The following is a 56453-nucleotide window of genomic DNA, read 5'->3' on the forward strand; positions in this document are numbered from 1 at the left end:
GTCCACCCGACCCGACCGCCGACGTCGGGCGGGCAGCGCAAAGCGCCCGGTGGCCCGGCGTTAGCCGGTCACCGGGCGCCCGCGGTACGACTCAGGCCGGCGTGACGGCCCGCGAGCGGCGCATCGTCAGCACGTACTCGACCAGCGAGATCAGCACGTGCTTGGTCGACTCCCGGTTGCGGGCGTCGCAGGGCACGACCGGGATGTCCGGGCTGATCGCCAGCGCGTCCCGGACGTCCTGCGGGTCGTGGTACTGCATCCCGTCGAAGCAGTTGATGGCCACCAGGTACGGCAGCCTCCGGTGCTCGAAGAAGTCGATCGCCGCGAAGCAGTCGGCCAGCCGTCGGGTGTCGACCAGGACCACCGCGCCGATGGCGCCCCGGACCAGTTCGTCCCACATGAACCAGAACCGTGTCTGGCCCGGGGTGCCGAACAGGTACAGGATCAGGTCCCGGTCGATGGTGATCCGGCCGAAGTCCATGGCCACGGTGGTCGTCGCCTTGCCCGGCACCTGCCGGGTGTCGTCGACGCCCACGCCGGCCGAGGTCATGATGGCCTCGGTCGTCAGCGGCGTGATCTCCGAAACCGAGCCGACCAGCGTCGTCTTGCCGACGCCGAACCCACCAGCGATAACGATCTTCGCCGACGTCACCCGCCCGCTCGGGGCGGGCTGGCGGTGCGACATGTCAGAGCCTGCGAAGTCCACTCAGCACCCTCTCCAGCAGTTCAGTGCCCACCGTGTCGTCGGAGTCGTCCAGGATGGTCGGCTCGTGCACCGCGACCAGGCCGTCAGTCGCCATGTCGGCGATGAGCACCCGGGCCACACCGAGCGGGAGCTGCATCCGCGCCGCGATCTCGGCGAGCGACTGCACGCGTCCGTCACACAGCGCGGCGATGTACTGGTGCTCGCGGCCCTGGCCGCCGTTGCCACTGGCAGCGGCCCGGCCGCGCACCGTCGTTTCGACGAGCGCCTCCAGAGCGATGTCCAGCCGAGGTCGGGTACGGCCACGGGTCACGGCGTATGGACGGACCAACGCCCCGGTCGGCTCGTCATGATCGACCATGTCGCCGCTCACCTCCCTCGTCCCCGACACCGGCTGACCCCGGTGGTTCCCGTCTTTGTTGTCGTTGTTGCTCCGCCTGACCCACCGGTCAGACGCGAGGGTCAGCCCATCATCCCCATAGCCGCGCGCGGCTGCGGGGTCAACGCGTCGCCCACCCGGTCGACCAGGAGGGCCATTTCGTACCCCACCTGCCCGACGTCACAGCTGCGGGCGGCAAGTACGGCGAAGGAGGAGCCGTCCGAGATGGACATCAGGAACAGGAAGCCATTGTCCATCTCGACGACGGTCTGCAGCACGGCACCGCCCTCGAAGCACCGGGCCGCGCCCTGGGTGAGGCTGACCAGCCCGGATGCGATCGCGGCGAGCTGGTCGGCCCGGTCCCGCGGGAGATCCCGTGACGCCGCGAGGAGCAGGCCGTCCGCGGAGACGGCGACCGCGTGCGCGACACCGGGTACCCGGTCGGCGAAGTTGGCCAGCAGCCAACCGAGATCCTGCGTACTTGTCATCCTTGTTGCTCCTTCTGCCCGCTCCCGGCCACCGGCCCTGAGCCAGACTGCGAGGATTGCTGCCCTCCCGGAGTCGCCTCCGGGTTGGTCGGGTTGCCGTCGGGCTGACTACGCCCGCGCTGCACGCCTCGATGGTATGCCGAAAGCAGACCGCGGACCGCCTCCGGTGTCCGGCGTTGGACCGGCGCGGCCGGTTTCTCGATCCCGCCCGGCACGAGTTGGGCCATCGGCACCCGCTTCGGCAGGCCCTTGCGAGTGGTCTCCGCCACGGGGACCTCGGTGGCCGCCGAGGCGGCACGCCATCCGTCGTCGGCCGCGGTCTCCCAGCCGCCGAGCTGCTGCGGGGACCGCCGGCCGGATGTGGCGTCGGTCTGTCCGGGGTGGATGCCGCCACCGGGTGTCAGCCCGCTGTCGCGGGACATTCCTCCGGCCGTCGGTGTTTCTGCCATCGGTGCGTTACCTGTCGTGCCGGGTGCTGTTGTCGGTGCGGCCTGACCGCTGGCGTCGCCCGCGGCGAACCGCTGGGTCGCCGCCGGGGCCTCCGCGGCCCCGGCCGCCTCCTCCGGGGCCGGTCGGCGGGTACGGAACCAGGCCGACTCGAGCTCCCGGAAGATCGGCAGCTCCATCGTCTCGTCCACGTACCGCTGCTGCGGCTGCTGCTGCTGCCCCTGCGGGGCCGCTGGGGCCGGCGCGGGCGGGGCCGTCGGCGCGGCCGACAGGTCGGTACGCGGGACGCGCGGCAGCTCGGTGGTCATGTCCAGGGCGGCGGCGAGGCGCTCGGGCACCGGCGGAGTGGCCGGCTCCCGCTCCGGCACGGCCACCGGCGGCCAGGCGGGCGGCGCCTGGGCCGACGACACCGGCCGGGTGGGCAGCGGCTGACCGGAGACCGGCGCCGAGTACGGCTGACCGGAGACCGGCCGGGCCGGATACGGCTGACCCGAGACGGGCGCCGAGTACGGCTGACCCGAGACCGGCCGGGCCGGATACGGCTGACCCGAGACGGGCGCCGAGTACGGCTGACCCGAGACGGGGTAACCCGGATGGGGCTGACCCGAGACCGGGTGGCCGGAGACGGGCTGGGCCGAGACCGGGATGCCGGAGACCGGCGGCGCGGAGACGGGCGGCGGGGTCCAGCCCCGGGCCTCCGGGCTGCTGGGCAGCTGCCGCGGGATGAGCGGCTGCCCGCCGGGCCCCGCGTCGCCGTCACCGGCGCGCCGCTGCGGCAGCGGGTCGCCCGGCTGACCGTTGGCGACCCGCGGGACGTGGACGTCGCCGCCGGCGGTCCCGGCGGCCCCGGTCAGGTCGGACCAGGCCGGCATCGACCGTACCGGGCCGGCCGCGGCGGACGAGCCGTGGCCGTTGCGCGGGGCGGGGTCGAACGACCGCCCGCCCAGCGTCACCTGGTTGCCGGAGTGTCCGGGCCGGGACGTCGGCGCGGACGTCGAGCTGTTGCCGAAGGCCGCGAAGGCGCCCAGGGTCGGCGTCGCGCCCGACTGCGGGCCGGACGCGGGCAGCGCGGGTGCGTGCTGGGTCCGGCCGGACAGCGCCCGGGGCACCAGCACGGCGGTGGGCAGCGTGACGTCGGCGACGGTGCCCCGGTCGGTGCCGGGCCGCAGCTCGACCTTGACGCCGTGCCGCGAGGCCAGCCGGGCGACCACGACCAGACCCATCATCCGGGAGACCGCCACGTCCACCTGCGGCGGTGTGGCGAGGCGCTCGTTGAGCTCCGCCATCTGGTCGGCGCTGATGCCGATGCCCCGGTCCTCCACGTAGAGCGAGGCGCGGTCGCCGACCCGCCGGGCCTCCACCACCACCTGGGAGTCCGGCGGGGAGAAGGCGGTGGCGTTGTCGAACAGCTCGGCGACGAGGTGGACCAGGTCGTTGACCGCGTGCGCGGCGACCTCGATGTCCCGGTCGATCACTCCGAACTCGATCCGGGTGTAGTGCTCGACCTCGGACTGGGCGGCCCGGAGCACGTCGATCAGCGCCGCCGGCTCGCGCCGCACGCGGGTCGAGTCGGCGCCCGCGAGGACCAGCAGGTTCTCGTCGTTGCGGCGCATCCGGGTGGCGAGGTGGTCGAGCTGGAACAGTTCGGCCAGCCGGTCCGGGTCCTCCTCGCCGCGCTCGAGCCGGTCGAGGTGGCCGATCAGCCGGTCGACGAGGATCTGCGACCGGCGGGCCAGGTTGACGAACATGGTCGCGACCGACGCGCGCAGCGCGGCCTGCTCGGCCGCCGTCCGCACCGCCTCCAGGTGGACCGCGTTGAACGCCTCGGTCACCTGCCCGAACTCGTCCTTGCTGCGCACCGCCAGCGGCTCGGCGATCTGGTTGGCCACCTGGACCGGGGAGAGCTGGTTGGAGACCTGCGGGTCGTGCAGCCGGGCGACGGCCTGGGGCAGGCCGTACTGGGCGATGTTGAGCGCGCCCTGGCGCAGGTCGCGCAGCGAACGGGCCATGGACCGGGCGACCAGGTACGCGAACAGGATGGCCAGCAGCAGCATGCTGAGCAGCACGCCGGTCTGGAGGAACACCGTCCGCTGCACGTCGGCGCGGAGCTCGTCGGCCTGGCGGACCACGTCGCCGTCCAGCTTGACCTCGACCGCGCGGATCAGCTTGGCGTTGGCCACCATGGCCGCGTCCCACTGGTCCGGGCCGAAGGGCGCGCCGGCCATGCTGCCGTCGATGTTGCCGTCGATCCAGCCGGTGTAGTTCTGGGCCTCACGCCGGTCGCCGCCGGCCACCGTCTGGTCGTGCAGGTCCACCTCGGCCTGGCTGGCCACCGCCTTGAAGCTCTGCAGAGCCTGCTGCTGGCCGGTGCCGCTGGCGATGTAGTCGGTGCGCAGGACGGGAGCCAGCTCCCGCTGGATCAGCGCCCGGTGCACCACGACCCGGCGGACCGAGAGGTACTCCTTCTCCCGGGCGACGGCGGCGGCGGCCCGCATCCGGTCGCTCAGGTCGTTGTCACCGGCGAGCTGGGTGGCGGAGTCGCGGATGGCGAGCAGGTCGTTGATCAGACCCTCGTACGCCTGCATCGCGTCGGCGATCTTCAGCTTGCCGCTGAAGACCTGGCTGCGCGTGGCGGGCAGGTCCCTCAGGTTCTGGTCGATCCCGTCGAGCAGGCTCTCCAGGCTGCGCGGGAGCCCCTGGATGTCGGCGCGCTGCCGCAGGTACGGGTTCTTGGCCTGGTCGACCCGGGAGTTCACCCGGTTGTACGCCTCCTGATACTGCTCCCGGGCCTGGCCGGACGCGGAGCCCAGGAGCAGCACCGCGGAGGTGCGCTCGTCCTGGAGGCTGTTGACGAGATCGCCGGAGTAGCCGACGAGGCCGGCCAGGTCACCGGAGCGGTTGGCGTTACCGAGCGTGTCGAGGTTGTCCACGATGCCGCTGGTGCCCACCACGACCGTGGCGATGGTCGGCATGATCATGATGAGGCCGAGCTTCGACCAGATCGGCATGTCGCGGAGCCGGCCGGTCGGCCGACGCAGTCGCGACAGGAAGCCCGCCGTCTTCGGCCGTTTGCTCACGTCACCGCCCTCGCGATCACAGCGTCCGCGCGTTGCTCCGGGCAACGCTCAGCAACCGACCCGTCGGGTCGGACCTCCGAGATTCCATCACGCCGCCCTGCAAAGAGAAAGCCCAGGTTGGCCGTCGCGGACGGTGTGATGAGATGTTGACGCAATTTGCTCGCAATCAGTCTCGGCCGGAGTCACTTACAGTGATGAATACCCCGCACCACGTCGTCCTACTCGCCGGCCCCTCCGGCTCCGGCAAGTCGTACCTCGCCCGGCGGACTGGCCTGCCCGTTCTCTGCCTCGACGACTTCTACAAGGACGGCGACGACCCTTCGTTGCCGCGCCGGGACGGTCTGGTCGACTGGGACTCACCGCAGTCGTGGGACGCCGAGGCCGCCGTGGCGACGATCGCCCGACTGGCCAGGGACGGCAAGGCCGAAGTGCCGGTTTACGCGATCGGCGCGGATCGCCGGGTGGCCACCCGGCCATTCGACGTCACCGGATCGCCACTTTTCGTCGCCGAAGGAATCTTCGCCGCCGAGATCGTCGAGGAGTGCCGGCGCCGGGGCGTGCTCGCCGGGGCGTACGCGCTGCGCCGCCCGCGCGGCGCGACCTTCCTGCGACGGCTGGCCCGCGATCTGGCCGAGCAGCGCAAGGCGCCGCGGGTGCTGGTCCGGCGGGGGCTCGCCCTGCTGCGGGACGAGCCCGCGGTGCTGCGCCGCCAGGCGGGCCTCGGCGCCCACCCGCTCGGGGCCGGCGAACTGCTGCGCCGGGTGGCCGACCTGCTCGCCGGCCACCTGTGGCGCTCCTGATCAGCCGAGCAGCTTCGCGTACGCCGGCTTGATCACCTCGTCGATGATCTCCAGCCGCTCGTCGAAGGGGATGAACGCGCTCTTCATCGCGTTGATGGTGAACCACTGGAGTTCCTTCCAGCCGTAGCCGAAGGCCTCCACCAGCAGCGCCATCTCCCGGGACATCGAGGTGCCGCTCATCAGCCGGTTGTCCGTGTTCACCGTCACCCGGAACCGGAGGTCGCGCAGCAGCCCGATGGGGTGCTCGGCGATCGACGGGGCGGCACCGGTCTGCACGTTCGACGAGGGGCAGAGCTCCAGCGGGATCCGCTTGTCGCGGACGTACGCGGCCAGCCGGCCGAGCGCGGGCCGCCCGCCGGGGGTGATGTCGTCGACGATGCGCACCCCGTGGCCGAGCCGGTCGGCCCCGCACCACTGGATGGCCTGCCAGATCGACGGCAGCCCGAACGCCTCGCCCGCGTGGATGGTGAAGTGGAAGTTCTCCCGCTGGAGGTACTCGAAGGCGTCCAGGTGCCGGGTGGGCGGGAAGCCGGCCTCCGCGCCGGCGATGTCGAAGCCGACCACCCCGGCGTCCCGGTGCCGCACCGCCAGCTCGGCGATCTCCTGCGACCGCGCGGCGTGCCGCATCGCGGTGAGTAGCGTGCCGACCCGGATCGGGGTGCCGGCCTCGGCGGCGAGCGCCGCGCCCTCGGTGAACCCGGCGACGACCGCCTCGACCACCTCGTCCAGGGTCAGGTCGCGCTCCAGGTGCTGCTCCGGGGCGAACCGCACCTCGGCGTACACGACGCCGTCGGCGGCCAGGTCCAGCGCGCACTCGCGGGCCACCCGGCGCAGCGCGGACGCGGTCTGCATGACCCCCACCGTGTGCGCGAACGTCTCCAGGTAGCGCTCCAGCGAGCCGGAGTTCGCCGCCTCGACGAACCAGCGGCCGAGCGCCTCCGCGTCGCCGGTGGGCAGCTCGTGGCCGACCTCGGCGGCCAGCTCGACGACCGTCGCCGGCCGCAGGCCGCCGTCGAGGTGGTCGTGCAGCAACGCCTTCGGGACCTTGACGATGTCCTCGTATGAGATTGCGACCATGCCCAGACACTAGTCCGCCACGCCACGTGGTCACGGACGCCGTCCGTGGCGTCGTCGGCGTGTGACGGGCCGGCCGGTACGGTGACCCCGGTGATGGATCCCCGCGTCGTGCACCGGCTGCGCTGCCCGGTCTGCGCCGAACCGCTCGCCGAGGCCGCCGCCGGGACCGCCCGGGCGCTGCGCTGTCCCCGCCGGCACAGCTTCGACGTGGCCCGTCAGGGGTACGTCAACCTGCTCGCCGGCCGCGCCCCGCACATCGGCGACACCGCCGAGATGGTGGCCGCCCGCGCCGACTTCCTGGCCGCCGGCCACTACGACCTCGTCTCCGCGGCGCTGGCCGACGCCGCGACCGACGCGGTCCGCCGGCTGGCAGCGGCCGGCTCCGCTGGCGGCCGGTCACCCGAGGTGACGACGCCCGCCGAGGCGACCTCCCCCCTGCGTCCCCTTTGCTCTGCACCCATCGATGCAGCGGTGACGGAGGGTGACCGCTGCGGATGCGGGTGCAGAGCAAAGGGCCCGGAGCAGGGCATGCCCACCGACGCGCCAACCGCCGGCGCACCAACCACCAGCAGGCCGACCACCGGCGGGGGAAGCGGGGACGGCACCGGCGCCGACCGGCCCGTCGGGGCGTACCCCCTGGTGGTGGACGCCGGCGCGGGCACCGGGCGGCACCTCGCGGCGGTGCTGGCGGCGCTGCCGGACGCCGTGGGCCTGGCCCTGGACGTCTCCAAGCCGGCGCTGCGCCGGGCCGCCCGGGCCCACCCGCGGGCGGCGGCGGCGCTCGCGGACACCTGGCAACGGCTGCCGCTGGCCGACGCGTCCACGGCCGTGCTGCTCAACGTCTTCGCCCCGCGCAACGGCGCGGAGTTCCGCCGGGTGCTGCACCCGGCCGGCGCACTGCTGGTGGTCACCCCCGCCGAGGACCACCTCACCGAACTGGTCGACGCGCTCGGTCTGCTCCGGGTGGATCCCGCCAAGGCCGACCGGGTGGCGGGCAGCCTGGGCGAGCACTTCGACCCGGTCGCCACGACGGTGCTCCGGTCCCGGCTGGAGCTGACCCGGCCGGAGGTCGCGACCCTGGTCGGGATGGGGCCGAGTGCCTGGCACGCCAACCCGGCCGTGCTCGCCGCCCGGATCGCGGCGCTGACCGAACCGGTCGGGGTGACCCTCGCGGTCCGGCTCGGCACCCACCGCCCCCGCTGAGCGGCGCCCGGCACGCCGGCGGCGCCGGTCAGGTGGACAGGTCGACCTCTTCCCACCCCGGCGGCTCGTCGTGGTACGGCCCGCGCAGAACCACCGCCCACTCCAGCGCCCACCGGCGCTGGCCGATCGCGTTCGCGTCGATCAGGCCGGGCAGCCTGCGTCCGGCCCGCTCCAGCTCCAGGTACGCCCAGTCGAGGCAGTAGTGCAGGTCGAGCAGCGCCGCCGCGTCGGCCGGGTGCTGGGGCGCGGCGAGGATGCGCGCGCGCCACTGCTGGAAGGTCTCCCCCGCGGCGATCTGCGGCAGCCGCTCCACCAACCGGTCGTCCACGGGCAGCGTCGGGTCGAGCTGCTTGGTCAGGCCGAGCACCCACGCCAGGGCGAAGAGCGCGTCGTGGTGCAGCACGAACGACCGGTGGTCGCCCCGGCCGCCCGTCACGAACTGCCACTCGGGCGGCGTGACCGAGTCGACCAGGCGCGAGCCGAGCAGCCAGCTCATCGCCGCCTGCGGCGGCATGCCGAAGCAGCGGGCCAGGATCAGGTGCAGCACGGCGATCCGGGCCTCGATCTCGGCGGTCGGCCGCAGCTCGATCTCGTCGCCCGGCTCCCACACCAGGGGGAACTGGCTCGGGGGGAGGGGCAGTCCCAGCCGGGACAACTCGTCCAGGCTGGCCTCGCGGACCTCTCGCGGGTCGGGGGCGGGTACGCGCACGCTCACATCCCTGTCAGTCGCATCGGCTCGGCGCCGATCATCCCCCCTTGGCCTGCGACAATAGCGGGTCGCAGCGGCGCGCGCACCATGGGCATCGGCGGCTCCGGCCGACTCAGCCGATCCGCTCGACGACCAGCGGCGACACCGCCGGGGCCGTCGGCGAGATCCGCACCGCGCGGCCCGCCTCCGCCAGTGCCGCCGGGATCCGGGTGACGTGCTCCGCCCGCAGCTCGTACAGGGGTTCGCCGGCGCGCACCGGGTCCCCGGGGCGCTTGTGCAGCACCACCCCGGACGGGAAGCTCACCGGGTCCTCCTTGCGGGCCCGGCCGGCGCCCAGCCGCCAGGCGGCCACCCCGATCGCGTACGCGTCGACGGACTCGACGAAGCCGTCCGCGTCGGCGCGGACCACCTCGACCTCGTTCGCGGTGGGCAGCGGGGCGTCCGGGTCGCCGCCCTGCGCCCGGATCATGCGCCGCCAGGCGTCCATCGCCCGGCCGTCGCGCAGCGCGGCCTCCGGGTCGGCGTCCGGCAGCCCGGCCGCGTCGAGCATCTCCCGGGCCAGCGCCAGGGTCAGCTCCACCACGTCGGCGGGGCCTCCACCGGCCAGCACCTCCACCGACTCGGTCACCTCGACCGCGTTGCCGACGGCCAGGCCGAGCGGCGTGGACATGTCGGTGAGCAGGGCGACCGTCCGCACGCCGTGCGCCCCGCCCAGCTCGACCATGGTTCGGGCCAGCTCGCGGGCGTCGTCCACGGACTTCATGAACGCGCCGGAGCCCACCTTCACGTCGAGCACCAGCGCGCCGGTGCCCTCGGCGATCTTCTTGCTCATGATCGAGCTGGCGATCAGCGGGATCGCCTCGACGGTGCCGGTGACGTCGCGCAGCGCGTACAGCTTCCGGTCGGCCGGGGCGAGACCCGCGCCCGCCGCGCACACCACCGCGCCCACCTCGCGCAGCTGGCGGATGAACTCGTCGTTGCTCAGCGCGGCCCGCCAGCCCGGGATGGACTCCAGCTTGTCCAGCGTGCCGCCGGTGTGGCCGAGGCCGCGCCCGGACAGCTGCGGCACCGCGCCGCCGCAGGCCGCCACCAGCGGGGTGAGCGGCAGGGTGATCTTGTCACCGACACCGCCCGTGGAGTGCTTGTCGACGGTCGGCCGGTCCACCGCGGAGAGGTCGAGCCGCTCCCCGCTGGCGATCATCGCGGCGGTCCACCGGGCGATCTCCGGCGCGCTCATCCCGCGCAGCAGGATCGCCATGGCCAGCGCGGACATCTGCTCGTCGGCGACCAGCCCCCGGGTGTACGCGTCGACCACCCAGTCGATCTGCCCGTCGCTGAGCACCCGCCCGTCCCGCTTGGTCCGAATGACGTCAACCGCCGTGAAAGCACTCATCGAAAGATCTTCCTAGTCGTATGGCAGGCGCCGACCCGCGGCCGGGACCACGACGGGCCGGGGCCGACCGCGCCCGGCGGAGGGATCAAGCCTGACCGCCCGGAGCCGGGCGCGGTCGGCCCCGGCCCCAAAGCTCAGCCACCCCAGCGGATCGGGATCTCCAACGGCGGCTCCCCCTCGCCGGCCCAGAAGATGGTGCCCGAGGCGTCGACCACCACCACCCGCGGGGTACGGGCGTGCCCCCAGGCGATCGCCTCGGCCGGGTCGCCCCAGCTCGGCCCCTCCTCCAGCACCCCGGTCTCGGCGTCCTCGGTGTCCCCGGCCGACCGCTCCCAGTACGCCGTCCAGACCTGCTGCCCCGCCGACAGGTCCGGGTGCACGAACACCGTGCCGCGCCCCCGCCAGGCGGCCAGCCGGTCCGGCACCACGGGAACCGGCTGTTCCCTGGTGACGGCCTCCAGATCGGCCACGTCGAAGGCGTGCGGGAGCAGCTCCGTCATGGCGAGCGGGCCGCCCTTGGCCTCGACCAGGCACTGCGGGCCGCCGTGCTCCCAGAGCAGCTGCCGGCACCGGCCGCACGGCATCAGCGGCTCGCCGGTGGCGTCGACGCAGGAGAGCGCGACGAGGCGACCGCCGCCGGTGGCGTGCAGGGAGGAGACCACTCCGCACTCGGCGCAGAGCACCACCCCGTACGCGGCGTTCTCGACGTTGCAGCCGGTCACGATCCGGCCGTCGTCGACCAGGGCGGCAGCCCCGACCGGAAACTTCGAGTACGGCACGTACGCGTGCCGCATCACCTCGGTGGCCGCGGCCCGTAGCCGCGCCCAGTCGATGTCGGTCATCCCGTCATTCTGCCCAATTATCCGGCTCGCCCGCCGCAGGGGACTGGTGGCCGCAGCCGGCGCCACCGCGACCGGGCGAGGGAACCGGGCGAACAAAAGACCGCCCCGCCGGGCGTCAGGTGGACGCCGACGGGGCGGTCGCCCGGCGAGCAGACCCGCCGGGCACGGTACCGGGAAGCAGCATCAGCCCTTGATGTACGGCTTGCCGTCGGCGGCGGGGGCCCGGACCCTGCCGACGAGCCCCGCCACCGCCAGGATCGTCGCCAGGTACGGCAGCATGGCCAGGAACTGGCTCGGAATGCTGCTGCCGATGGCCCCGAGGTACGTGGCGAGTTGGTCGGCGAAGCCGAAGAACAGCGCGGCGAGCAGGGCGCCCGTCGGGCTCCACCGGCCGAAGATCAGCGCGGCCAGGGCGATGAAGCCCTTGCCGCCGATCATGTTCTTGGTGAACGAGTACAGCGCCAACGTGTAGGAAGCGCCGCCGATCCCGGCGACCACGCCGGCGAGCAGGACGTTGCGGTAGCGCAGCCCGAGCACCCGTACGCCGAGGGTGTCGGCGGCGGTGGGGTGCTCGCCGACGGCCCGGGTGCGCAGCCCCCACCGGGTGCGGAACAGCGCGATGTGGATGACCAGCACCAGCAGCAGGCCGACGTAGAGGAAGATGTTGCTGCGGAACAGCGCCGGCCCGAGCACCGGGATGTCCTTGAGCAGCGGGATCTCCCAGTTGCTGAACCGGGGCGCGGAGTTGTACCTCTGCGCGTCGGTCTGCATCAGCCGCTCGTAGAGGAAGCCGGTGACGCCGACCGCGAGCAGGTTCAGCACGATGCCCATCACGACCTGGTCGACCAGGTAGCGGATGGCGAAGACGGCCAGCAGCAGCGAGATGAACGCGCCGCCGATCGCGGCGGCGACCAGGCCGACCCAGACGTTGCCGGAGAGGCTGCCGAACAGCGCCCCGCTGAACGCCCCCATCAGCAGTTGACCCTCGATGGCCACGTTGACCACGCCGGAGCGCTCGCACAGCACGCCGGCCAGCGCGCCGAAGATCAGCGGCAGGGCCAGGATGAACGTGCCCCGCACCATGTTGACCAGCGGCATGAAGTTGCGTCCGGCCGGCGCGGCGGAGACCTGCCAACACAGGAACGACAGGACGAACGCGACCAGCCCGACGCCCAGCACGACGGTGAACCAGCGCTTCGGCACCCCGGCCAGCAGGGCGGCGCCGGCCGCCGCGGCGACGACCCCGAACAGGATCGCGCCGACGGTGCCGTTGATCTCCAGCGCCGCGCCACCCTCGGTCTCGCTCAGGGTGAACCGGGCCTGCTGGTCGGTGGCGAGCGCGCCGAAGAGGACGGTGGCGAGCACGCCCAACGCCAGCAGGACCGCGCCGACCCTGCGGTTGCGGGTCCAGAAGCCCTCGGCGACCGTGGCGACGGCGACCTCGGGAACAGCGGTGGTGGACATCGCCTTACCAGCCCTTCGCCAGGCTCGTCTGTAACCGGGCGGCGCGGGCGGCCCGGAGCTGGAAGATCGCCTTCACCAGGGCCGGCGCGGCGATGAAGATGACGATCAGCGCCTGGAGCACGGTGACCAGCTCCAGCGAGATCCCCGAGTAGCCCTGCATCCGGTTGCCGCCCGCCTGGAGGGCACCGAACAGCAACGCCGCAAGCAGAACGCCCCACGGCTTCACCCGCCCGAGCAGGGCGACCAGGATGCCGTCGAACCCGATCTGGGCGACCACCTGCGGGGTAAGTGCGTCCGCCGTCGAACCGAGCACCATCTGGCTGCCGCCGAGGCCGGCGAGCAGGCCTGCGATGGCCATCATCAGCACGTACGCCCTGGGGACGCTGATGCCGGCGGTGCGGGCGGCGTCGGGGTTCGCGCCGACCGCGCGCAGCTCGAAGCCGAGCGTGGAGCGGTTGAGCAGCCAGGCGACGAACCAGGTGGCGAGCACGGCCAGCAGGATGCCGGCGTGCACCCGCAGGTTGTCGCCGAGCAGCCGGGGCAGCTGGGCGGAGGCGTCGACCGGCTTGCTGATCGCGTCGGCCCGGCCCGGGTTCTGTACGCCGTTCTGGACGATGATCCAGGACAGGAAGTAGAGCGCGACGTAGTTGAGCATGATCGTGTTGATCACCTCGTGGGCACCGGTGCGCGCCTTGAGGATGCCCGGGACGAAGCCCCAGAGCGCGCCGCCGACCGCACCCGCGACCAGCGCCACGACCAGGTGCAGCCCCGGGGGCAGCGGCAGCAGGAAGCCGGCCAGCGCGGCGAGGATGACGCCGATGGTGGCCTGCCCCTGGGCGCCGATGTTGAACAGGCCACCGCGGAAGGCGAGCGCCACGGACAGGCCGGTGAAGACAAGCGGCGCGGTGTAGGTCAGCGTCTCCGAGATGGGGCCCAGGGCGGCACGCCAGCCGGACGCCTCCGGGTCGAAGATCGCCCCCTTGAACAAGTTCGCGTACGCGTCGCTGACCACCGTCCAGCTGGCGTTCAGCGCGTCGGACGGGCGGGCGGTGAGGTAGCCGTAGGTGGCCAGCACGTCCGGGTCCGAGACGATGATCAGAACGGCGCCGACGAACATCGCCAGCACCACCGCGAGCACGGTGACGGTGACGGTGTTGGCGGCCCAGAGGTTGTCCAGGAACAGCCGGCCCAGCGCGGGCTTGACCTCCGGCTCGGGCCGCTTCGCGGCGGTCGCCGTGGCGACCCGGTCGGTGGTGCCGACCGCAGTCCGCGCCGCCTGCTCCTCGGTCGCCGGTTCCCTGTTCGGCGAGCCCGACTCGGGGGTTGGATTGCTCATGCCTCGTCCTCGCTACCGGGGCCCTCAGGGGCCGGGGTCGCCGCGGCGGCGGCCGGTTCGGTGGCGCCGGTGACCGCGTCGGGGATGATGCCGGCCATCAGCAGGCCGATCTCCTCGCGCGGGGTGTCCGGGCCGACGACGCCGATGATCCGGCCGCGGTACATCACCGCGATCCGGTCGGCCAGGCCGATCACCTCGTCCAACTCGCTGGAGACGACCATGACGGCGGTGCCGATGTCCCGCTCCCGGATGACCCGGGAGTGGATGAACTCGATCGAGCCGACGTCGACGCCGCGGGTCGGCTGGGCGGCGATGAAGAGCTTCAGCGGGCGGGACAGCTCCCGCGCCACGATCACCTTCTGCTGGTTGCCGCCGGAGAGGGTGCCCACCGGCGCGTCGCCCGACGGGGTACGGACGTCGAACTGCTCGATCCGCTCCTTCGCCGACTTCGCGATGGCGTCCGGCCTGAGGGACAGCCCCTTGCCGAAGGGCGGCCGGTCGTAGATGTCCAGCACCAGGTTCTCGGCGACGCTGAACTCCTTGACCAGCCCGTCGACGCTGCGGTCCTCGGGGACGTAGCCGACCCCGGCGCGCAGCACCCTCTTGGTCGGCCAACCCTGCACGGGCTCGCCGTCGAGGGCGACCGTGCCGGCGAGGACGGGCCGCAGGCCCATGATCGCCTCGATCAGCTCGGTCTGGCCGTTGCCCTGCACGCCCGCGATGCCGAGCACCTCGCCCGCGCGCACGGTGAGGTCGACCCCGTCGACGGCCCGAATCTGGCGGTCGTCGTCGACGACCAGGCCGGTGACCTCCAGGATGGGCTTGCCCGGGGTGGCCCGCTTCTTGTCCACCGTCAGCCGGACGCTGCGGCCGACCATCAGCGCCGCGAGCTCGTCGCGGCTGGCGGTCGGCGAGGCGGTGCCGACGGTCTTTCCGCGGCGGATCACGGTGATCCGGTCGGCGATCGCCTTGACCTCGCCGAGCTTGTGGGTGATGAAGACGATCGACTTGCCGGCGGCCTTGAGCGACCGCATGACGGCGAGCAGTTCCTCGGTCTCCTGCGGGGTGAGCACGGCGGTCGGCTCGTCGAGGATGAGCAGGTCGACGTCGCGGGTGAGGGCCTTGACGATCTCGACCCGCTGCTGGATGCCGACCGGCAGGTCCTCGATGACGGCGTCCGGGTCGACCCGCAGGTTGTACCGCTCGGAGACCTCGGCGACCTCGCGCCGGGCGCGCCGCCGGTCGAGGAATCCGGCGATACCGCCCCGGACCTGCTCGGCGCCGAGCATGATGTTCTCGGCGACGGTGAAGACCGGCACCAGCATGAAGTGCTGGTGCACCATGCCGATCCCGGCGGCGATCGCGTCGGATGGGCCCCGGAGCCGCAGCGGCTTCCCGTCGACCACGATTTCGCCCTCGTCGGGCTGGTAGAGCCCGTAGAGGACGTTCATCAGGGTCGACTTGCCGGCACCGTTCTCGCCGAGCAGGGCGTGGATCTCTCCAGGCTCCACCGTCAGGTCGATGTGGTCGTTGGCGACCAGATCACCGAACCGCTTGGTGATGCCGCGCAGTTCGAGTCTCAGCGCAACCTCCGGGAGTGCGAGCGATGGGGCGGCGTGGCCGCTGTCAGCCGGTCACCGGGCCGGGCCGGGCGTGGGTGGAGCGGACCGGCCGCCCCGGCGCCGCGGGGGTGTCCCGCGTACGTCGAGGCGGCCGGTCGTCATGCCTGGGGCCCGCCGGCCTCCGCCGCCGATGGTGGCGCCACGGCGGCCGGCGGAGCGGTCACTTGGCCGGCTGGGCCTTCGAGGTGACCGTGATGGTGCCGGCGGCGATGTCCGCCTTGACCTTCTCGACCTCGGTCTTCAGGTCCGCCGGGACCTTGCTGTCGAACTCGTGGTACGGGGCGATCGAGACGCCGTTGTTGGCGAGCGTGCCGACGAAGCCCGCGCTGGCCTGGAGCTTCTCCCCGCTGGCGGCCTTGGTGACGGCCTCCTTCACGGCGTCCGTGATGTTCTTGACCACGGTGGTCAGCAGCGCCGGGCAGTTCGGGGTGCTCTCGCACCCGTCGGCGTCCACCCAGATGACCGAGTACTTGCCGCCGGAGGCCTGGGCCGCGGCGGTCGTGCCGAGGCCGGCACCGCCGGCGACCGGCATGATGATGTCCGCGCCCTGGGCGACCAGGGTGTCGGAGACCTTCTTGCCCTCGTCCTGCTTCTCGAACGAGTTGGTGAAGGACCCCTTCTGGGTCGCCTTGTCCCAGCCCAGGACCTGGACGTTCTTGCCCTTGGTCTTGTTGTAGTGCGCGACGCCGTCGGCGAAGCCGTCCATGAAGATGGTCACCGGCGGGATCGGCAGGCCGCCGTAGGTGCCGACCTTGCCGGTCTTGCTCATGCCGGCGGCCAGGTAGCCGGCCTGGAAGGCGGCCTGGGCGGTGTCGAACTGCATCGGGTAGACATTGGGTTCCGGCAGCTTGGAGTCGACGATGGCGAACTGCTGGTTCGGGTTCGCCTTCGCGATCTTGGACGTCGCATCGCCCATCAGGCCACCGACGGCCAGGATGAAGTCGCACTTCTGGTTGACGAACTGGGTCAGGTTGACCTCGTAGTCCGCCTGCGCCTTCGACGCGACGTACTTGATGTCGATGTTGTCGTTGGCCTTCTTGGCCTCCTCAAGGCCCTTCCAGGCCGAGGTGTTGAACGACTTGTCGTCGATGCCACCGACGTCGGTGACCATGCAGGCGCTGTACTTCTTGGCGTCGCTGCCGGCCGTGTTGCTGCTTTCCTCGGGGGCCTCACCACACGCGGCGGCGCCCAGCACGAGCCCACCCGCCACGAAGGCGGAGGCGATCCGCATCCCACGCACAGAGCGCAAGACGTCTCCTTCCCATTGCACACCGCGCTTCGTGCGGTGGCAGCCCTTTGAAACCGACGAGCGCTGCGCGCGCCGGCGTCCCACGTTACGGACGGGAGCGTACGCCCACGCCCTCCCACCGGCCGACAATCGTGCACGACTGTTGAACGCTCGTTACCCCTACGTAACCCATGGGTGGGGCAGATCATTTACCGGGCCGCCCGAGGGCCGGGTCCGGCGTCGCGGACCTCGGCCTCGCGCGGCCTTTCCCGTGCTCAGGCGGTCACCTCCAGAAAACCGCCACCGCCGCATTGACCAGGGTCAACCCGATGATGGCGAGGAAATGGCCCCGGTTGACCGTCTCCCGCTTACGGGAGAAAAAGACCATGACGAAGATCAGCAGGGCGAGCACCAACTTGGTAACAAGTTTGGCGGGGGCCGGCTCGGCGCCGTCGCGCAACGGGGCGGACAGCCCGATTCCGGTCAACAGGCCCAGGGCCGACCCCCAGAGCATGGCCGCGTTGATCCGCAGCCGACCGCTGACGTACTGGGCGATCGCGCCGCCCAGCAGCAGCGCGAACCCGATCAGATGCACGTAGAGAAGTACCAACCGAAGAGCTTCCACGCGCACCATCCTCCCTCATCAACGACACCTTGTAGTAGGGGCCCGCCGGCCCTCCCACACCTCATCCGGGCAGCAGCCGCCACACCTGGAAGGTGGGGCCGTCGCCGGGCAGGGTGACCACGCCGTCGGCGTCCGGGCGCAGCGCCGGCTCGCCCCCGTACGCGTTCTCGCCCGCCGGCAGGCCGGCGATCCGGACCGGGTCGGCGGCGGCCCTGCGGGCCAGCACCAGGACCCCGCCGTCCGGCGTCTCGCGGAGGAAGACCAGCGTGTCCGGGTCCGCGTGCACCCAGCGCAGGCCGCCGTGGCGCAGCGCCGGCTCGCCGCGGCGCAGGGCGACCAGCGCCCGGTACGCCCCGAGCGTCCCGTGGTCCCAGCTCTCCGGCCGGTGCCACGGCATCGGGGTACGCGACCCCTCTCCGTTCGTGCCCGTCAGCCCCAGCTCGTCGCCGGCGAAGATCACCGGGGTACCCGGCATCGTGGCGAGCAGGCCGGCGGCCACCTCCTGCCGGGCCGCGTCCCCCACCACCGTCCGGATCCGGGCCGAGTCGTGGGAGCCGAGCAGCTGCCAGGAGTGGACGTACGACCGCCAGGAGACCAGCGACCGGTAGGCGTTCATGGTGGCGAGCACGGCGTCGGTGTCCCGCCGGCGGACCCCGCCGGGCGTGCCGAGGAAGTTCGGCAGTGGGTCGTCGCCGTGGCGCAGCCAGGACCAGACGGGGTCGGTGAAGCCGACGTAGTTCATCGTGCCGTGCCAGCCGTCGCGGTCCAGGTCGCCGGTGTGGTCGTGGCCGTGCTCGGCGAGCAGCAGGGCGTCGGGCCGGGTCTCGGCCACCACCCGGCGCAGCAGCCGCGCCACCTCGTGGGTGTACGCGTCCGCGCCCCGCCGCCCGGTCATGTTGGCCACGTCCACCCGCCACCCGTCGAGGGCGTACGGGGGCCGCAGCCAGCGGCGCAGCAGCGAGTCCTCGGCCGTGGCGAAGCGGCGGCGCAGCTCGGCGCTGCCCCAGTTGAGCTTCGGCAGCGACTTGACCCCGTTCCAGGACTCGTAGTCTCCGCTGGCCTCGTCGAAGTAGTACAGCTCCCGCTCGGGGGCGCGCGCGTCCGAGGCGGCGGCGGTGAACCAGCGGTGGGCGTCGCCGGTGTGGTTGCTGGTGATGTCCCCCAGCAGCCGCCACCCGCGGGCGTGCACCGCGTCGGCGAGCCGGGCCAGCGCCGCGTCCCCGCCCAGCAGCGGGTCGACGGTGTCGAAGCTGGAGGCGTCGTACCGGTGGTTGGAGCGGGCCGGGAAGACCGGGGTCAGGTAGACGGTGTTGACGCCGAGCCGGTCCAGGTGGTCCAGCCGCTCGGCCACGCCGTCCAGGTAGCCCCCGTAGAACTGGTACGGCGTCTCCGGGCCGCGCCCGATCACCGGGGTGTCCCCAGTCGCAGGGGATCGCCCAGTCGGGCGCGGTGCGGCCGTCGGCCGCGGCGGAGCGGGCGAACCGGTCGGGGAAGATCTGGTAGATCACCGCGTCCCGGGCCCAGGCCGGCGGCGGGGCGTGCCCGACCAGCCGGAAGTCGCCGGCGTCCGGCACGTCGTGGTCGACCAGGCCGGCGGCGTTGAGCCAGCGGTAGCCGCGGGCGCCGGTGAGCATGAACCGGTAGTTGCTGACCGGGTTGCGCACCTCGACGTCGGCGCGCCACCAGACATCCCCGCCGGCGCGCCGGTCGACGACGGCCTCGGCGAAGCGGGGCTCGCCGTCGCCGGTGGTCCGGACGTGCACCTGCCGCACGTCGGCGCCGGCCGGCACCCGCACGAAGACCGGGACGGTCGCCCCGAGCGCGGGCTCCTGGTCGGGGACGTACGTGGCGGAGCCGTCGTGGTGCGGTAGCAGCGGGGTCGTCATCCTCAGCCCTTGACCGCTCCGGCGGTGAGGCCGGAGACGATGTAGCGCTGGAGCAGTTGGAACACCAGCACCGTGGGGATCGCGGTGAGCAGGGTAGCCGCCGAGAAGATCCCGAAATTGGCGTTCCTCTCGTTGCCCTGGAGCATGCCGTACATGCCGACGGCGAGGGTCTTCGAGTCGGTGTCGGTGAGGAACACGTTCGCCATCAGGAACTCGTTGATCGTGCCGATGAACGCCAGCAGGGCCGTCACCGCCAGGATCGGGGCCACCAGCGGCAGCATGATCCGGAAGAACACCTGGGCGTGGCTGGCGCCGTCCATGGTGGCGGACTCGTCCAACTCGCGCGGGAGCGTGTCGAAGAAGCCCTTCATCAGCCAGGTGTTCACCCCGAGCGCGCCGCCGAGGTAGAGCAGCAGCAGGCTCCACGGGGTGTTGAAGCCGATGGCCGGCCACAGGTCGGTGATCGTGCCGAAGATCAGGAAGATCGCCACGATCGCCAGGAACTGCGGGAACATCTGGATCAGCAGCAGCGACAGCAGCCCCACCCGCCGGCCCCGGAACCGCATCCGGGAGAAGGCGTACGCGGCCAGCGCGGACAGGAACACCGACGCGAAGGACGAGACCCCCGCGATCAGCAGCGAGTTGAGGAACCAGTGGCCGAACGCCGTCTTGTCGAAGAGGTTGGTGAAGTTCTCGAACGACGCCCCGGTCGGCAGCAGCTCGGTCGAGGAGAGGGTGCCGAGCGGGTTCAGCGCCGCCGAGAGCACGAACAGGATCGGGAAGAGGCTGAACGCCACCGCCAGCACCCCGACGACGTGCCGCCAGCCCACCTGGGCGAACCAGCGACCCGTCGACCCCCTCGCCGCGTTCCGGTTGCCGGGGGACGCCTCCGCGTGGGTGGTCACGAGTACACCTCCTCCTGCTGCCGGGTGCGCCGGAAGCTCACCGCGGACACCACCGCGACGATGGTGAAGATGAACAGCGAGATCGCCGCGGCGAACCCGAACTCCGCGCCCTGCCCGCCGAACGCCAGCCGGTAGGTGTACGTGATCAGCAGGTCGGTCGCGCCGTTCGTCGGGTTGTCCGCCGGGAACGGGGCACCCTCGGTGGTCAGGTAGATCGCGTTGAAGTTGTTGAAGTTGTACGCGAACGACGAGATCAGCAGCGGCGAGAGCGCGACCAGCAGCAGCGGCAGCGTGACCGCGCGGAAGGACTGCCAGGGGGAAGCGCCGTCGACCGAGGTGGCCTCGGTCAGCTCGCGCGGGATGGCCTGCAACGCCCCGGTGGTGACCAGGAACATGTACGGGTATCCGAGCCAGAGCTGCACCAGGATCACCGCGAACCGGGCGGTCCACTCCCCGCCGAACCAGTCGACGCCCAGCCCGAACAGGTTGTTGACCAGGCCGAAGTCGGTGTTGAACATGTCCCGCCAGACCATCAGCATCGCGAACGACGGCATGGCGTACGGCAGGATCAGCAGCACCCGGTAGAAGTTGGTGGCCCGCATCCGGGGCGAGTGCAGCGCCAGCGCGATGAGCAGGCCGAGCACGAACGTCCCGCCGGTGGAGCCGATCGCGAAGGCGAAGTTCCACAGCAGCGTGCCGAAGAAGGGCCGGGCGATGTCCGGGTCGGTCAGCACCCGGCTGAAGTTCTTCAGGCCGACGTTGACCCGCCAGCCCTGGGTCAGCCGCTCGCCGTCGGCGGCGACGAAGGAACCGGTGGCCTCGTCGGCGTTCCAGGTCCTGCCGGTCTCGCTGTCCCTGATGCAGTCGCAGCCAGCGTCGTACGCCCGGACGGCCTTGCCCTCGTAGGCGCGCGACAGGCCGTTGGACCGGATCGCGCCGCTGGCCGTCGGCACGACCAGGTCGGTGATCTCCTTGCTCCGCACGCTGGCCTGGCCGAAGTTGAGCACGGTGTAGCCGTCGGCGGCGGTGACCTTGCCGCCCGGGGCGACCGTGACGTCGCCCGCGCCGAGCGGGCGCAGCCCACCCGCGTCGCCGGCGGAGACCTGGTTGGTCTTCGGGTCGCTCAGCAGGAAGACGAGCGGGCCGGTGGCCGGGTCGCCCTCGGTGGCGATGGAGAGGGCGTACTCGGTGGAGCCGGGAACCTGCTTCACCGAGGAGCTCTGGATCGCGACGATCGCGTCGTCCTTGCTGCCCCGGTGGCCGTCGCCGAAGTTCGTGAAGGCGGTGCTCGCGGTGTAGAGCACGGGAAAGACCTGGAAGGCGATCAGGAAGATCGTGCCGGGGACCAGGTACTTCGCGGGGACGTGCCGGCGGGTGAGGTAGAGGCAGAACAGGCCGGCGGTGGTCACGGCCAGGATCGCCAGGCCGACCCAGTGCTCGGCCTCGACGAGCGGGAACGCCGCCCAGACCGCGATCCCGGCGACCAGGCCGAGCAGGACCACCTTGACGAGGAGGCCGGTCGCGGTGATCGGCGCGAGGTTCCGCGTCTGCTGGGACGCGCGCGGGAGCCCGGGGCCGGCGGGCTCCCGGCCCGGGGTCCGCGTGGCGGGCCCCGGGCCGGACAGCGACGTGCTCATTACTTGATCTGGCCGGAGATGGTCTTGCCGGCGGCGGTGATCGTCTTGGCCGGGTCGGCGCCACCGATGACGGCGGCCTCCGCCTTGCCGAACGGGTCCCAGATCGCGGCCATGGCCGGGATCGCCGGGAGCACCTGGCCGTTCTTGCCGGCCTCCTGGAACTTGGCCAGGTCGGGGTCGGTGCCCTTGACCTGCTCGAAGGCGGCGGTGAGCGCCGGCGGGCGCGGCTCGGCGTTGTACAGCGCGACGGCCAGGTCCGGCTTGGTCACGTAGTTGGTGACGAACTCCTGGGCCAGGGCCTTGTTCTTGCCCTTGGCGGCCACGTAGAACGCCTGCACGCCCACGAACGGCTGGGCCTCCTTGCCGCCGGCGAAGCCGGGGACCGGGGAGATGTCGTAGGAGATGTTGGCCTTCTTGGCGTCGGCGATGGCCCACGGGCCGGAGACCAGGAAGGCGCACTTCTTGCCGGTGAAGGTGGCGATGGAGTTCTCGCCGGTGATGGAGCGCTTCAGCGCGCCGTCGCCCTTCTCGCCGAGCTTCGCGATCTTCTGGAAGGCCGCGATCGACTCCGGCTTGCCGACGCCCAGGTCCTTCGGGTCGTAGTCGCCGTTGGCGGCGGTGCCGAAGAGGTAGCCGCCGCCGGAGGTGTACAGCGGGTAGATGTGGTACGCGTCGCCGTTCTGGCCGGACTGCAGGCAGAGGATCTCGCTGGCCTTCTTCTCGGCCTTGAGCTTCTTGCCGGCGGCGACCAGGTCCTCGATCGTCTTCGGCGCCTCGGGGGCCAGCTCGGTGTTGCGGATCAGGGCGATGTTCTCGGTGGCGTACGGGACGCCGTAGACCTGACCGTTGAAGGTCACCGCCTTGACGGCGACCTCGCTGAACGCGCTCTTCTGCTCGGCGCCGAGCTGCACCGGGTCGATGGCGCCGTTCTGGACCAGGTTGCCGATCCAGTCGTGCGCGCCGACCACGACGTCCGGGCCGCTGCCCTGCTGGGAGGCGGTGACGAAGTTGGTCTGCAGGTCCTTGGAGACGGCCTGGACCTCCACGGTCACGCCGTTGTCCTGGCCGAACTTCTCGGCGAACGGCTTCAGGGCGGCGGTGCGCTTGTCGTCGGCCCAGATCACCAGCTTGCCGCCGGCGGCCTTGGCGGACTCGTTCGCGGCCGGCTCCTCCTTGTCGCCGCCACCGCAGCCGGAGGCGGCCAGCGCCAGGCCGAGGACGGCGACCACACCCGCGGTACGGATGCGCATCGGTGCTCCTGTCGTCATGGCCGGCTCCGCCGGGGGAAGGCGGGCCCGCCAGTGGAAACCTCTGTGAGTTCTTGCTGCTGGCGCCCGGTTGCTGCGCCGCTCATACGCATATTGCGGGGACGTTAGCAAGAGGTTGCAGAGAATGGAAGAGCTTGCAGGCGTGTACGCAAGATCTTGCCCTTGCGTTAAAGTGCCGCCATGCGCGCTCGACTGTCCGACATCGCCCAACAGGCCGAAGTCAGCGAGGCAACGGTGTCGCGGGTACTCAACGACCGCCCTGGCGTGGCCCCCGAGACCCGCCAGGCCGTACTGACCGCCCTCGACGTCCTCGGCTACGAGCGCCCGGCCCGGCTGCGCAAGCGCAGCGCCGGCCTGGTGGGACTGGTCGTGCCCGAACTGGACAACCCCATCTTCCCCGCCTTCGCCCAGGTCATCGAGTCGACCCTGGCGCAGAGCGGGTTCACTCCCGTGCTGTGCACCCAGACCCCGGGCGGGGTCACCGAGGACGAGTACGTCGAGAGCCTGCTCGACCGCCAGGTCTCCGGCATCGTCTTCGTCTCGGGCCTGCACGCCGACACCGCGGCCAACCACGACCGCTACCGCGCGCTGATCGCCCGACCGCTGCCGGTCGTCATGATCAACGGGTACGTGCCCGGCATCGCCGCGCCGTTCGTCTCCTGCGACGACCGGGAGGCCACCGAGCTGGCCGTCGCCCACCTGGTCGCCCTCGGACACCGCCGGATCGGCCTGATCACGGGCCCGGACCGGTTCGTGCCGGTGCAGCGCCGGGTCACCGGCTGGCGGGCGGCGATGGGGCGGCTCGCCGGCCTGCCCGAGGCCGAGCTGGACGGGCTGGCCGAGCTGTCGCTGTTCGGCGTGGAGGGCGGCGAGGCGGCCGCCGGGCGCCTGCTGGAGCGCGGCGTCACGGGCATCGTCTGCGGCTCGGACCTGATGGCGCTCGGCGCGATCCGGGCCGCCCGGCAGCGCGGCCTGTCGGTGCCGGGCGACCTGTCGGTGGTCGGGTACGACGACTCGCCCCTGATGGCGTTCACCGACCCACCGCTGACCACCATGCGCCAGCCGGTCATCGCGATGGCGGTCGCCGCCGTCCGGGCCCTGGTCGACGAGATCAACGGGCACGCCGCGCCGCACTCGGAGTACCTGTTCCGGCCCGAGCTGGTGGTGCGCGGCTCCACCGCCGTGGCCCCGCCGGCGACCGCCGGAGGCGGGCCGGACGGCCAGCACCCGACGCCGCCGGCGCTCGCCATCCCCGCCTGAGCCCAGCTCCGGCGGTCGGCGCTCGCGATCCCCGCCTCGGTCCGCTCCGACCATCGGCGTCATTTCTTGCGCAAGAGCTGCTTGACTCTTGCAGCGACCGGGCGGCATCCTGCTGTGACGCCCGCGCGCCACAGTGCCGAAACCGTGCGGGACACGCCGGCCCGCCACAGAACGGGGATCGTCACCGATGACCGCCAGCACCCCCACGCCGCTGACCTCCGACGACGACTGGTGGCGATCCGCGGTCGTCTACCAGGTCTACGTCCGCAGCTTCGCCGACTCCAACGGCGACGGCGTCGGTGACCTGCCGGGCATCCGCGAGCGCCTGCCGTACCTGCGCGACCTCGGGGTCGACGCGCTCTGGCTGACCCCCTTCTACACCTCGCCCATGGTCGACGGCGGCTACGACGTGGCCGACTACCGCGACGTGGACCCGATGTTCGGCACGCTCGCCGACTTCGCCGCCATGATCACCGACGCGCACGCCCTCGACCTGCGGATCATCGTCGACATCGTCCCCAACCACACCTCCGACCAGCACCCCTGGTTCCGCGCCGCGCTCGCCGCCGGCCCCGACTCCGCCGAGCGGGAGCGCTACCTGTTCGCGGACGGCAAGGGGGAACACGGCGAGCTGCCGCCGAACGACTGGGAGAGCATCTTCGGCGGCCCGGCCTGGACGCGGGTGCCGGACGGCCAGTGGTACCTGCACCTGTTCGACCCGGCCCAGCCGGACCTGAACTGGCGCCACCCCGAGGTGCGCGCGGAGTTCGAGGACGTGCTGCGCTTCTGGCTCGACCGGGGCGTGGACGGGTTCCGCGTCGACGTGGCCCACGGCATGATCAAGGCCGAGGGGCTGCCGGACGTCGGCTTCAGCAGCATGACCACCGGCCAGCGCCAGGTGGAACTGCTGGGCAAGGGCCGGCTGCCGTACTTCGACCAGGACGAGGTGCACGAGATCTACCGGGCCTGGCGGCCGATCCTGGACAGCTACCCCGGCGGCCGGATGGCCGTCGCCGAGGCGTGGGCCGAGACGCCGCAGCGGCTGGCCCGCTACATCGGCCCGGACGAACTGCACCAGGCATTCAGCTTCGACTTCCTCGACGCCACCTGGTCGGCCGACTCCTTCCGCAAGGTCGTCGACACCGCCCTGTCCGAGGCCACCATCGTCGGCGCGCCCACCACCTGGGTGCTGTCCAACCACGACAAGCAGCGGCACGTCACCCGGTACGGCGACGGCGAGGTCGGCCTGCGCCGGGCCCGGGCGGCCACCCTGCTGATGCTGGCCCTGCCCGGGTGCGCGTACCTCTACCAGGGCGAGGAGTTGGGCCTGCCGGAGGTGCTGGACCTGCCCGACGAGCTGCGCCAGGACCCGTCCTTCCTGCGCACCGGGGAGAGCCGGGACGGCTGCCGGGTGCCGATCCCGTGGAGCGGCGAGCTGGCCCCGTACGGCTTCGGGCCGGAGGGCAGCGAGCTGAGCTGGCTGCCGGCCCCGGCCACCTGGGCCGCGCTCTCGGTCGCCGCCCAGACCGGCGTGCCCGGCTCCACGCTGGAGCACTACCGCGCCGCGCTGCGGATCCGGCGCGAGCACCCCGCGCTCGCCGCCGACGCGGGCGGCGTGACCTGGCTGGAGGGCACCGGCCCGGGCGTGCTGGCGTTCACCCGCAGCTCCGGCGACACCGTGCTGACCTGCGTGGTCAACCTCAGCGACGCGCCGGTGCTGATCGACGGGTACGGCCGGCCGCTCGTCGCCAGCGCGGAGCTCACCGAGCAGGGCGCCGGGCACGTGCTGCCGGTCGACGCCGCCGCGTGGTTCGAACGGCCCGCGGCCGGGTAACCGAGTTGACGACCTGGTCGTTCGGCGTGCCCCGCGCCGCCGGGCGACTGGGCAACTACCCCTTGTGGTGGGGGGTGTGGTGGCGCCGGCGCCTCGCGGGTCCGTCCCGGGAGGCGCCGGCGTCCGTCGTGGACGGGGCTTCCGCCGGCACCGTCCACCCCGGAGCCGCCGGCGTCGGCCCGTGGAGAATCGACGTCATGGCGTACCTGTTCCTGCTGGCGGCGATCGCCTCCGAGGTGGTCGGCACCAGCCTGCTCAAGGCGACGCACGGGTTCACCCGGCCGTGGCCGACGCTCGGGCTGGCCGTCGCCTACCTGACCGCCTTCGGGCTGCTCGCACTGGCCGTGCGGGACATCCCCGTCGGCGTGGCGTACGCGATGTGGTCGGGGCTGGGCACGGCGGCCATCGTCGCGATCGGGGCCGCGTTCCTCGGCGAGCCGCTCAGCGTTGCCAAGGTGGTGGGCGTCGGGCTCGTCATCGCCGGGGTGGTCGTGCTCAACCTCGGGGGCGCGCACTGAGCCGCGAGTCAGGGTTGGGGGTGTGCCGGAGGCCGACCCGCTCCGGGCGGTCAGGCTTGATCCCTCCGCGGGTCGGCCTCCGGCACACCCCTGCCGCCGGGCGCCGCGCGATCCGGGCGCGCCCGCCGTGGTTTCGCGTCAGCAGCTTTCTCGCCGGGAATCCGGCGATCCGGGCGTCCGCTGTGGTCTCGGGTCGACGCATGGCCGCGGCCCGGGTCAGCGTCCCTTCTCGGCCAGCAGCTTTGCGATCCGTTGGAAGCCGGCCCGCAGCTCGGCCTCGCTCGGCGCGGCGGGCGGGCCGGTCCGCTCGTCCGCCTCGGCCGCCGCCTCCAGCTCGTCGTCGATGACGTCCTCGAAGTCGCCGTAGAGGTCGGCCTGCTCGATATGGGCGGTGTCGTCCGCCGCGGCGATCTGGGCGGCCGCGATCTCGCTGCGGATCTCGTCGGGCGACAGCGCCGGAAGCAGCGGCTCGACCACCGCCATCAGCTGCTCCTCGGCCACCACCGCCTCGGCCAGCGCCAACGCGTGCAGCCGCTCGTACGGGCCGCAGACCACCGGCTCCCACTCGTCGGCGTCGCCGAGCGGGCCGAAGGTGATGATCCACGGCAGGCCGAGCATCGGCGAGTCGTCCGGCAGGTCCAGCGTCACTAGTGCGCCCACGGGCCCATCATGGTCGGTGCTCACGTTCCGGTGAGCGGCATTTGCCTGAATTGTGCGTCCAGGGCGGCCCGGACCAGGGCCAGCGCGGCCTCCGGCGCCACCCCGAGCCGGACGGCCTCGGCCGCGTAGCCCGCCGCCGCCCGCTGCAACCGGTCCGTCGCGTCGTCCCGGCCCGGCGCGACGAAGGTGCCGTGCCGGCCCCGCGTCTCCAGCAGCCCGGCGGCCTCCAGCTCCCGGTACGCCCGGGCCACCGTGTTCACCGCCAGCCCCAGCTCGGCGGCGAGCTGCCGGACCGTCGGCAGCCGGGTGCCCGCCGGCAGCCGGCCGTCCCCGATCTGCTCGGCGAGCTGCCCGCGCACCTGCTCGTACGGCGGCACGGGCCCCGCCGGATCCACCGCGATCAGCACGTCACCCCGCTCCCCCGGGCACGCCCGGGTCGTTCTCGACGTCGAGGTCGGCGGGCCTCGGCCGCTGGGCCAGGTCCACCACCCGACCGTACGGGCTGGTCGCGGCCAGCGCCGCCCCGAACAGGACCAGCTGGTTGAGCAGGTACAGGTACAGCAGCAGCCCGACCGCGGTCGTCACCACCGTGTACGCCGGGTTCCGCTCGGTGCGCACCACGTAGTACCGCCCGACGGTGTTCAGCAGCGTGATGCCGACCGCGACGGTGAACACCACCGGGCGCAGCCGGCGGCGACTCATCCGCAGCCGGGGAACCGCGACCAGCAGCGCGGCGGCCAGCACCATGTTGACCACCACGCTGAGCGCGGCGCTGAGCGTGGTCAGCCCCAGCGAGCCGGTGCTGCGCAGCAGGAAGCGCAGCGCCGACTCCAGCGCGTCCACGGCGGCCACCGACACGCCGATCAGCACGAAGATCCCGATCATGACGGCCAGGTCGACCAGGCGACGCACGACGAAGTTGCCCGGCTGCTGGTTGAGCCCGTACATCAGCCGCTGCGACGAGCGGATCGCCTCGACCCAGCCGATCCCGGTGAAGGCCAGGATGATCAGGCCGACCACCCCGACCGTGTTGCTGCTGCGGGCGATCTGCTCGGGATCGAGGAAGGGCAGGTTCTCCCGCAGGAAGCCGGCTGCCGCCCTGCTGACCTCGTCGTTGTCCTCGATGACCGCCCCGAACGCCGAGTACGCCACCAGGGCGAGCGCGAACACCGCGAAGAACCCGTAGTACGCGATGGCCGCCGCGAGCCGCCCGCCCAGCATCTCGGCGTACAGGTCCCCGGCCCGCCACACGTGGTCGAACGTCCGCGACCGGCGGCGCCAGGAGCTCACCCGCCGGTCGATGCCGGACTCGATCCGCCCCATCAGGTTCACGCCGTCATCCTCGCCGATCCGTCGCCGTCCCACCGGCGGCCCGCCGCATGCTCCGGCTGGAGCGCCCCGACGCGGAGGCCCTCCCGCCGCCCGGCCCGCGGCGCCCGACCCGGTCCACGCGGCGCCGCTCAGCCGCCGAGGAGGAAGTCCCGGCGCGGCTGCCACCGGGTCTGCCCGCTGTGCGAGAACAGGGTGAACGAGTCCACCTCGAACATCGCCGAGAAGTCCGCCAGGTCCTCGTACGCCTTGTCGAGCGCCTCCGGCGCCACGTCCTGCGCGACGGTGACGTGCGGGTGGTACGGGAAGCGGGCCTCCCGGTGCAGCTCGGGCGCGGCGCGGATCGCGGCGGCCAGCAGCTCGCACTCGCTGATCCCGGCGGCCACCGCCACGAAGACCACCTGGGTCACCGGGCGGAACGTGCCGGTGCCCCGCAGGTGCAGGGTGAACGGCAGGTGCGCGGCGGCCACCGCGGTCAGGTGCCGCTCGACCGCGGGCAGCGCGGCCACCGGGATCTCCGTGGGACCGAGCAGCGTCACGTGCGCCGGGACCACCTGCGGGTCGCCGGCCTCGATCCGGCGCCGGGTGAGCGTGCCGCCCCACGGCTCGGGGATGTCCACCGCGATCCCGATCTGGATGGTGTCGCCGGCCGCCGGCGCCCCGTCCCTGCGCTCCACGCTCCGCGCCATCCCTCCGGCCACCGGCCCGTCCACCCGTACCCGCCGCGCCGGGACCGCTACTCGAACCGGACCGGCGGGAAGAACCCGATCCGCTCGTACACGTCGCCCAGCGTCCGCGCGGCCACCACGCGGGCCTTCTCCGCGCCGGCGGCGAGCAGCTTGTCCAGCTGGGCCGGGTCGTCGAGGTACGTCCGGGTGCGCTCCTGGATCGGGGCGACGAACTCCCGCACCACCTCGCCGAGGTCCTTCTTCAGGTCGCCGTAGCCCTTGCCCGCGTACGCGGCCACCAGGTCGTCGATGCTCCGGCCGCTCAGCGCGGAGTAGATGGTGAGCAGGTTGGCGATGCCGGGCTTGGTCCCGGTGTCGAAGACGATCTCCCGGCCGGTGTCGGTGACCGCCGAGCGGATCTTCTTGGCCGAGCGGGCCGGGTCCTCCAGCAGGTCGATGATGCCGGCGGGCGAGGAGGACGACTTCGACATCTTCGCCGTCGGGTCCTGCAGGTCGGTGATCTTCGCCGTGTCCTTGACGATGTGCGGCGCCGGGACGGTGAACGCCGGGCCGAACAGCGTGTTGAACCGCTGGGCCAGATCCCGGGACAGCTCCAGGTGCTGGCGCTGGTCCTCGCCGACCGGCACCGCGTTCGCCTGGTAGAGCAGGATGTCGGCGGCCTGCAGGATCGGGTACGTGAAGAGGCCGACGCTGGCCCGCTCGCTGCCCTGCTTCAGCGACTTGTCCTTGAACTGGGTCATCCGGCTGGCCTCGCCGAAGCCGGTGATGCAACCGAGCACCCACGCCAGCTGCGGGTGCTCGGGCACCTGCGACTGGACGAACAGGGTGCTGCGCTCCGGGTCGATGCCGACGGCCAGCAGCTGCGCGGCGGCGACCCGGGAGCGCTGCCGGAGCACCGACGGGTCGTGCCCGGCGGTGATGGCGTGCAGGTCGACCACGCAGTAGAACGCGTCGTGGGTGTCCTGCAACGCCACCCAGTGCCGCACCGCGCCCAGGTAGTTGCCGAGGTGGAACGAGTCGGCCGTCGGCTGGATGCCGGAGAGAACGCGGGGGCGGGCGGGTGCGTCGGACATGCCGGCAATTCTGTCAGCAAGGCCCGGCGCACGTCATGACGGGCCGGCGGGTCGGGCCTCCGCCGCCACCGCCGGCGCGGCGACCTCGCGCCGCGGCTCGGGCACGCGCACCGCCGAGACGCGGAGCCGGGCCACCCGGCGGCCCTCCAGCGCCAGCACCCGCAGCAGCCAGCCGCCGGGCGGGTCGTCCGGGCCCGGGGCGCCCCCGTCCACCGCCCCCGGGGCGACCGGCACCTCGTCGCCGGCCACCGGCAGCCGGCCCAGCGCGGCCATCACGTACCCGCCGACCGTCTCGTACGGGCCGGCGGGCAGCCGCAGCCCGGTCCGCTCGGCGAAGTCGGCGAGGTTGAGCCGGCCGTCGACCACCGCCGGCAGCCCGGCCAGCGGCGGCTCGGGAGTCGTGTCGTACTCGTCGTGGATCTCCCCGATCAGCTCCTCGATCAGGTCCTCCAGGGTGACGATGCCGGCCGTGCCGCCGTACTCGTCGACCACCACCGCCAGGTGGTGCCGCTCACGGCGCATCTCGGTCAGCGCGGCCAGCACCCGCTTGCTGCCGGGCAGCCGCTTGACCTCCCGGGTCAGCTCGCCCACCGTGGTGCACGGGTCGAGGTCGGGGCGCAGCAGCACGTCGCGCAGGTGCACGAAGCCGACCACGTCGTCGTGGGTGCCGTCGACCACCGGGTACCGGGTGTGCGTCTCGGCCCGGACCAGCCGTTCCGCCTCGGCGATGGTCAGCCCGGCGGACAGGAACACCACCTCGGTGCGGGGCATCATCACCTCACGGACCAGGCTCGCCCCGGCCACCAGCACCTCGTCGATGATCCGCCGCTCGTCCGGGTCGATGACGGTGTTCGCGGCGACCAGGTCGCGCAGCTCCGCCTCGCTGATGCGCTCCCGGCCCGCGGCGGGACTCGCCCCGAGCAGGTCGGTGACCAGCCGCGTCGCGGCGTCGGCGGCCCGCACCACCAGCCGGGCGACCGTGCGGGCCAGCGGGCCCGGTTCGCGTCGGGCCCGCCCCGGCGGTCGCCGCCGGGGCCCGGGACCACCCGCTTCCCGCATGACAGTGATGGTAGACACCGCCGGGGTACGGCACGCACCGTCCGCCCGGGACGCCGCCCGGGGCGGCGCGGTTGGCCGGGCCGACGGCAGCGCGGACCCGGCGGACGGCCGTAGTGTGATCACGAGCGGTCGCGGCGAGGCGGCCAGGCAGGAGGACCGGACGTGAAACTGCTCGTCACCGGCGGCGCCGGCTACATCGGCAGCGTGGTGACCCGGATGCTGCTCGACGCCGGCCACGAGGTCGTCGTCCTGGACGACCTGCGCACCGGGCACCGGGAGGCCCTCGCCCCGGAGGCCACCTGGGTCGACGCGCCGGTCCACGAGGCGGCCCGGGTGCTCACCCCCGGCTCGGGCTTCGACGGGGTGCTGCACTTCGCCGCTCTCATCGCCGCCGGCGAGTCGATGGTCAAGCCGGAGCTGTACTGGCGGACCAACACCGTCGGCTCCCTCGCCCTGATCGACGCGGTCCGGGCGGCCGGCGTGCCCCGCCTGGTCTTCTCCTCCACCGCCGCCGTCTACGGCAACCCCGTCGAGCTGCCCATCCCCGAGACCGCGGTGAAGGCCCCCACCAACACGTACGGGGCCACGAAACTCGCCGTCGACATGGCGCTCACCTCCGAGGCGATCGGGCACGACCTGGCCGCCGTGTCGCTGCGCTACTTCAACGTGGCCGGGGCGTACCTGCGCGGCGGGCACGCCATCGGCGAGCGGCACGACCCGGAGACCCACCTGATCCCGATCGCGCTGGAGGTCGCCGCCGGCCGCCGGGAGAAGCTCCAGCTCTTCGGCGACGACTACCCCACCGTCGACGGCACCTGCGTCCGCGACTACATCCACGTCGAGGACCTGGCCCGCGCCCACCTGCTGGCGCTGACCGCGGCCGTCGCCGGCCGGCACCGCATCTACAACCTGGGCAACGGGGCCGGGTTCACCAACCGGCAGGTGGTCGAGGTGGTCCGCGAGGTCACCGGGCACCCGGTGCCGGTGGAGGTGTCGCCGCGCCGCGAGGGGGACCCGGTCGAGCTGGTCGCCTCCTCCGCCCTGGCCCGCGAGGAGCTGGGCTGGGCGCCCGAGAAGCCGACCCTGCACGACATGGTCGGCGATGCCTGGGCCTTCTACCGCACCCACCTGCTGGACCGCCCGTGACCGACACCGCGCCCCCCGCCGTTCCCGCGTCCCCCACCGCGCGCCCGCACGCGGCGGTCGACCCCGCGCGCCCCGGCCCGGTCGCCGACGTCGCCGACCGCGCCGCCGCCGGCTTCGCCGACCGGTACGCCGGGTCGCCCGCCGGCCGCTGGGCCGCGCCCGGCCGGGCGAACCTGATCGGCGAGCACACCGACTACAACGACGGCTTCGTGCTGCCGTTCGCGCTGCCGCTGCGCACCGTCGTCGCCGCCGACCGCCAGGAGGGGCCGCGGTGGACGGTCTGGTCGGAGCTGTCCGGCGAGCCGGTCAGCTTCGGCGCGGACGAGGTCGCCGAGCCCGGCCGGGTCACCGGCTGGGCCGCGTACGTGGCCGGGGTGGTCTGGGCGTTGCGCGACGCCGGCCACGACGTGCCCGGCGCGCGGCTGGCCATCGCCTCCGACGTGCCGCTCGGCTCCGGGCTGTCCTCCTCCGCCGCCCTGGAGGCGGCGGTGCTCGCCGCCCTGGTGGACCTGGGCGGGCTGGACCTGCCGACCGAGCGGTGGCCCCGGCTCGCCCAGCGCGCCGAGAACGCCTACGTCGGCGCGCCCACCGGGATCCTGGACCAGTCGGCCGTGATCCGGTGCCGGGCCGGGCACGCGCTGTTCCTCGACTGCCGCACCGAGGCGATCGAACACATCCCGTTCGACCTGGCCGCCGCCGGCCTGGCCGTGCTGGTCGTCGACAGCCGGGCCCCGCACCGGCACGCCGACGGCGAGTACGCTGCCCGCCGCGCCGCCTGCGAGCGGGCCGCCCACCTGCTCGGCGTACCCGCGCTCCGCGACGTCCCCGCCGCCGGGCTGGACGCCGCGCTGGCCCGGCTCGACGACGACGAGACCCGCCGCCGGGTCCGGCACGTCGTCACCGAGGACCAGCGCGTCCTGGACACCGTCGAGCTGCTGCGCGCCGGCCGCGTCCGCGACACCGGCCCGCTGCTGACGGCCTCGCACGCCTCGATGCGGGACGATTTCGAGATCACCGTGCCGGAGGTCGACACCGCGGTCGAGGCGGCCCTCGCGGCCGGCGCGTACGGGGCCCGGATGACCGGCGGCGGCTTCGGCGGCTGCGTCCTCGCCCTGGTCGACGCCGACCGGGCCGACGCGGTGGCCGCCGCCGTCACGGCCGCGTACGCCGAGCGGGGCTACCGCGCCCCCGGCCTGTACCGCGCCACCCCCGCCCCCGGCGCCCACCGCCTGTGAGGAAGGGGCCCCGGATCGGGGCCCCTTCTCGACGGCTGGCGGAACGAACGGCGTCAGGACGTCTCGACGATCATCCCGGCGCCGACGGTGCGGTTGGTGGTCTCGTCGATGATCACGAAGCCGCCGGTGGTGCGGTTGCGCCGGTACTCGTCGGCGAGCAGCGGCACCGTGGTACGCAGCCGCACCCGGCCGATCTCGTTGAGCTTCAGCTCGCCGGCCGCCTCGTCCCGGTGCAGCGAGTTGATGTCCAGCCGGTAGTGCAGCCCGCGCACGATCGCCCGGGCCGACCGGGTGGTGTGCTTGATCGCGTACTTGCCGCCGACCTGCAGCGGCCGGGTCTCGTCCATCCAGCAGACCATCGCCTCGATGTCCTGCGTGACGGCCGGGGCGTTGTTCGGCCGGCAGATCATGTCGCCGCGGGAGATGTCGATCTCGTCGGTCAGGCGGACCGTCACCGACATCGGCGGGAACGCCTCCTCCACCGGCCCGTCGGCGGTCTCCACCGACGCGATCCGGCTGGTGAAACCCGAGGGCAGCACCATCACCTCGTCGCCGGGCTTGAGTACCCCCGACGCCACCTGCCCCGCGTAACCCCGGTAGTCGGTGACCGTGGTCGACTGCGGCCGGATCACGTACTGCACCGGGAACCGGACGTCGACCAGGTTGCGGTCGGAGGCGATGTGCACCCGCTCCAGGTGGTGCAGCAGCGACGGCCCCTCGTACCAGGGCATGTTCTCCGACCGGGCCACGATGTTGTCGCCCTTCAGCGCCGAGATCGGCACCACGGTCAGGTCGGGCGCGTCGAGCTTCGCCGCGAACGCGGTGAACTCGTCGGCGATCCGCTCGAACACCTCCTGCGACCAGTCGACCAGGTCCATCTTGTTCACGCACAGCACCAGGTGCGGCACCCGCAGCAGCGAGCACAGGAACGCGTGCCGGCGCGACTGCTCCACCAGCCCCTTGCGCGCGTCCACCAGGATCAGCGCCAGGTCGGCCGTCGAGGCGCCGGTGACCATGTTCCGGGTGTACTGGATGTGCCCGGGGGTGTCCGCGATGATGAACTTCCGCCGCGGGGTGGCGAAGTAGCGGTACGCCACGTCGATGGTGATGCCCTGCTCCCGCTCGGCCCGCAGCCCGTCGGTGAGCAACGCCAGGTTGGTGTACTCGTCGCCCCGGGCCGCCGACACCGCCTCGACCGCGGCGAGCTGGTCGGTGAACAGCGACTTCGTGTCGTACAGCAGCCGGCCGATCAGGGTCGACTTGCCGTCGTCGACGCTGCCCGCCGTGGCGAACCGCAGCAGGTCCATCGGCCGCGGCGCCGCATCGGCCCCGGGGGCCAGGGTCTCCACGCTCATCAGAAGTAGCCCTCCCGCTTACGGTCCTCCATCGCGGCCTCGCTGACCCGGTCGTCACCGCGGGTCGCGCCGCGCTCGGTGATCCGCGTCGCGGCCACCTCCTCGATCACCTTCTCCACCGTGTCGGCGTCCGACCGCACCGCCGCCGTGCAGGAGGCGTCACCCACCGTCCGGTACCGCACCTGCGCCTTGAACCGCTCCTCGCCGGAGCGCGGCTGGAAGAACTCGTTCACCGCGTACAGCATGCCGTCCCGCTCGATCACCTCACGCTCGTGCGCGTAGTAGATCGACGGCAGGGGGATCCGCTCCCGGGCGATGTAGTGCCACACGTCCAACTCCGTCCAGTTGGACAACGGGAACACCCGGATCGACTCCCCCGGGTGGTGCCGCCCGTTGTACAGCGCCCACAGCTCGGGCCGCTGGTTCTTCGGGTCCCACTGGCCGAACTCGTCGCGGAAGCTGAACACCCGCTCCTTGGCCCGGGCCTTCTCCTCGTCGCGGCGGGCGCCGCCGAACAGCGCGTCGAAGCGGTGCTTCTCCACCGCGTCCAGCAGCACCGGGGTCTGGATCCGGTTGCGCATCCCGTCGGCCGACTCCCGCACCATGCCGCTGGCCAGGGCCTCCGGCACGCTGGCCACGATCAGGTGCAGGCCCAGCTCGGTCACGCGCTGGTCCCGGTACTCCAGCACCTCCGGGAAGTTGTGGCCCGTGTCGACGTGCATGACCGGGAAGGGGATGCTGGCCGGGGCGAACGCCTTCTGGGCCAGCCGGAGCATCACGATCGAGTCCTTGCCGCCGGAGAAGAGCAGCACCGGCCGCTCCATCTCCGCGACCACCTCGCGCATCACGAAGATGCTCTCCGCCTCCAGCGCGTCGAGGTGGGAGACCTGGTACGCGGCGGGGGTGGTCATGACACGGGCTCGATTCGCTCGGATCCGCTCATGGATTCCAGACCTTTCCGGTCGGACACGTGAAGAAGAACGTCAGGCTACCCGGAATGCCGCTGCAGCGCTGCAAGCAACCGACTGGCGAGATCCTTGCGGCACACCAGCAGGTCTGGCAGACGAGGATCCGCCTCGTTGTATTTCAGCGCAGATCCGTCGATTCGGGAAGCATGCAAGCCGGTGGCTGTGGCCACAGCCACCGGAGCGGCCGAGTCCCACTCGTACTGACCGCCCGCGTGGATGTACGCGTCGACCTCACCGGTCACCACCGCGGCGATCTTCGCCCCCGCCGAGCCCATCGGCACGAGATGCGCGCCGACGTCCTCCGCCAGATCGGTCAGAAAAACGGGCGGACGGCTACGACTGGCCGCCAACCGGACGGCCCGCCCGTCACCCGAGGTCGCCGCCTCCAACGTCATCGGCGGGTACGCCGGCGGGTAGTCCGTGGCCAGCACCCGGTGCTGCGCCGGCAGCGCCACCGCGCCCGCGACCAGCCCGTGCGGCGCGGGGGCGGTGCGCGCCCAGAGCGCCACGTGCACCGCCCAGTCCGCCCGCCCCTCCTCGGCGAACTCCCGCGTGCCGTCCAGCGGGTCGACGATCCACACCCGGTCCGCGGTCAGCCGGGACACCGTCCCGGCGTTCACCTCCGCCGCCCACGCCAGCCGGGACCCCTCGTCCTCCTCCGAGAGCACCGCGTCACCCGGGCGCCACTTCGCCAACTCCGTCCGGATCAGGTCGTGCGACACCTTGTCCCCGGCCGACCGCAACGCCCCCGAGTCGGCGAACCCCATCTCCGTACGCAGGCCGAGCAGCGCCTGCCCGGCCCGGGCCGCCAGCCACCGGGCGAACGCGCCGTCGATCATCGGAGGACTACCCACCACTCGCTCCCGTCGCCTCGCCGCGACCGCACCGTCGCCGGTCGCGAAACGCCGAAAAGGCGCAGACTACCCCCGCGCGACCCCGATCCGGGTACGCCCCGCCCTGGTCAGCCCCCGTGGTACAGGTTCTGCGTCGGCTCCACGCCCCGGGTGACCACCGACTCCAGCACGTCGGCCGCCCGGTCCACCAGGAACTCCAACTCCTTGCGCTCGACGGCCGAGAAGTCCGACAGCACGTAGTCCGCCGGATCCTGCCGCCCCGGCGGCCGGCCGATGCCGAACCGCACCCGGACGTAGTCCTTCGTCCCCAGCGACTTCGACATCGACCGCAGGCCGTTGTGCCCGCCCTCGCCGCCGCCGCACTTCACCCGCAGCACGCCGTAGCCGATGTCCAGCTCGTCGTGGACCGCGATCACCCGCCCAGGCGGCACCTTGTGGAACTGCGCCAGGCCCGCCACCGGACCACCCGACAGGTTCATGTACGTCAGCGGCTTCACCAGCACCAGCTTCGGCCCGCCGAACCCCAGCCGCCCCTCGGCGACCTCCGCCACCGCCCGCTTGTGCCGGCCGAACCGCGCGCCCAGCCGGGCCGCCAACAGGTCCGCCACCATGAACCCGACGTTGTGCCGGTTGCCCGCGTACTCCCGACCGGGGTTGCCCAGGCCGACCACCAGCCACGGCCCCGCCTCGTCCGTCACGCCACGTCCCTTCCGCTCTCACCGCACCGCCCGCCGGCCATTCTCACCCGCGCCGCACCGCGCGGCGGCTGGCGGCCGTCCCGATACGCCGACAGGCGCCCCCGGACACCGGGAGCGCCTGTCGCACAGATCGCGGACCGATCAGGCCTGGGTCTGCGCCTCGGCCGGGGTCTCCTCGCCCTCGGCCGCGGCGGCCTCGGCACCCTCCGCGGTGGTCTCCTCGCCGACCTCGGCCTCGGCCTCCTCGGCCGCCGCCTCGACCTCGGGCAGGGTGGCCTCCAGCTGCTCGGCCGTCGGGGCGGCGGTCACCGTGGCGACCGGCAGCTCCGGGTCCGCGGCCAGCTCGACGCCGGCCGGCAGCGTGACGTCCGCGGCGGTGACCTGGACACCCGCCACCGCGCCGTCGATCGAGGCCTCCAGGTGGTCCGGCACCTGCGTGGCCTCGGCGGTCACGGTCAGCGTGGCGTGGTCGTGCACGATCAGGGTGTCCTGGGCGGCCGCACCGGTCAGCTCGACCGGAACCTCGACGGTGACCTTCTCGCCCCGGCGGACGAGCAGCAGGTCGATGTGCTCGAAGGTGTCCTTGATCGGGTCCCGCTGGATCGCCTTCGGCAGCGCCAACACCTGCGTGCCGTCGCTGACCTCGATCGCGAAGAGCTGGTTGGCGCCGCCCTTACGGATCGCGGCGGCGAACTCACGCGCGGGCAGCGCGATGTGCTTGGGCTTCTCGCCGTGGCCGTACAGCACGGCGGGCACCTTGCCGGCCCGGCGGGTACGACGGGCACCACCCTTGCCGAACTCGGTACGGGGCTCGGCGCTGATCTTTACCTCGGACACGGGGAAACTCCTGATGCTTTCGCGCGGCGGCTTGTCGACTGGCGGTGCTGGGGCGAGGGGCTCGCTGGGGGCTCATGCGTCATGAACGACTGCCCGGAGCACCGCGTCGATGACGGCGCCTCCGTGCGGCGCTTTTCAGCGGCCCGCAGGGCACCCTCGCCGTGGCAACCGCACCAGTCTACCCGAGGGCGTAGCGCCCCCGACGGCAGTACCCGCCTCCCCCGCCACCATGGGCCGAAACCCCCGTCCGGCGGCCGGCCACCCCGGGCCCGCCGCCGGACGGATCGTCAGCTCAGGCCGCCGAAGAGGGTCGTCACCGACCCGTCGTCGAAGACCTCCCGGATCGCCCGCGCCAGCAGCGGGGCGATCGACAGCACCGTGAGCTTGTCGAGCTGCTTCTCCGGCGGCAGCGGCAGCGTGTTCGTCACCACGACCTCGCTGATCGGGCTGTTCTTCAGCCGCTCCGTCGCCGGGTCCGACAGCAGCGCGTGGGTCGCCGCCACCACGATCTCCGCCGCCCCGGCCTCCTTGAGGATGTCCGCGGCCTTCGCGATCGTGCCACCGGTGTCGATCATGTCGTCCACGACGAGGCACACCCGGCCCTCGACCTCACCGACCACACGGTTCGCCACCACCTGGTTCGGCTTGAGCGGGTCCCGGGTCTTGTGGATGAACGCCAGCGGGCACCCGCCCAGCCGGTCCGTCCACCGCTCCGCCACCCGCACCCGGCCCGAGTCCGGCGCCACCACCGTCATCGGCCGGCCGGCGAACCTGCGCTCCACGTACTCGGCCAGCACGTCCATCGCGAACAGGTGGTCCACCGGGCCGTCGAAGAAGCCCTGGATCTGCGCGGTGTGCAGGTCCACCGTCAGAATGCGGTTCGCGCCGGCCGTCTTCAGCAGGTCGGCCACCAGCCGCGCCGAGATCGGCTCCCGGCCGCGGTGCTTCTTGTCCTGCCGCGCGTACGGATAGAACGGCAGGACGACCGTGATCCGCTTCGCCGACCCGCGCTTCAGCGCGTCGATCATGATCAGGGTCTCCATGACCCACGTGTTGACCCCGTGCGTGACCGACTGCACCACGAAGGCGTCCGAGCCGCGCACCGAGTCCTTGTACCGTACGAAGATCTCGCCGTTGGCGAACTCGTACGCGTCGGTGGGCGTCGGCGCGACGCCGAGCACCTCACCGATCTCCTTGGCCAACTCCGGAAAACCACGCCCGGAGAAGAGCATCAGGCTCTTACGGTTTTCGGCGACGATGCTGCCCATGGGCCCGTCTGCTCCCGTTGGTCGGTGATACCCGGCTGCGGTGTGGGCCGGGCTGTTCGGTTGCAGTATCTCCCCTGCCCGAGGGCCGTCCCACCGCCTCGGCACCCCCGTGGATTGCCTCACTGTCCCTTGCGGCTCACCCGTCAGCCGACGCATCCTCCGCCGCTTCCGCCGCAGCCTGCCGGGCCCGCTCGGCCGCCTCCGCCGACGCCGTGCCGGCCCGCCGCAGGGACACCCAGTCCTCGATGCTCCGCTGCGGCGCGCGGGTCACCCCGAGCGCCCCCGGCGGCACGTCCTGGGTGATCGCGCTGCCCGCCGCGACGTACGCGCCCGCCCCCACCTCGACCGGGGCGATCAGCGTCGTGTCGCAGCCCACGAACGCCGCCTCCCCGACCGTCGTGCGGTGCTTGTTCACCCCGTCGTAGTTCACGAAGATCGTCGCCGCGCCGATGTTGGCCTTCGCCCCGATCGTCGCGTCCCCCACGTACGACAGGTGTGGCACCTTCGCGCCCGCGCCGACCTCGGAGTTCTTCACCTCGACGAACGTGCCCACCTTCGCCTTCTCGGCCAGCTTCGCCGCCGGCCGCAGGTACGCGTACGGCCCGACGCTCGCCCCCGGGCCCACCTCGGCGCCGACGGCGTGGCTGCGCAGCACGGTCGCCCCTGGGCCGACCACCGTGTCGATCAGCGTCACGTCGGGGCCGACCACCGCCTGCGCCCCGACCACCGTGCCGCCCCGCAGCTGGGTGTTCTGGTCGATCACCGCGTCCCGGTCCACCGCGACCGTCACGTCGATCCAGGTCGTCTCCGGGTCCAGGATGCTGACGCCGGTGCGCATCCAGGCCTCGTTGACCCGGTCGCGCAGCAGCCGGCGCAGCGCCGCCAGCTCCACCCGGTCGTTGCAGCCGAGCGTCTCGGCGTGGTCGGCGGCCACGTGCACCGCCACCGGCTCCCCCGCGGAGCCGAGTAGCCCGAAGACGTCGGTCAGGTACTCCTCGCCCTGGTCGTTGTCCGTGGAGAGCTTGCCCAGCGCGTCCCGCAGCCGCGCCCCGTCGAACGCGTAGATGCCCGCGTTGATCTCCCGCGACGCCCGCTGCTCCGGCGTCGCGTCGCGCTCCTCGACGATCCGCTCCAGCCGGCCCGCGGCGTCCCGGACGATCCGGCCCAGCCCGGTCGGGTCGGGCACCTCGGCGGCCAGCACCGTGGCCGCCGCCCCCGCGTCCTCGTGCGCCGCCACGAGCGCGGCGACCGTCTCGGCGCGCAGCAGTGGCACGTCGCCGTTGAGCACGACCACCGTCCCGGCGGCCTCCGGCACGGCGTCCAGCGCGATCCGGACCGCGTGGCCGGTGCCCAACTGCTCGGCCTGGAGCACCGCAGTGGCGTCCGGGGCGATCTCGGCCAGGTGCGCCCGTACCTGGTCGGCACCGTGCCCGACGACGACCACCGTCCGGTCGGCGGCGAGCGGCGCGGCGGCGGCGAACACGTGGCCGACGAGTGTCCGGCCGAGCAGCGGATGCAGCACCTTGGGCAGCGCCGACTTCATCCGCTTGCCCTCCCCGGCGGCGAGCACGACGACGGTACGGAGGTGGGGCTGGGACACGACGTGGCTCCCGTCGGGAAGGCGACAGTCTCGCGGCCATGCTAACCACGCAATGGCTGCAATCCGCATCCGGCCAGACAAATGCCGGCATTGGACCGGCGGAGAAACGCGAGCTGGGGTGCCTGGATTCGAACCAGGAGCTCAAGGCTCCAAAGGCCTGCGGGTTGCCATTACCCCACACCCCATCGCCCGCCCAGCGTAGCGGCACATCGATCTAGCCCGGCACACCGCCTACCGCCCGGAACAATTCAGTGATCATACCTTCGATCCGCCAGTAGAGCTCGCGGCTGCGAGGCACGCTGATCACCAGGCACCCGTGGTAGTCATCGCCGGTGTTCCGGCGGACCGTCGTCGGGTTGTGCTTCTTGAGCACCGACCGCCCGAACCGCGTCGCCGGCAGGCCCAGCCGGTCCGCCCACCACTGCGCCGCCGCGTCGGCATCGGCAGACTCGTGGATGCTGACCCGATAGGCCGGCACCTCGCGCCCGACTCCGCACGCTTCGAGAAAACGGAGGAACAGCGCCAGTAGCCCCGGGTCGCTGTTGATGAACTGAAGGCGGTCCTGGGGACGCCACGGCTTGGACTTGGCGCCCTCGCACCAGTAGATGGCCGCTCCGAGGAGCAGTACGTCCCGACGGTCGAGCGACCCCACCACCTCCCCGGCGCGCCGCCGCTCGTCCGCCCGCGCCTCCCCCCGTGCCTGCCGGTGCACCGCCCACCGGGCGTCCGTCATCACTTTCGCGTGGGCTCGGCGCCGCGTCGCCGTGTCCTCGTCCGGATCGAGGGGCAGGTGTTTCACCCACTGGTACGCGGTCGACTTCGCCACCCCGAGCCGGCGGGCGATGTCGTTGACCGAGCAACCCTGGCCCCGCAGCTCCACCGCCTCGGCGCGCAGGTCGTCCCTGGCGTTGGGGCGCCGGGTCCGCTCCGGCGGCGGCACCCCACGCAGCATTTCCCGCACCCGGTTGCGCCCGAGGCCGGTGCGGGCCCGGATCTCGTGCACCGAGAGTTGCTCGACCGTGCGCAGTCGACGGACCTCGGCCGCCTGGAAGTCGTCCACGTCGGCAGGTTAGGACGCCCGTACGACGGTTAAGGGATTCGCGTGCGGGACTGTCCCGTGCGTTCTACGAGACCGTAAGTTACGGTGACGTAAGCGTAGGTTCGTTTGCTCAAGCTGTCCCGCTGCGAGGTGCCATGTCGACCGCCGTACTCGACCCCCGTCCTTCCGGTCCCAAGCCCCTCACCCAGGGCCCGCAGTCCCCCGGCATCCTGGTCGCCCTCTGGGCGTTCGTGGTCGTCCCGTTCCTGGCGCTCGTGGCCGCCGTACCGGTCGCCTGGGGCGGCTGGCTGAGCTGGACGGACCTGGCGGTGGCGGCGTTCTGGTACGTCCTCTCCGGGCTCGGCATCACCATCGGCTACCACCGCTACTTCACCCACGGGTCGTTCAAGGCCCGCCCCTGGCTGCGGGTGGCGCTCGCGGTGGCGGGTTCGTTCGCGGTGCAGGGCGAGATCATCCAGTGGGTCGCCGACCACCGGCGGCACCACGCGTTCTCGGACCTGGAGGGCGATCCGCACTCACCGTGGCGGTTCGGCGAGAGCGTCGGGGGGCTGGCGAAGGGGCTGTTCCACGCGCACGTCGGCTGGCTGTTCGGCCGCGAGCTGTCCAACCGGGAGCGGTTCGCCCCGGACCTGCTCGCCGACCGGGCGACCCGCCGGGTGGACCAGCTCTTCCCCCTGCTGGTGGTGGTCTCCGTGCTCGGCCCGGCGCTGATGGGCGGCCTGCTCACCTGGTCCTGGCAGGGCGCGCTGACCGCCCTGTTCTGGGGCGGCCTGGTCCGCATCGCGCTGCTGCACCACGTGACCTGGTCGATCAACTCGGTGTGCCACGTCTACGGCGAGCGCCCGTTCGCGATGCGGCAGGGCGACCGGGCGTCCAACTTCTGGCCGCTGGCGCTCCTGTCCTTCGGCGAGAGCTGGCACAACCTGCACCACGCCGACCCGACCAGCGCCCGGCACGGGGTGCTGCGCGGGCAGGTCGACATCTCGGCGCGGGTGATCTGGCTGTTGGAGAAGACCGGCGCGGCGTGGGCGGTGCGCTGGCCGAAGCCCGAGCGCCTGGCGGCCAAGCTGGCGAGGACGGCCCGAATGGACGACGCCGGGGCGGCGGCGCGGACCGCGGGTCGGTAAAGCGGTCAGTGGGATCGGCGGGCGCCTGGCAGGATGGCCGGGTGACCGAGCGGGACGGCGGCGGGCGGACGGCCCGCACGGACGCGGGTACGGTCGGACGCGGGTACGGTCGGACGCGGCGGCGTCGCCGTGGCGGAGACAGCCGGGGCGGCGACGGCGTGAGCAGTGGACGCCCCATTCCACGACAGGGCGTCACCGAGCGCCGGCGAGGTGACGACATGGCGGATGTTCAGGTCGGTGACGGCAGCGGCGGCCGGCGGCGTGCGGTGCCGGCGCCCGCGGGCAAGCCCACGTCCCGGGTGCGGATGCCGGCCGCGCAGCGGCGGGAGCAGTTGATCTCGATCGGCCGGCAACTCTTCGCGGAGCGCGGCTTCGACGCGACCTCGATCGAGGAGGTGGCGGCGCGGGCGAAGGTCTCCAAGCCGGTGGTCTACGAGCACTTCGGCGGCAAGGAGGGGCTCTATGCGGTGGTGGTGGACCGGGAGGTCCGGGCGCTGCTGGACCGGATCACCACGGCGCTGACCGCCGGCCATCCCCGCGAGCTGCTGGAGCAGGCCGCGATGGCCCTGCTCGGGTACATCGAGGAGGAGACGAGCGGTTTCCGGGTGCTGGTCCGGGAGTCGCCGCTGTTGTCGGCGACGGGCAACTTCAGCAGCGTGCTGAACGACGTCGCGCACCAGGTCGAGCACATCCTCGGCGCGGAGTTCAAGACCCGGGGGTACGACCCGAAGCTGGCCGAGCTCTACGCGCAGGCGCTGGTGGGCATGGTGGCGTTGACGGGGCGTTGGTGGCTGGAGGTGCGCAAGCCGCGCAAGGAAACGGTGGCCGCGCACCTGGTCAACCTGGCCTGGCACGGGTTGTCGCACCTGGAGCCGAAGCCGACCCTGGTGACGACCGGGGGCCGTTGACGGCCCACCCGACTCGATGTCGGCGACATGGCGGCATCCGGAGCGCTCGGACACCCCCAGGTCGCCGACATCACCCGACCCGGGCTCAGCGGCCGGTACGGGAGACGGGGGCGCGGCGGTCCCGCGCCTCGGCGTGGGCGTGGTCGGTCGGGCCGACCTTGTCGTAGAGGCCGGTGGCGAGCAGCACCAGGCCGAACAGCATCGACACGATGACCGTGGACATCGAGAAGTTGAGGAAGTTCGCGGAGGTCTGCAGCACGGTCATCATCAGGATCGCGGTGACCAGGAAGACGACGCCGGCGGTCAGGTTCATGTAGTGGCCGAGGTTGCTGCGCCGGGTCGCCCCGACCAGCAGAACGGCACCGAAGACCACGGAGACCAGTGCGAACGCGAGGTTGGTGCGCAGGCCGAGGACCCAGTCGTGGCCCCGGCCGAACAGCCCGTCACCCCAGGTCGCGACGGTCCCCCACACGCCGAAGACCAGGATGTAGAGGCCGATGAGCCCGGAGAGGGCCCGGTAGAGCGGGCGCGCCGGGTGGTTGATCGGAAAGTGCGCCATGACCCCTCCATCCGGGTACGGCCGATTCCGACGATTGTCACCCGTGTCGCCCCGTCCCGTCCCGGAAAACGCCGAAGGCCCGGCCGAAGCCGGGCCACCAGCAACCGTCTGATGTTCCCCGCCACCTGGCGCGCAGGTGACGGCGGCACCGGAACCACCGAGGTGTGTGCCGGAGGCCGGCCCGCTCCGGGCGGTCAGGCTTGATCCCTGCGCGGGCCGGCCTCCGGCACACACCCACGCGACGATCAGCCTGACCGCCGGGAGCGGGCCACCAACTCCGGCACACACCCGACGCGAGGATCAGAGCACCAGCCGGGCCTTCTGCCAGGCTTCCTTCTCCTCGTCCGTGCCGACCTTGCCGTACATGCCGACCATGAGCAACACCAGGGAGAGCGTGAGGACCACGATGTCGGTGGCCATGGTGAAGTTGAAGATGTTGGCGTCGGTCTGGAGGAAGGCCAGCTCGGCCAGGCCGAGGACCATCAGCGCGTACGCCAGCCACTGGTTGACGGCGACGTCGACGTTGCGGCCGATCGCGGTGCCGGCCAGGATCAGCAGCCCGAGCACGACGCTCAGCAGCGAGTATCCGAGGTTGGTCCCCTGACCGAGCACCTTAATGTCGTCCTGGGCGAGGAAGTCGCCGCCGGCGCTGGCGATGATGCCGAGCACTCCGAAGACCACGAAGTACAGACCAACGAGCCCGCCGATCGCCCGGTAGACCGGCCGCGCGGGGTGGTTGACGGGGGTGTGGGAGGCCATGTCTGCGTCTCCAAGACCGTTCGGGTGTGGGGTCGCCTGCGATTGTCCCGCACGGCCGGCTGTGACGCCGCACACCCCCCGCGCCCGGGGCCGGTCAGCTCGCGGGGACCTGGTCGGCGAGGGCCAGCCAGGCCTCCTCGGCCTGTTCCCGTTCGGCCCGTACGTCCTTGAGCTGGGCGTCCAGCTCGGCGACCCGGGCGTAGTCGGTGGCGTTGGCGGCGAGCTGGTCGAGCAGCTCCGCCTCCTTCTGCTCCAGCTTGCCGACCTGGCGTTCCAGCCGGGCGAGTTCCTTCTTCGCCTGCCGGGCCTCGGCGGCGGACATGCCAATGGGGGCCGGGGCGGCGGCGGGCGCCTCGGCGACGGCCGGGGCGGCGGCGGGTTCCCGCTGCGCGGCCCGGGCGAGGTACTCGTCGACGCCGCCGGGCAGGTGGACGAGCCGACCGTCGCCGAACATCCCGTACACCGAGTCGGTGACCCGCTCGACGAGGTACCGGTCGTGGCTGGCCACGACGATCGTGCCGGGCCACGAGTCGAGCAGGTCCTCCAGCGCGGCGAGCGTGTCGGTGTCCAGGTCGTTGGTGGGCTCGTCCAGCAGGAGCACGTTGGGCTCGCCGGCGAGCAGCCGCAGCATCTGCAGGCGGCGGCGCTCGCCACCGGACAGGTCGCTGACCGGCGTCCAGAGCCGGCGGTCGTCGAAGCCGAAGACCTCGGCGAGCTGGGCGGCGGAGACCTCCCGGTCACCGAGCTGCACCCGCCGGGCGACCTCCTCGACGGCTTCGAGGACGCGCAGGTGCCCGGGCAGTTCGGCCAGCTCCTGGGAGAGGAAGGCCGGCCGCACGGTGGAGCCGGTGGCGAACCGACCGCCGTCGGGCCGGGTGACGCCGGCCAGCATCCGCAGCAGGGTCGTCTTGCCGGCCCCGTTGCGGCCGAGGACGGCGATCCGGTCGCCGGGGCCGACCTGCCAGGTGACGTCGTGCAGGATCTCCTTCGGTCCGGCGTGCAGCCGGACGTGTTCCAGGTCGTACACCTGCTTGCCGAGCCGGGCGGTGGCGAGCCGTTGCAGCGACATGGTGTCGCGCGGCGGCGGGACGTCGGCGATGAGCGCGTTGGCGGCGTCGATCCGGAACCGGGGCTTGGAGGTCCGGGCGGGCGGGCCGCGGCGCAGCCAGGCGATCTCCTTGCGGAGCAGGTTCTGCCGGCGAGCCTCGGTGGCCGCGGCGACCCGCTCCCGCTCGGCGCGCGCGAGGGTCCAGGCGGCGAAGCCGCCCTCGTAGGCGCGGACGGTCTGGTCGGCGACCTCCCAGGTGGCGGTGCAGACGGCGTCGAGGAACCAGCGGTCGTGGGTGACCACGACGAGGGCGCCGCGGCGGCCGACGAGGTGCCGGGCCAGCCAGTCGACGCCGCCGACGTCGAGGTGGTTGGTGGGCTCGTCGAGGATGAGCAGGTCGGAGTCGCGGACCAGCAGCGCGGCGAGGGCCACCCGGCGGCGCTCGCCGCCGGACATCGGGCCGACGGGCGCGTCGAGGCCCAGGTAGGGCATGCCGAGGCCGTCGAGGATGGCGCGGACGCCGGCCTGGCCGGCCCACTCGTGCTCGGCGCCCATGCTCTGGTCGAGCCAGGCGGTGCCGAGCACGACGTCGCGGACGGTGGCGTCGGGGGCGAGCGCCAGCGTCTGCGGCAGCCAGGCGACACGCAGGTCACGCCGGTGGGTGACCCGGCCGTCGTCGGGCTCCTCGATGCGGGTGAGCAGCCGCAGCAGGGTGGACTTGCCGGCGCCGTTGAGGCCGACGACGCCGACCCGGTCGGCGTCGTCGAGGCCGAGCGAGACGTCGGTGAGCAGCGGCCCGGCCGCGCCGTACCCCTTGGACACCCGGTCCAGGTTGACGATGTTGGCCACTACCCCCACCTTCCATGATCAAGGCGTCCCGGTGCCGGGGGCACCTGGGGACGCCTGGGTTACCAGGGTACGCGGACGCGCCGCCGCGCGGCTCGGGCGAGCCGGGCGGTGGGCGGCTCAGCCGATCCGGGCCCCGGCGACCGGGCCGTGGGCGGTGCGCGCCTCCCGGCACACCCCGGCGGCCTCCAGTTCGGCGGCGATCCGCTCGGCGTCGGCGCCGTCGGCGGCGAGGAAGACGCACGTCGGGCCGGAGCCGGAGACGATGCCGGCGAGCGCCCCGGCGGCCTCGCCGGCCTTCAGGGTGGCGGCCAGGGACGGGCGCATGGCCAGCGCGGCGTCCTGGAGGTCGTTGCCGAGGGCGGCGGCGAGCACCCGGGGGTCGCGCTGACGCAGGGCGGCGAGCAGCGAGTCGGTGCTGCCCAGCGGCGGGCCGGCGGCGCCGGCATCGCGGAGCCGGTCCAGTTCCCGGTACGCGGCGGGAGTGGCCAGCCCCCCGTCGGCGACGGCGACCACCCAGTGCCAGGAGATGGGGCGGGCCAGCACCGGGCTGACCGTCTCGCCCCGGCCGGTGCCGAGGGCGGTGCCGCCGTGGATCAGGAACGGCACGTCGGAGCCGAGGTCGGCGGCGATCCCGGCCAGATCGTCGCGGGACAGCCCGGTGCCCCAGAGGGCGTCGCAGGCGACCAGGGCGGCGGCCGCGTCGGCGCTGCCGCCGGCCAGCCCGCCGGCGAGCGGGATCTGCTTGCGCAGGTGCAGCCGGGCGTGCGGTGGGACGCCCGCGTACCGGGCGAGGGCGTGGGCGGCCCGGATCACCAGGTTGGTGTCGTCCAGGGCCAGCTCTCCGGCGCCCTCCCCCTCCATGGTGAGGGTGAGGGTGTCGCCCCGGCGGGCGGTCAACTCGTCGTGGATCGAGATCGCGTGGTAGACGGTGTTCAGCTCGTGGTAGCCGTCCCGGCGCAGCGGGCCCACCCCGAGGTGCAGGTTGACCTTGGCGGGCACCCGCACCCGCACCGGCCCGCTGGCGCCGCGCCGCTGCTGGTCGTCCTCGTCGTCCGGTCGCCAGGCCTCGGTCACGGGGCGATGTCCCGCGGGCGCAGGCGGATGTCGAACGGCTTCTCCACGGTCGGCTCCTCGGCGGGGTCGGCGACCGGCCCGTGCCGGCCGTCGACCAGGTCGTACGCGTACAGGGGTGCGGGCACGGCGCCAGCCTACTGCGCGGCCGGCGTACCGGTCGGGGCCGACGCGGCGACGGCGGCGAACTGCTCGACGGTCAGCGACTCGCCGCGGGCGCCGGGGTCGACGCCGGCGGCGGTGAGCGCGGCGGCGGCCCGGTCCGCGCCGCCGGCCCAGCCGGCCAGCGCCGCCCGCAGCGTCTTGCGGCGCTGCGCGAACGCGGCGTCGACCACGGCGAAGACCCGCTCCCGGGGTACGTCGGGCCGGGGCGGCTCGCGGTGGGTGAAGGCGACCAGCCCGGAGTCGACGTTCGGCACCGGCCAGAAGACGTTCGGGGGCACCCGGCCGGCGGGACGCGCGTGGGCGTACCAGGCGAGCTTGACCGAGGGGACGCCGTAGACCTTGGAGCCGGGGCCGGCGACCAGCCGGTCGGCGACCTCCTTCTGCACCATCACCAGGCCGTGCCGCAGCGTGGGCAGCTCGGCGAGCAGGTGCAGCACCACCGGCACGGCCACGTTGTACGGCAGGTTCGCCACCAGCGCGGTCGGCGCCGGGTCGGCCAGCTCGGCGGCGCCGACCCGCAGCGCGTCGGCCCGGTGCACGGTGAGCCGGGCGGCGTCCGGGCCGGCGAACCGGGCGGCGGTCTCCGGCAGCGCGGCGGCCAGCGTCGGGTCGACCTCCACGGCGTGCACGTGCGCGGCGACCGGCAGCAGCGCCAGGGTGAGCGAGCCGAGGCCGGGCCCGACCTCCAGGGCGACGTCGTCGGGGGCCAGCCCGGCGGCGGTGACGATCCGGCGCACCGTGTTCGGGTCGTGCACGAAGTTCTGGCCGAGCTTCTTGGTGGGGTTCACGCCGAGGCGCGCGGCGAGGTCCCGGATCTCCGCCGGGCCGAGCAGGCCGGTCACGGCGTCACCACGGGCCGAAGGCGCGCTCGCCGTTGGCCGACAGCGCGGCGCACAGCTCGTCCAGGTCCGCGCCGGTGGTCGCGGCCAGCGCCCGGACGGTGAGCGGAACCAGGTACGACGCGTTGGGCCGCCCCCGGTGCGGGGTCGGCGTGAGGTACGGGGCGTCGGTCTCCACCAGCAGCTGGTCCAGCGGGGTGAGCGCGGCGGCCTCGCGCAGCGCCCCGGCGCTGGCGAAGGTGACCGTGCCGGCGAAGCTGAGCAGGTAGCCCCGGCGGACGCACTCGGCGGCGAACTCGGCGTCGCCGGAGAAGCAGTGCAGCACGACGGTGTCCGGCGCCCCCTCGTCGTCGAGGACGCGCAGCACGTCGGCGTGGGCCTCCCGGTCGTGGACGACCAGCGCCTTGCCGTACCGCTTGGCGATGGCGACGTGCGCCCGGAAGCTCTCCTCCTGGGCGGCCCGGCCCTCGTCGCCGGTGCGGAAGAAGTCCATCCCGGTCTCGCCGACGCCCCGGACCCGGTCCCGCGCGGCGAGCGCCTCGATCTCGCGCAGCGCCTCGTCCAGGTCGGCGAGCCGGGGCGCCTCGTTGGGGTGCAGCGCGACGGTGGCCAGGACCGCCGAATGGCGGTCGGCGGTGTCGGCGCTCCACCGGGACGACACCACGTCGACGCCGACCTGGACCAGCCGGTCCACCCCGACCTCGGCGGCCACCGCGACCGCCGCCGCGACCGGGTCGTCGACGGCGGCGTTCCCGCCCGCGCCGCCGGCGGGGGCGCCGGCCTCGGTGACGGTGATGTCCAGGTGGGTGTGGCTGTCGGGTACGGGGCTGGGCAGCGGGTCGGGGGCGGGCGGGAACTCGCCGGCCCGCCGGGCGGCCCGCTGCCGGCGGGGCTCAGTCGACTCGGTCATCGCCGCCAGCATCACACACCGCCGGTCCGACCCGGTCCGCCACCCGGCGTTCCCGGCTCGCGCCGGCCGGACCGGCCGCTGACCAGCACCTTCTCGCCGGGGCGTCACGCCACGTTCACCTGGCCGCCACCGGGGCCGTCTAGCGTCGCCGGGGTGAGCGTCGCGCCCGAGGTCAGCGGAGCCGCCGAGGAGCGCGGCGGGCTGCGCGTGGCGTACGGCGGGGCCGTGTACCCGGCCGAGGAGATCGCCCGCGGTGCGGCGTACGAGCTGTTCAGCGCCCAGGAGGCGGCCGGCTTCGAGTGGGCGCCCCGACCGGGGGTGGCGCTGCCCTGGCGGCGGTTCACGCACGCCAGCGAGGTCGACGCGGTGCTCGGGGCGGCGGGGCCGGCCGGGGAGGCGGAGGCGCCGCTGCTGGTGCCGCTGCACCGCGAGCGGGGATGGGCGCAGGTGCACCGGCTCAGCCAGCAGCCGGCGGCGGCGGCGGACCCGACGCTGGCGGCGGTCCGCGCGTCGGCGGTGATCCGCCGGGGCACCCGGATGGTGAAGGTGCTCTCCGCCCGGCAGCTCGCGGGGTACGCCCGGGGCCGGCTGCCGTACGGTTTCTGCCACCGGGAGCACGACGTGGCCCACCTGCGTACGCCGGAGGCCCTCGCGGTGCTGCGCAGCGACTCGCCGGACGGGCGGGCGGACCTCGACGTGGTGTACGCGCTGCGCTGGCGGGCCGCCGACCCGACCGACTACGCCCAGCCGGTGGGGACGGCGTACGGGGGCCTGACCGCGCTGCCGTCCCGGGACCGGCTCGGCCCGCCGGTGCTGGGCACGGGATTCGTGCCGAGCGAGGCGCAGCTGATCCCGGAGTTCGTCACCCGGGACTTCGCCGACCTGCCGATGCCGGCGAACGCCACGCTGGTCGCCTACCCGGCGTCGGGGGTGGAGGTGGTCCTCTACCGCTACGAGGCCGAGCAGCGGGGCTGGCTGCGGATGGTCGGCCCGCAGTGGCGGCACCTGCTGGCGGGGGTGCCGGGGCTGCCGCCGGACCAGGAGTACCTGCCGACCGGGGAGGCGGCCCGCTCGACCCGGTTGGTCGGCGGGTACGCGGGGGCCGCGTACGAGGCGGTGGCGGACCTGCCCGGCGGGTTCCGGGTGCTCGCGATGACGCGGGCGGCGCGGTACCCGGTCGACGCCGTGGCCCGCCGGCTGCGGCGCGCGGGCTGGCGGGGCGTGCCCTGCCTGGTGCTGCGGGAGGAGGCCGACTGGCTGCGGCTGCGGCTGACCCGGCCGGACCCGGACGCGGTGGCCGTGACGGGGGCGCAGTGCCAGGAACGGGGCGTCTACGAGGTGTGGGCCCCGGCGTCCGAGGTGACCGACGACCGGGTGGTGGACGTGCCGTACCCGCTGTGACGCCCCCGCAGACGGCGGGCCGCGGCCGGGCGACGCCACAGGACGGGCGACGCCACAGGACGGGCGACGCCACAGGACGGCGGGCCGGAGCGGCGGCGGGCATAACGGCGGGTGGGTCGGGAATGCGCGGGCCGTCCGACGACCCTTGCCCGGATCTCAGGAGACGCGCATGCCCTTCATCACCGTCGGCGCGGAGAACACCGCGCCCGTCGACCTGTACTACGAGGACCACGGCGCGGGTCAGCCGGTGGTGCTGATCCACGGCTTCCCGTTCAGCACGGCGACCTGGGAGAAACAGGTGGGGGCGCTGCTCGCCGCCGGCTATCGGACGATCACCTACGACCGGCGGGGCTTCGGCAACTCCAGCCAGCCGGCGGCCGGGTACGACTACGACACGTTCGCCGCCGACCTGGACGTCCTGCTGACGGAGCTGGACCTGCGGGACGTCGTCCTGGTCGGCCACTCGATGGGCACCGGCGAGGTGGTCCGCTACATCGGCGGGTACGGGTCGAGCCGGGTGAACCGGGCGGTGCTGCTCAGCCCCCTGGAGCCGTTCCTGCTGAAGACGGAGGACAACCCGGAGGGGGTGGACCGGAGCCTGTTCGACGGCTTCCAGCAGGCGATCATCGCCGACCGGTTCGCGTTCCTCACCACGTTCTGCGACGCGTTCTTCAACCATCAGGACGACAAGGGCAGGATGGTCAGCGAGGAGGCGTACCGGGCGCACTGGAACATCGGGGCCCGGGCGTCGGGCATCGCCACGTTGCAGTGCGTGGACGCCTGGCTGACCGACTTCCGCGGCGACCTGCCCCGGATCGACGTACCGACGCTGATCGTGCAGGGCGACCAGGACAAGGTGCTGCCGATCGGGGCGACCGGGCAGCGGTTGCAGCCGATGCTGCCGAACAGCCGGTTGATCACGCTGCAGGGTGCGCCGCACGGCATTCCGTGGACCCACGCCGACGACGTGAACCGGGCGATCCTGGAGTTCGCCGCCACGCCCGCGATGGCCCGGGCCTGAGGCGCCCGTCCCGGCCGAGGCGTACCGCCGGCGCCGCCTCCCCTCGTGGGGGCGACGCCGGCGTCGCGTGCGGGCGTCGCGGCGTGCCGTCAGCCGGCGAGCCGGGCCAGCTCCTCGTCGACGATCGACGGGTCGAGCTTGCGGAAGACCGGCTTCGGCGCCGCGAGGGGCCGGCCCACCTCCAGCGGTACGGACTCCCAGCGCGCCCCGACCGTGTAGTCCCCCGTCAGCACCGGGTACGCCGGGCCGCCGTCGAGGTCCTCGACCTCCTCGATCACCGGCATCGGCGCGTGCACGCCGGTGCCGCCGAGCAGCTCGTGGATCTTCTGCGCGGAGTGCGGCAGGAACGGGGTGAGCAGGGTGTTCGCGTCGCTGACCACCTGGAGGGCGACGTGCAGGATGGTGCCCATCCGGGGCTTGTCCGCCTCGTCCTTGAGCTTCCAGGGGGCCTGCTCGGAGAGGTACCTGTTGGCCTCCGCGACGACCCGCATCGCCTCGCCGATCGCCTGCTTCTGCCGGTGCCTGGCGATCAGGTCGCCGACGGTGGCGAAGCCGGCCCGGGCGGCGGCGAGCAGCGCCTCGTCGGCCTCGGTGAGCCCGGCCGGGTCGACGGGCGGGACGGCCCCGAAGTTCTTCGCCGCCATCGAGATGGACCGGTTGACCAGGTTGCCCCAGCCGGCGACCAGCTCGTCGTTGTTGCGGCGGAGGAACTCCGCCCAGGTGAAGTCGGTGTCGTTGCTCTCCGGGCCGGCGACGGCGATGAAGTAGCGCAGCGCGTCGGCGTCGTACCGTTCCAGGAAGTCCCGGACGTAGATGACGACCTTGCGCGACGAGGAGAACTTTCGCCCCTCCATCGTCAGGTACTCGCTGGAGACGACCTCGGTGGGCAGGTTGAGCCGGCCCAGCCGGCCCGGCTCGCCGTCGCGCGCGCCCTCGCCCGAGTACCCGCCGAGCAGCGCCGGCCAGATCACCGAGTGGAAGACGATGTTGTCCTTGCCCATGAAGTAGTAGCCGCGGGCGTCCTTCCCCTCACCGTCGGCGGACCACCACTTCCGCCAGGCGTCGGGGTCGCCGGAGCGGCGGGCCCACTCGATGGACGCCGACAGGTAGCCGATCACCGCGTCGAACCAGACGTAGATGCGCTTGTCCGGCCGGTCCCGCCAGCCCTCCAGGGGGATCGGCACGCCCCACTCCAGGTCCCGGGTGATGGCCCGGGGCTGGAGGTCGTCGAGCAGGTTCTTCGAGAACCGCAGGACGTTCGGCCGCCAGCCCTCCCGGATGTCCAGCCACTGCCGCAGGGCGTCGGCCAGGGCCGGCAGGTCGAGGAAGAAGTGCTCGGTCTCGACGAACTCCGGCGTCTCGCCGTTGATCTTCGACTTGGGGTTGATCAGGTCGACGGGGTCGAGCTGGTTGCCGCAGTTGTCGCACTGGTCGCCGCGCGCGCTGTCGTACCCGCAGATGGGGCAGGTGCCCTCGATGTAGCGGTCGGGCAGGGTGCGGCCGGTCGAGGGGGAGATCGCCCCGACGGTGACCTTCGGCACGATGTAGCCGTTACGGTGCAGCCCCTCGAACAGCTCCTGCACGACCGCGTAGTGGTTGCGGGTGGTGGTGCGGGTGAACAGGTCGTACGACAGCCCCAGCGCCCGCAGGTCCTCCGCGATCACCCGGTTGTACCGGTCGGCCAGCTCGCGCGGGGTGACCCCCTCGGCGTCGGCCTGCACCTGGATCGGGGTGCCGTGCTCGTCGGTGCCGGAGACCATGAGCACGTCGTGGCCGGCCATCCGCATGTACCGGGCGAAGACGTCGGAGGGAACGCCGAATCCGGAGACATGGCCGATGTGGCGCGGGCCGTTGGCGTACGGCCAGGCTACCGCCGCGAGAACGTGACTCATGACCAGCAAGCCTAGTGACCACGGCCGGCAACCCGCGAACCAACCGGCCGGCGGGGCGGGACCCGGCTTCGGGCATACCACCCGAAGAAGCCCACTCGCCATCGACGGCCATGCCGGCATCGGCGTCGGCGTGCGCCACCGGACACCTCCGCGGCCTAGGATCGTCAGGTGAGCAGTGCGTCGACAGCGCGAAGCGCCAGCGCGGGCCGGATGGAGTCGGAGCACGCCGGACCGGCCGGCGGCGACGCCACGGCTCTCCCCTCCAGCGGCGGCGCCCTTCCCGCCGTCGTCCGGCGGCGGCTCGCCACCGTCGACGCCCGGCTCGACGTCAACTCGTGGCTGGCCACCGCCGTGGTGGTGGCCATCGCGGCGATCCTGCGCCTGGTCGGAGTCAGCGGCCCGAAGGGCAAGATCTTCGACGAGATCTACTACGCCCGGGACGCCTGGGGGCTGGTCGACAAGGGCGTCGAGTGGAACTACAAGGACAACGGCCCCTCGTACGTGGTGCACCCGCCGCTGGGCAAGTGGCTGATCGGGCTCGGCGAGTGGGCCTTCGGCTACCAGGACGCGGAGTTGAAAATCTCCGTGCCGGGGCACCTGACGACCACCGCCCCCGAGTTCGGCTGGCGTATCTCGGCGGCCGTCGCCGGCGTCCTGTCGGTGCTGCTGCTGGTGCGCATCGGCCGCCGGTTGTTCCGGTCCACCGCGCTCGGCTGCGCCGCCGGCCTGCTGCTCGCCCTGGACGGCTTCCACCTGGTGCTCTCCCGCACCGCGCTGCTCGACATCTTCCTGCTGCTGTTCGTCCTGGCGGCGTTCGGCGCCCTGGTGCTCGACCGGGACGCCCGGCGGCGGCGGTGGGCCCGGGCGGTGGAGGCGGGCCTCGACCCCACCCTCCCCGGGCGGGCCGGCCGCCCCACCGGCGGCTGGCGGAACTGGCCCTGGTGGCGGCTGGCCGCCGGGGTGCTGCTCGGCTGCGCGTGCGCGGTGAAGTGGAGCGCGCTGTACTTCGTGCCGGCCTTCGCGCTGCTGGTGCTGCTCTGGGAGGTCGGCGTCCGGCGCTCGGCCGGGGTACGCCGGCCGTGGCGGGACGCCCTGCTCGACGAGCTGTCGTGGCTGGCCCTGGCCGGGGTGCTGATGGTCGTCACGTACGTCGCCACCTGGTCGGGCTGGCTGCTGACCGACGACGGCTACTACCGCCTGGCCGCCAACTACCCCAACATGCCGGCGCTCAGCGACACCCCCGTCGTCGGGGCGCTGAACAATCTGTGGGAGTACCACAAGGCGGCGTACGGCTTCCACAAGCAGCTCGACGACCCGCACAAGTACCAGTCCTGGCCGTGGCAGTGGCTGCTGCTCGGCCGCCCGGTCGCCT

52 protein-coding genes, 1 tRNA gene and 1 pseudogene (1 of these 54 only partly in view) are annotated in these 56453 nt (G+C 73.0%); 14 read left to right on the forward strand and 40 right to left on the reverse strand.

The annotated features are described in order from the left end of the window. Window positions 1–91: 91 nt before the first annotated feature. From ACGFIZ_RS17255 to ACGFIZ_RS17270, 4 genes are all read right to left on the reverse strand, one after another. Entirely contained in the window at window positions 92–685 is a 594-nt protein-coding gene (locus ACGFIZ_RS17255) for an ATP/GTP-binding protein (RefSeq protein WP_393420279.1), read from the reverse strand. Between the two features lies 1 nt (window position 686). Beyond that, window positions 687–1064, reverse strand: a complete 378-nt coding sequence (locus ACGFIZ_RS17260) for a DUF742 domain-containing protein (protein ID WP_393420281.1) — start codon at window positions 1062–1064, stop codon at window positions 687–689. Window positions 1065–1165: 101 nt separating this feature from the next. Beyond that, on the reverse strand, window positions 1166–1570 hold the full coding sequence (locus ACGFIZ_RS17265) for a roadblock/LC7 domain-containing protein (RefSeq protein WP_393420283.1): 405 nt from the start codon (window positions 1568–1570) through the stop codon (window positions 1166–1168). Further along, window positions 1567–5094 (reverse strand): nitrate- and nitrite sensing domain-containing protein, encoded by a 3528-nt coding sequence (locus tag ACGFIZ_RS17270; RefSeq protein ID WP_393420285.1) that lies wholly within the window; start codon window positions 5092–5094, stop codon window positions 1567–1569. The genes ACGFIZ_RS17265 and ACGFIZ_RS17270 overlap by 4 nt, the downstream gene beginning before the upstream one ends. Window positions 5095–5288: 194 nt before the next feature. Between ACGFIZ_RS17270 and ACGFIZ_RS17275 the strand changes: the two genes are divergently transcribed. After that, window positions 5289–5894: a uridine kinase gene (locus ACGFIZ_RS17275; protein WP_393420287.1), complete on the forward strand. Its 606-nt coding sequence runs from the start codon at window positions 5289–5291 to the stop codon at window positions 5892–5894. On the opposite strand, the gene ACGFIZ_RS17280 is transcribed toward ACGFIZ_RS17275, so the two are convergent. Next, window positions 5895–6971 carry an adenosine deaminase gene (locus tag ACGFIZ_RS17280; protein WP_393420289.1) on the reverse strand — a complete coding sequence of 359 codons (1077 nt, stop codon included), beginning with the start codon at window positions 6969–6971 and terminating at the stop codon, window positions 5895–5897. It lies immediately after the preceding gene. A gap of 93 nt (window positions 6972–7064) precedes the next feature. Here ACGFIZ_RS17280 and ACGFIZ_RS17285 point away from each other — a divergent pair, with 93 nt between their 5' ends. After that, entirely contained in the window at window positions 7065–8174 is a 1110-nt protein-coding gene (locus tag ACGFIZ_RS17285) for a putative RNA methyltransferase (RefSeq protein ID WP_393420398.1), read from the forward strand. 28 nt (window positions 8175–8202) lie between these two features. On the opposite strand, the gene ACGFIZ_RS17290 is transcribed toward ACGFIZ_RS17285, so the two are convergent. From ACGFIZ_RS17290 to ACGFIZ_RS17330, 9 genes are all read right to left on the reverse strand, one after another. Beyond that, a complete protein-coding gene (locus ACGFIZ_RS17290) occupies window positions 8203–8883 on the reverse strand; it encodes a DUF4272 domain-containing protein (protein WP_393420292.1) in 681 nt (226 codons plus the stop codon). A gap of 112 nt (window positions 8884–8995) precedes the next feature. Continuing rightward, window positions 8996–10276: a thymidine phosphorylase gene (locus tag ACGFIZ_RS17295; RefSeq protein WP_393420294.1), complete on the reverse strand. Its 1281-nt coding sequence runs from the start codon at window positions 10274–10276 to the stop codon at window positions 8996–8998. A 134-nt stretch (window positions 10277–10410) separates the two neighbouring features. Then, complete coding sequence (locus ACGFIZ_RS17300) at window positions 10411–11118, reverse strand: cytidine deaminase (protein WP_393420296.1); 708 nt, start codon at window positions 11116–11118, stop codon at window positions 10411–10413. A gap of 183 nt (window positions 11119–11301) precedes the next feature. Continuing rightward, the gene (locus ACGFIZ_RS17305; RefSeq protein ID WP_393420298.1) at window positions 11302–12582 is read right to left on the reverse strand and encodes an ABC transporter permease; all 1281 of its coding nucleotides are present in this window, start codon (window positions 12580–12582) and stop codon (window positions 11302–11304) included. A 4-nt stretch (window positions 12583–12586) separates the two neighbouring features. Then, the gene (locus ACGFIZ_RS17310; RefSeq protein WP_393420300.1) at window positions 12587–13918 is read right to left on the reverse strand and encodes an ABC transporter permease; all 1332 of its coding nucleotides are present in this window, start codon (window positions 13916–13918) and stop codon (window positions 12587–12589) included. Continuing rightward, window positions 13915–15501, reverse strand: a complete 1587-nt coding sequence (locus ACGFIZ_RS17315) for an ABC transporter ATP-binding protein (RefSeq protein WP_393420400.1) — start codon at window positions 15499–15501, stop codon at window positions 13915–13917. The genes ACGFIZ_RS17310 and ACGFIZ_RS17315 overlap by 4 nt, the downstream gene beginning before the upstream one ends. A gap of 199 nt (window positions 15502–15700) precedes the next feature. After that, on the reverse strand, window positions 15701–16771 hold the full coding sequence (locus tag ACGFIZ_RS17320) for a BMP family protein (protein WP_393420402.1): 1071 nt from the start codon (window positions 16769–16771) through the stop codon (window positions 15701–15703). Between the two features lie 280 nt (window positions 16772–17051). Further along, window positions 17052–17393, reverse strand: a complete 342-nt coding sequence (locus ACGFIZ_RS17325; RefSeq protein ID WP_393420302.1) for a hypothetical protein — start codon at window positions 17391–17393, stop codon at window positions 17052–17054. A 61-nt stretch (window positions 17394–17454) separates the two neighbouring features. Next, window positions 17455–18801: an alpha-amylase family glycosyl hydrolase gene (locus ACGFIZ_RS17330; RefSeq protein ID WP_393420304.1), complete on the reverse strand. Its 1347-nt coding sequence runs from the start codon at window positions 18799–18801 to the stop codon at window positions 17455–17457. A gap of 130 nt (window positions 18802–18931) precedes the next feature. Between ACGFIZ_RS17330 and ACGFIZ_RS17335 the strand changes: the two genes are divergently transcribed. Further along, window positions 18932–19264: a hypothetical protein gene (locus ACGFIZ_RS17335; protein WP_393420306.1), complete on the forward strand. Its 333-nt coding sequence runs from the start codon at window positions 18932–18934 to the stop codon at window positions 19262–19264. A 17-nt stretch (window positions 19265–19281) separates the two neighbouring features. Here ACGFIZ_RS17335 and ACGFIZ_RS17340 read toward each other — a convergent pair whose 3' ends face one another. Genes ACGFIZ_RS17340 through ACGFIZ_RS17350 form a run of 3 tightly spaced genes read right to left on the reverse strand, consistent with a single transcriptional unit; the run spans window position 19282 to window position 23071 of the window. After that, a complete protein-coding gene (locus ACGFIZ_RS17340) occupies window positions 19282–20184 on the reverse strand; it encodes a sugar ABC transporter permease (RefSeq protein WP_393420308.1) in 903 nt (300 codons plus the stop codon). Then, window positions 20181–21821, reverse strand: coding sequence for an ABC transporter permease subunit (locus ACGFIZ_RS17345; RefSeq protein WP_393420310.1), 1641 nt, complete (start codon window positions 21819–21821; stop codon window positions 20181–20183). Before ACGFIZ_RS17345 ends, ACGFIZ_RS17340 begins: the two co-directional genes overlap by 4 nt. Then, window positions 21821–23071, reverse strand: a complete 1251-nt coding sequence (locus ACGFIZ_RS17350) for an extracellular solute-binding protein (RefSeq protein ID WP_393420312.1) — start codon at window positions 23069–23071, stop codon at window positions 21821–21823. The genes ACGFIZ_RS17345 and ACGFIZ_RS17350 overlap by 1 nt, the downstream gene beginning before the upstream one ends. Window positions 23072–23269: 198 nt before the next feature. On the opposite strand from ACGFIZ_RS17350, the gene ACGFIZ_RS17355 reads away from it, so the two are divergent. The 3 genes from ACGFIZ_RS17355 to ACGFIZ_RS17365 all read left to right on the forward strand — a co-directional run bounded on the left by ACGFIZ_RS17355 (window position 23270) and on the right by ACGFIZ_RS17365 (window position 26701). Then, window positions 23270–24349: a LacI family DNA-binding transcriptional regulator gene (locus ACGFIZ_RS17355; RefSeq protein ID WP_393420314.1), complete on the forward strand. Its 1080-nt coding sequence runs from the start codon at window positions 23270–23272 to the stop codon at window positions 24347–24349. 187 nt (window positions 24350–24536) lie between these two features. After that, window positions 24537–26183 (forward strand): glycoside hydrolase family 13 protein, encoded by a 1647-nt coding sequence (locus ACGFIZ_RS17360; protein ID WP_393420316.1) that lies wholly within the window; start codon window positions 24537–24539, stop codon window positions 26181–26183. Between the two features lie 5 nt (window positions 26184–26188). Further along, window positions 26189–26701, forward strand: coding sequence for a DMT family transporter (locus tag ACGFIZ_RS17365; protein WP_393420318.1), 513 nt, complete (start codon window positions 26189–26191; stop codon window positions 26699–26701). A gap of 216 nt (window positions 26702–26917) precedes the next feature. Here ACGFIZ_RS17365 and ACGFIZ_RS17370 read toward each other — a convergent pair whose 3' ends face one another. The 6 genes from ACGFIZ_RS17370 to ACGFIZ_RS17395 form a co-directional block, all read right to left on the reverse strand. After that, entirely contained in the window at window positions 26918–27361 is a 444-nt protein-coding gene (locus ACGFIZ_RS17370) for a hypothetical protein (protein WP_393420320.1), read from the reverse strand. 20 nt (window positions 27362–27381) lie between these two features. Next, window positions 27382–27768, reverse strand: coding sequence for a GntR family transcriptional regulator (locus ACGFIZ_RS17375; RefSeq protein ID WP_393420322.1), 387 nt, complete (start codon window positions 27766–27768; stop codon window positions 27382–27384). A 1-nt stretch (window position 27769) separates the two neighbouring features. Further along, on the reverse strand, window positions 27770–28693 hold the full coding sequence (locus ACGFIZ_RS17380; RefSeq protein WP_393420324.1) for a YihY/virulence factor BrkB family protein: 924 nt from the start codon (window positions 28691–28693) through the stop codon (window positions 27770–27772). 128 nt (window positions 28694–28821) lie between these two features. Beyond that, entirely contained in the window at window positions 28822–29379 is a 558-nt protein-coding gene (locus tag ACGFIZ_RS17385) for a 2'-5' RNA ligase family protein (protein ID WP_393420404.1), read from the reverse strand. A gap of 47 nt (window positions 29380–29426) precedes the next feature. After that, entirely contained in the window at window positions 29427–30452 is a 1026-nt protein-coding gene (gene trpS / locus ACGFIZ_RS17390; RefSeq protein WP_393420326.1) for a tryptophan--tRNA ligase, read from the reverse strand. Window positions 30453–30485: 33 nt separating this feature from the next. Next, window positions 30486–31511, reverse strand: a complete 1026-nt coding sequence (locus ACGFIZ_RS17395; RefSeq protein WP_393420328.1) for a hemolysin family protein — start codon at window positions 31509–31511, stop codon at window positions 30486–30488. Between ACGFIZ_RS17395 and ACGFIZ_RS17400 the strand changes: the two genes are divergently transcribed. From ACGFIZ_RS17400 to galK, 3 genes are read left to right on the forward strand one after another with little or no spacing between them, the layout of a single operon-like run. Then, window positions 31510–31677: a hypothetical protein gene (locus ACGFIZ_RS17400; protein WP_393420330.1), complete on the forward strand. Its 168-nt coding sequence runs from the start codon at window positions 31510–31512 to the stop codon at window positions 31675–31677. The two genes, ACGFIZ_RS17395 and ACGFIZ_RS17400, sit on opposite strands and share 2 nt — an antisense overlap. A 50-nt stretch (window positions 31678–31727) precedes the next feature. Next, window positions 31728–32657 carry a UDP-glucose 4-epimerase GalE gene (gene galE / locus ACGFIZ_RS17405; RefSeq protein ID WP_393420406.1) on the forward strand — a complete coding sequence of 310 codons (930 nt, stop codon included), beginning with the start codon at window positions 31728–31730 and terminating at the stop codon, window positions 32655–32657. Beyond that, entirely contained in the window at window positions 32654–33892 is a 1239-nt protein-coding gene (galK, locus tag ACGFIZ_RS17410) for a galactokinase (RefSeq protein WP_393420332.1), read from the forward strand. The genes galE and galK overlap by 4 nt, the downstream gene beginning before the upstream one ends. 53 nt (window positions 33893–33945) lie before the next feature. On the opposite strand, the gene cysN is transcribed toward galK, so the two are convergent. From cysN to ACGFIZ_RS17455, 9 genes and pseudogenes are all read right to left on the reverse strand, one after another. Beyond that, the gene (gene cysN / locus ACGFIZ_RS17415; RefSeq protein WP_393420334.1) at window positions 33946–35247 is read right to left on the reverse strand and encodes a sulfate adenylyltransferase subunit CysN; all 1302 of its coding nucleotides are present in this window, start codon (window positions 35245–35247) and stop codon (window positions 33946–33948) included. After that, window positions 35247–36158, reverse strand: coding sequence for a sulfate adenylyltransferase subunit CysD (gene cysD / locus ACGFIZ_RS17420; protein WP_393420336.1), 912 nt, complete (start codon window positions 36156–36158; stop codon window positions 35247–35249). The genes cysN and cysD overlap by 1 nt, the downstream gene beginning before the upstream one ends. A gap of 77 nt (window positions 36159–36235) precedes the next feature. Continuing rightward, the gene (locus ACGFIZ_RS17425) at window positions 36236–37054 is read right to left on the reverse strand and encodes an inositol monophosphatase family protein (RefSeq protein WP_393420408.1); all 819 of its coding nucleotides are present in this window, start codon (window positions 37052–37054) and stop codon (window positions 36236–36238) included. 122 nt (window positions 37055–37176) lie between these two features. Next, window positions 37177–37767 carry an aminoacyl-tRNA hydrolase gene (gene pth / locus ACGFIZ_RS17430; RefSeq protein ID WP_393420338.1) on the reverse strand — a complete coding sequence of 197 codons (591 nt, stop codon included), beginning with the start codon at window positions 37765–37767 and terminating at the stop codon, window positions 37177–37179. 141 nt (window positions 37768–37908) lie between these two features. Continuing rightward, window positions 37909–38604: a 50S ribosomal protein L25/general stress protein Ctc gene (locus ACGFIZ_RS17435; protein ID WP_393420340.1), complete on the reverse strand. Its 696-nt coding sequence runs from the start codon at window positions 38602–38604 to the stop codon at window positions 37909–37911. A gap of 287 nt (window positions 38605–38891) precedes the next feature. Then, window positions 38892–39872: a ribose-phosphate diphosphokinase gene (locus ACGFIZ_RS17440; RefSeq protein WP_393420342.1), complete on the reverse strand. Its 981-nt coding sequence runs from the start codon at window positions 39870–39872 to the stop codon at window positions 38892–38894. A 55-nt stretch (window positions 39873–39927) separates the two neighbouring features. After that, window positions 39928–41472: pseudogene (gene glmU / locus ACGFIZ_RS17445) on the reverse strand (bifunctional UDP-N-acetylglucosamine diphosphorylase/glucosamine-1-phosphate N-acetyltransferase GlmU); the annotation flags it as partial. 113 nt (window positions 41473–41585) lie between these two features. Then, window positions 41586–41657, reverse strand: a tRNA-Gln gene (locus ACGFIZ_RS17450). Between the two features lie 29 nt (window positions 41658–41686). After that, window positions 41687–42532: a helix-turn-helix domain-containing protein gene (locus ACGFIZ_RS17455; protein WP_393420343.1), complete on the reverse strand. Its 846-nt coding sequence runs from the start codon at window positions 42530–42532 to the stop codon at window positions 41687–41689. A gap of 134 nt (window positions 42533–42666) precedes the next feature. Here ACGFIZ_RS17455 and ACGFIZ_RS17460 point away from each other — a divergent pair, with 134 nt between their 5' ends. Continuing rightward, window positions 42667–43659, forward strand: a complete 993-nt coding sequence (locus ACGFIZ_RS17460; protein ID WP_393420345.1) for an acyl-CoA desaturase — start codon at window positions 42667–42669, stop codon at window positions 43657–43659. Window positions 43660–43877: 218 nt separating this feature from the next. Next, entirely contained in the window at window positions 43878–44567 is a 690-nt protein-coding gene (locus ACGFIZ_RS17465; protein ID WP_393420347.1) for a TetR/AcrR family transcriptional regulator, read from the forward strand. Window positions 44568–44652: 85 nt separating this feature from the next. On the opposite strand, the gene ACGFIZ_RS17470 is transcribed toward ACGFIZ_RS17465, so the two are convergent. From ACGFIZ_RS17470 to ACGFIZ_RS17500, 7 genes are all read right to left on the reverse strand, one after another. Next, a complete protein-coding gene (locus ACGFIZ_RS17470; protein ID WP_393420349.1) occupies window positions 44653–45126 on the reverse strand; it encodes a DUF4383 domain-containing protein in 474 nt (157 codons plus the stop codon). Window positions 45127–45426: 300 nt separating this feature from the next. Further along, a complete protein-coding gene (locus tag ACGFIZ_RS17475; RefSeq protein WP_393420351.1) occupies window positions 45427–45885 on the reverse strand; it encodes a DUF4383 domain-containing protein in 459 nt (152 codons plus the stop codon). 94 nt (window positions 45886–45979) lie between these two features. Then, window positions 45980–47782, reverse strand: coding sequence for an ABC-F family ATP-binding cassette domain-containing protein (locus ACGFIZ_RS17480; protein WP_393420353.1), 1803 nt, complete (start codon window positions 47780–47782; stop codon window positions 45980–45982). A gap of 117 nt (window positions 47783–47899) precedes the next feature. Then, complete coding sequence (locus tag ACGFIZ_RS17485) at window positions 47900–48856, reverse strand: 4-(cytidine 5'-diphospho)-2-C-methyl-D-erythritol kinase (protein WP_393420355.1); 957 nt, start codon at window positions 48854–48856, stop codon at window positions 47900–47902. Then, a complete protein-coding gene (locus ACGFIZ_RS17490) occupies window positions 48853–48981 on the reverse strand; it encodes a hypothetical protein (protein ID WP_347666009.1) in 129 nt (42 codons plus the stop codon). The genes ACGFIZ_RS17485 and ACGFIZ_RS17490 overlap by 4 nt, the downstream gene beginning before the upstream one ends. Before the next feature lie 9 nt (window positions 48982–48990). Beyond that, a complete protein-coding gene (rsmA, locus tag ACGFIZ_RS17495; protein ID WP_393420357.1) occupies window positions 48991–49860 on the reverse strand; it encodes a 16S rRNA (adenine(1518)-N(6)/adenine(1519)-N(6))-dimethyltransferase RsmA in 870 nt (289 codons plus the stop codon). A 4-nt stretch (window positions 49861–49864) separates the two neighbouring features. Beyond that, window positions 49865–50779 (reverse strand): TatD family hydrolase, encoded by a 915-nt coding sequence (locus ACGFIZ_RS17500; protein WP_393420359.1) that lies wholly within the window; start codon window positions 50777–50779, stop codon window positions 49865–49867. A gap of 141 nt (window positions 50780–50920) precedes the next feature. On the opposite strand from ACGFIZ_RS17500, the gene ACGFIZ_RS17505 reads away from it, so the two are divergent. Beyond that, window positions 50921–52168, forward strand: coding sequence for a hypothetical protein (locus tag ACGFIZ_RS17505; RefSeq protein WP_393420361.1), 1248 nt, complete (start codon window positions 50921–50923; stop codon window positions 52166–52168). A gap of 169 nt (window positions 52169–52337) precedes the next feature. Beyond that, on the forward strand, window positions 52338–53189 hold the full coding sequence (locus ACGFIZ_RS17510) for an alpha/beta fold hydrolase (protein WP_393420363.1): 852 nt from the start codon (window positions 52338–52340) through the stop codon (window positions 53187–53189). Between the two features lie 89 nt (window positions 53190–53278). On the opposite strand, the gene metG is transcribed toward ACGFIZ_RS17510, so the two are convergent. After that, complete coding sequence (metG, locus tag ACGFIZ_RS17515) at window positions 53279–55081, reverse strand: methionine--tRNA ligase (RefSeq protein WP_393420365.1); 1803 nt, start codon at window positions 55079–55081, stop codon at window positions 53279–53281. Between the two features lie 210 nt (window positions 55082–55291). Between metG and ACGFIZ_RS17520 the strand changes: the two genes are divergently transcribed. Beyond that, window positions 55292–56453, forward strand: partial view of a dolichyl-phosphate-mannose--protein mannosyltransferase gene (locus ACGFIZ_RS17520; RefSeq protein WP_393420410.1) — the 5' portion only. The gene runs 503 nt beyond the window's last position; only the first 1162 of its 1665 coding nucleotides appear in the window; its start codon is at window positions 55292–55294; the stop codon falls past the right edge of the window.

Origin of the sequence: Micromonospora sp. NPDC048830 (assembly GCF_043198215.1) — a bacterium.
Taxonomy (GTDB): Bacteria; Actinomycetota; Actinomycetes; order Mycobacteriales; family Micromonosporaceae; genus Micromonospora.

Bases quoted from the DNA above. Each gene is read 5' to 3' on its own strand.
- ACGFIZ_RS17255 (WP_393420279.1), bottom strand. From the start codon at position 685: ATGTCGCACCGCCAGCCCGCCCCGAGCGGGCGGGTGACGTCGGCGAAG.
- ACGFIZ_RS17260 (WP_393420281.1), bottom strand. From the start codon at position 1,064: ATGGTCGATCATGACGAGCCGACCGGGGCGTTGGTCCGTCCATACGCC.
- ACGFIZ_RS17265 (WP_393420283.1), bottom strand. From the start codon at position 1,570: ATGACAAGTACGCAGGATCTCGGTTGGCTGCTGGCCAACTTCGCCGAC.
- ACGFIZ_RS17275 (WP_393420287.1), top strand. From the start codon at position 5,289: ATGAATACCCCGCACCACGTCGTCCTACTCGCCGGCCCCTCCGGCTCC.
- ACGFIZ_RS17280 (WP_393420289.1), bottom strand. From the start codon at position 6,971: ATGGTCGCAATCTCATACGAGGACATCGTCAAGGTCCCGAAGGCGTTG.
- ACGFIZ_RS17285 (WP_393420398.1), top strand. From the start codon at position 7,065: ATGGATCCCCGCGTCGTGCACCGGCTGCGCTGCCCGGTCTGCGCCGAA.
- ACGFIZ_RS17295 (WP_393420294.1), bottom strand. From the start codon at position 10,276: ATGAGTGCTTTCACGGCGGTTGACGTCATTCGGACCAAGCGGGACGGG.
- ACGFIZ_RS17300 (WP_393420296.1), bottom strand. From the start codon at position 11,118: ATGACCGACATCGACTGGGCGCGGCTACGGGCCGCGGCCACCGAGGTG.
- ACGFIZ_RS17305 (WP_393420298.1), bottom strand. From the start codon at position 12,582: ATGTCCACCACCGCTGTTCCCGAGGTCGCCGTCGCCACGGTCGCCGAG.
- ACGFIZ_RS17310 (WP_393420300.1), bottom strand. From the start codon at position 13,918: ATGAGCAATCCAACCCCCGAGTCGGGCTCGCCGAACAGGGAACCGGCG.
- ACGFIZ_RS17320 (WP_393420402.1), bottom strand. From the start codon at position 16,771: ATGCGGATCGCCTCCGCCTTCGTGGCGGGTGGGCTCGTGCTGGGCGCC.
- ACGFIZ_RS17345 (WP_393420310.1), bottom strand. From the start codon at position 21,821: ATGAGCACGTCGCTGTCCGGCCCGGGGCCCGCCACGCGGACCCCGGGC.
- ACGFIZ_RS17350 (WP_393420312.1), bottom strand. From the start codon at position 23,071: ATGCGCATCCGTACCGCGGGTGTGGTCGCCGTCCTCGGCCTGGCGCTG.
- ACGFIZ_RS17355 (WP_393420314.1), top strand. From the start codon at position 23,270: ATGCGCGCTCGACTGTCCGACATCGCCCAACAGGCCGAAGTCAGCGAG.
- ACGFIZ_RS17360 (WP_393420316.1), top strand. From the start codon at position 24,537: ATGACCGCCAGCACCCCCACGCCGCTGACCTCCGACGACGACTGGTGG.
- ACGFIZ_RS17385 (WP_393420404.1), bottom strand. From the start codon at position 29,379: ATGGCGCGGAGCGTGGAGCGCAGGGACGGGGCGCCGGCGGCCGGCGAC.
- trpS (WP_393420326.1), bottom strand. From the start codon at position 30,452: ATGTCCGACGCACCCGCCCGCCCCCGCGTTCTCTCCGGCATCCAGCCG.
- ACGFIZ_RS17400 (WP_393420330.1), top strand. From the start codon at position 31,510: ATGACAGTGATGGTAGACACCGCCGGGGTACGGCACGCACCGTCCGCC.
- ACGFIZ_RS17395 (WP_393420328.1), bottom strand. From the start codon at position 31,511: ATGCGGGAAGCGGGTGGTCCCGGGCCCCGGCGGCGACCGCCGGGGCGG.
- galE (WP_393420406.1), top strand. From the start codon at position 31,728: ATGCTGCTCGACGCCGGCCACGAGGTCGTCGTCCTGGACGACCTGCGC.
- cysN (WP_393420334.1), bottom strand. From the start codon at position 35,247: ATGAGCGTGGAGACCCTGGCCCCCGGGGCCGATGCGGCGCCGCGGCCG.
- cysD (WP_393420336.1), bottom strand. From the start codon at position 36,158: ATGACCACCCCCGCCGCGTACCAGGTCTCCCACCTCGACGCGCTGGAG.
- ACGFIZ_RS17425 (WP_393420408.1), bottom strand. From the start codon at position 37,054: ATGATCGACGGCGCGTTCGCCCGGTGGCTGGCGGCCCGGGCCGGGCAG.
- ACGFIZ_RS17440 (WP_393420342.1), bottom strand. From the start codon at position 39,872: ATGGGCAGCATCGTCGCCGAAAACCGTAAGAGCCTGATGCTCTTCTCC.
- ACGFIZ_RS17460 (WP_393420345.1), top strand. From the start codon at position 42,667: ATGTCGACCGCCGTACTCGACCCCCGTCCTTCCGGTCCCAAGCCCCTC.
- ACGFIZ_RS17465 (WP_393420347.1), top strand. From the start codon at position 43,878: ATGGCGGATGTTCAGGTCGGTGACGGCAGCGGCGGCCGGCGGCGTGCG.
- ACGFIZ_RS17470 (WP_393420349.1), bottom strand. From the start codon at position 45,126: ATGGCGCACTTTCCGATCAACCACCCGGCGCGCCCGCTCTACCGGGCC.
- ACGFIZ_RS17475 (WP_393420351.1), bottom strand. From the start codon at position 45,885: ATGGCCTCCCACACCCCCGTCAACCACCCCGCGCGGCCGGTCTACCGG.
- ACGFIZ_RS17500 (WP_393420359.1), bottom strand. From the start codon at position 50,779: ATGCTGGCGGCGATGACCGAGTCGACTGAGCCCCGCCGGCAGCGGGCC.
- ACGFIZ_RS17510 (WP_393420363.1), top strand. From the start codon at position 52,338: ATGCCCTTCATCACCGTCGGCGCGGAGAACACCGCGCCCGTCGACCTG.
- metG (WP_393420365.1), bottom strand. From the start codon at position 55,081: ATGAGTCACGTTCTCGCGGCGGTAGCCTGGCCGTACGCCAACGGCCCG.